The sequence below is a fragment of the uncultured Psychrobacter sp. genome (assembly GCF_947495825.1).
GTDB lineage: Bacteria > Pseudomonadota > Gammaproteobacteria > Pseudomonadales > Moraxellaceae > Psychrobacter.
In genome coordinates this window covers 1-57671 of sequence record NZ_CANMAH010000010.1, presented here as the reverse complement: position 1 = coordinate 57671, position 57671 = coordinate 1, and the positions used below count along the sequence as shown (strand labels likewise).

The window sequence follows — 57671 nt, the reverse complement described above, 5'->3', positions numbered from 1 at the left end:
CATCGATGAAGCCTTAAAACGAGCTGATGAAGTGATTATGTTGATCGGTTCGGCCAACTTGCCACGTAGCTTGCGCAATCCGTTTAGCGTCGCTGAGCGTGCGGCTATGATTCAAGGCGCTTATTCTGCGGATGAAGCAGCCCGTATACATTGTGTGGGCTTAGATGATGCACTCTATAACGACACGCGCTGGCTACAATATGTGCAAGCAGGCGTCAAATCTGTCACGGGTGATCTAAACGCTGATATTGGTCTTATCGGTCACTCCAAAGACAGCTCTTCTTATTACTTATCGTTGTTTCCGAACTGGGCGTCGGTTTCTGTCCCAAATTATCATAACTTGTCTGCCACCCCAATCCGCGATAGCTACCTGATGGGTGCAACACCTACCCCTGAGCGCACGCCTGAGTCTACTCGCAAAGTCTTAAACGAATTTAAAAAGACGAGCCACTATCAGCAGCTACATGAGGAGGCGGGCTTTATTGATAAGTATAAAAAACAGTGGGAGTCTGCACCTTACCCACCGACATTTATGACCGCTGACGCCTTGGTCGTACAGTCAGGACACATACTGTTGGTAGAGCGGCGTAGCATGCCGGGACGAGGACTTTGGGCGCTGCCAGGCGGATTTCTTAATCCAAAAGAGACCTTGTTTGACGCCTGCATTCGTGAGCTACGTGAAGAAACTCGCTTAAAAGTCCCTGAGCCTGTATTGCGCGGCTCCTGCCACAGTCAGCATACTTTTGATGACCCCTACCGCTCCGCACGCGGACGCACGCTTACCCAAGCCTTTTACTTTCAACTAAAAAACGATCCAAAAGGCCTGCCAAAAGTCAAAGGTGGCGACGATGCTGCGCACGCTTTTTGGCTACCACTCGCTGAGCTTGATGCCACCATGATGTTTGAAGACCATTATGCAATCATCACCAAGATGGTAGGGTTATAACGTTAGTTGACTGCTTAGTTCATTACATATAAATTCTTAAGCACCAAACGTTTATATAGTTCTATTTAGCACATTATTTTATCGTTTTAATATAACCGTATCGTTTTAACATACCTTTTAGCGCCTGTACCGATAGACGGCAAGGGTCTAACCGTCGCAACTGTCCTTTAAAAAACAGCTGCGACATCTAAAAGCAGAGGAGTTCTGTGATGTATACCAGCAATTTGAACAATCTCATTCTTAATAGCGATAGCTATAAAACCTCACATTGGGTGCAATACCCAGCTGGCAGTGAGTATCTATCCAGCTATATCGAAGCCCGCGGTGGTGACTATGAGGTGGTGTTTTTTGGCTTACAAGCTTTTATTAAAGAGTACCTAAGCACTCCCATTACTCATCAAGATATCGATGAAGCCGAAACCGTGATTCATGCTCACGGTCTGACGTTTAATCGGGCTGGCTGGGAGCGTCTGGTCGATAAGCATGATGGCTATCTGCCTCTACGTATTGAAGCTGTACCTGAAGGCAGCATCGTGCCTGTATCCAACGTGGTCTGCCAAATCATCAATACTGACCCTGAGTTTTATTGGTTACCAAGCTATATCGAAACTGCCCTGCTGCGCGCCATCTGGTATCCCTCAACCGTCGCTAGCGTGTCACATTACTGCAAAGGGGTTATACGCCGTGCGTTAGAGGAGTCTGCTGATAATTTAGAATCCCTCATTTTCCGTTTGCATGATTTTGGCTCACGTGGTGCTTCTAGTCATGAGTCGGTGGCGCTTGGTAGCTTAGCGCATCTGGTTAATTTTGCTGGTACTGACTCTATGGCCGCTTTGGTTGCTGCTAGTCGCTGGTATCAAATGGGCAATGATATGCCAGCGTTTTCCATTCCTGCCGCTGAACACAGTACTATGACCGCTTGGGGCCGCGATGGAGAGACCGCTGCTTTTGCCAATATGATTGAACAGTTTGGCGGCAAAGACAACGCTTTTTCAGTCGTCTCCGATAGCTATGATTTGTGGAATGCCATTGATAACATCTGGGGCGATGCATTAAAAGACGATGTCAAAGATATGGGTGGTACCTTGGTTATTCGACCAGACAGTGGCGAGCCAACCAAAGTGGTACGTGAGGCATTAGAGCGTTTGGCAGTAAGATTCGGTACGACCCTTAACAGCAAAGGCTATAAAGTATTGCCTGATTACGTACGTATTATCCAAGGTGACGGTATTAGCCCGCAAAGTTTAGGTAAAATCATTGACGTCGTGATTAAGGCTGGCTTTAGCGCAGAGAATATTACCTTTGGTATGGGCGGTGGCCTTTTGCAACAGGTCAATCGCGATACGATGAAATGGGCGATGAAAGCCAGCGCCATCTGTATCGATGGCGTATGGAAAGACATCTATAAAGATCCAGTGACCAGTCACTCTAAACGCTCTAAAAAAGGCCGCTTAGCGCTAATAAAAGATGATAACGGACAGATAAAAACCATAAAAGCTGATGATTTAAATGCTGGAGCAGACAGCCTGCTACGCGATGTCTATGTCGATGGTAAACTCCTCATAGAAGACGATCTTACTCTTATACGGGAGCGCGCAGGATGGTAAATTCTCTCAAAATATCTGCCATCGCAAAAGATGTCTTGCTCGCTCCTATTTACTTGTATCAAGGTCGCAAAGTCAAACGCGATACCGTGCGTCTGCCTGAACCAGAGGGCGAAAGACATGGTCACATTCAATTAGGCGACTCTCAATTACGCGACTCTGCCGAGATGTCAGCCACTGAGATTACGAGAACGCTGAGCTTAATGATCGTTGGTGACTCGGCAGCAGCTGGGGTCGGTAGTCTGACTCAGCAAGAGGCGCTTGCTGGCAAGTTGATCCCTGCTTTGCAGCAGCAAGCAGTCATTAACGATAAGTTCGATGTACTAAACTGGGAGTTGCAGGCGACAACTGGGCATACCAGTTTCGACATTCTGCGTCGATTGTATGTCCTTCCTACTCCTGACCAGCCAGTTGATATTATGGTTTTGAGTGTCGGCGTTAATGACACTACATCCAATGTTTCTATCTCAAAGTGGCAACAGCAGGTTGAACAAATCATCGCTATTGCTCAGCGTAAATTTGGTGTATGCGAGCTTATCTTTTCAAGCCTACCACCGATGGCGCAGATGCCCGCCCTACCTTCACCGCTTAATAGTTTTATTGGAGCAAAGGCCACAAAGCTTGATCAAGTACTGCAGAGTATTTGTACTCAGCACAGCGGCGTGCATCATATGGCAGCAGATTTTGAATTGCTGGCAGAAAAACACACCAACGAGCCTATTGATAGCATAGCCATGTTTGCAAGCGACGGCTTTCATCCCAGTAGCTTAGCGTATGGTTATTGGGCGCAGCAGTTGGCAGAGCTCATCGCTCAACTGCTCGACTCATCCTTTGATAAGGCCAGTTGTGCAAAATAAAGACGACCACAGTCATCAAAGGCAATCATTAAAAATAAGGATGACTATTAAAGGTTTGAACTGATAAAGCACTTTAAAAAACCATAAAAAAACCGCTGATAAATCAGCGGTTTCTTATGGCTTAGCAAAATAAATTGACGCAATAAGCGCAAATTATTCAGCAGAGCTAGCGGCTTTCTTACTACGGCCACCAAACGCGCCAAAGCGCTTGTTGAAGCTTGCAACACGGCCTTCAGTAGAAGTTTTACGCTGCTCACCAGTATAAAAAGGATGCGATGCACTTGAAATATCAAGTGGATAGTATGGGTATTCTTTGCCTTCATACTCACGAGTGGCTTTAGTCTTAGCCGTTGAACGCGTTAAAAAGAACACGTCAGCGTTAGTGTCATGGAACAAAACTTCTTGGTAATCAGGATGGATATCTTTACGCATAATAAGCTCTCTATGTCCGATGTATGCTCAATATCATCGACCAATTGTCAGATGATGGCATACGTAACTGAGGCACTAAGGACATATGCAAATCTGGCAACTGCGTCACTGGCTTATTCCAGCACTCAACACCACATTTCTGCTCTCTTAGCCTTCCCCAGCGGGAAAATTAAACCGCGATTTTAACGGTTTTTGGCGTTTGACGCAAGCTGCGTGTAAGCTAAATCATCGGCCTTTAGGTTACTAGCAACGCTGATAGAAAAAGCAAAATGCATTTAACTGTTTATAATCTACTTTGACGTCTCACCGTACTTAGCAAGCATGCTATAAAAAAGGCAGCCATGACGATAGCTGCCTTTTTTATTCAATATTATGGCTTTATACTTTATTTAGTTGGCACAATATGCCAAACACCAAGCTTGTTGTCGCCATCTTTGTCACCAACTTTGGTATCATTGGCATAAAAATATAATGGTTTACCATTCATGGCCCATTGGTATTTGCCATCTTCGCGTTGAAAAGCAGCAAATTGGCCAGAGGCCTTGGCATTACTAGGTGCCATAAATGCAGGCCAAGCTACCAAGCACGCGCTACCACATTCTGATTTATTCATTGAATCTTTATCAAAAGTGTATAAGGTCATATGGTTGGTCGCATCAACTAGCATACCGTTTTTACTAGCGACTGGTGCGGTATTATTACTCGTCGCTTGCACATCGTGCATACCTGATGTGTCATTGCCAAATACGTTGTTTAACGTAGAGCAACCTGTGAGCGTCAAAACACCTGTCAACGCTGATAGCATAAGAATATTTTTCATAACGACTTCCTTGTAATTAAAAGATAATGTTCGGTTTAGATTTATATATTTGTTTTTACTTGTGGTCTTTTTATCTTAGTACTTGTTTAGCTATGCCTTCAACCAAACAATATACGTCTAAATCTGACTGCAAGCGTTTTAATATAGCATACGCTGTAAACCTGTCGTTTCCATTAAAATATAATTTTACAAAAGCCTATCAAGTTTACAAACTCATTAAACTTCGTCATTTTTTACTGGCTTGAGAAATGACGCATGCTCCCTAATGAAGTTCTAATATTAACTGCTTAACTAACATGCCTTGTCTAAACCATACTTTCCATCATTGTTTGTTGACAAAACTAATGCATCAAATTACGTATTCACCGTCATATTAATTGCAGATTTTCGTAAAATGACAGCACAAAATATAAGTATTACTAAACAGTTAAAGGTATGACTATCACGACTTTTTATATACATTGAACTTAGCGGCTGGCGCACGCATATCGATATATACAATACGTTTAAACAGATATTTACAATAAGATTTTAATGAATACGCGGAGTACAGTCTTAGGCTGATGCTATTAAGGATACGACAACGACAATGACTCAAACTTTTATTAAAGATCAATCACAATTAGTCCTACATGATACTTTATCTCAGACAGCGAAGCCCGATATCCCTGCTAAACGTGTAGGTATCTTAGGCGGCGGTACAGCAGGAGCGACGATAGCTATTCGTCTCGCTGCTTTAGGACTTGAAACTTACTTATTTGAAAAGAAAAAATCTCTGATTGATGGCCCGCCAATGTGCCATTTGCATGCTGGTGGCAACTTATACCGCGAAATACCTGATGAAGACTGCGTTGCACTCCTTAAACAATGTATCGATATTTTACGCCTTTATCCTTATACCATTGATGTACGTCCGACTGTATTTGCAGTGCCTACACGTGACGAAGGACTACCTGAGGACTTGCTACCGCGTCTTGATATTTTAACGGACGCTTATCGTGAGCTTATCGCGCAAGATACTAATAATAAAGTATTGGGCGAGCCTGAAAACTACTATCAACTCTATAGCCATGAAAAAATGCTTGAGCTTTCTGAACGAGAACAAGTTGCAGTGCCAGATACAGTTGATGAATGGATGATACCCGTTGCTAAATATTTGGACTTAAATAAAGTTAAGTTTCCATTGATTGTCGTGCAAGAGTACGGCTGGAACATTTTTCGTTTAGCAGCTTCTGCGCAGCTGGCATTAGAAGAATACAATCATGCTCATGTGTTTACTGATACACAAGTCGAGCAAGTCATGCCAGTTGATTGTGAGAATTGTTCGAACGCCGATCATCATGTTACCAAGTGGCGTATTGATTACCAGCAAGCCCACGCATCACAAACGGAGTCTGTCGAAGTCGATTATTTGGTCAATGCTTGCGGTTTTCGTACTGGGGTTATCGATGATATGGTCGGTGTAAAAGTCACACGTATGGTTGAATTTAAATCCTCGTATATCACACATTGGGATGATGCAGGCGGTCAGATACCAGAGATTATTGTCTATGGTAATCGAGGCACGCCAGAAGGTATGGCACAGCTTACGCCTTATCCAGACGGTTACTTTCAAATTCATGGTATGAGTAAGGCGATTACTTTATTCAATGATGGCTTAGTCGCCTCCGATAAAGGTAGCGCCCAACCTAGGCTGCCGCAGCAATATGTACATTATATCGAAGATGGCTGGGACAAAGCGCCACTACAAGCACGTAGCCAGCAAGCGATTGAATATGTGGCTGAGTTTGTACCGACGTTTCATAGTGCACGTACCATTGGTAACGCGTTATATGGAGGGCAGCAGATTCCAGGTAAAGATGATACGTTACGTGTCGCTGATGTGAGCTTATATTCTAATATACGCTACGCGCGCGCAGAAAACGTTAAAGCATCCTCAACCTTGATTGCAGCTGATCAGATCGTCCATGAATTAACGCAGATCGGCTTAGTGGCAAACGATACTGCTGAGAACCGCAGTCGTTATGCGCACGAATGGACTTATCTTGTGCACAACGACAGTACGGCTGTTGATAATGTGGCACGAGAATTGGCTGAAGAGCGTGGGTTCCCTCAAGCTATGGCTGGTGTCAATCGCAGTATTCGCGAAGCAACTTTGGCAAATTTGGCAGCTAACAACATTTAACATGTGGCGCTAAATAATACAGCTAAAAAAGTATAAAAATAGGAGCAGATGACCAAAGATTGGTTAACTGCTCCTTTTTTGTCTTACTCAATAGCTACTCACGATGACTGATGGTAAATGTAGCTATTGACAACCCTACTTGTTAATTGATTTTATAATACTTGACTCTCATTCCCAGCCATTTTTTCTGTATCAACGGCATCTTCTATCGTTACTAGTGTCTGTAGCAAGTCGATTGCTTCGTTGATAGTGTTGCAAACCACCAAACGATCGAGATCTTGCTGCTTCATAAAGCCTTGCTCAGCGGTATATTTTAAATGCTCAATCATACGATCATAAAAACCATTAATATTGAGAATAATCATCGGCTTTTCATGCTGATACAGCTGACGCCATGTGGCAATCTCCATTATCTCCTCTAGCGTTCCAAGCCCGCCTGGTAAGGTGATAAAAGCATCCGCGTACTCTGCCATGACTGTTTTACGTGTATGCATCGTATCGGTCAGGTGCAGCCGGGTGAGCTGGTCATGGGCAATTTCGTGTTTGAGCATAAACGTTGGAATCACACCGACAGCTTGTGCCTCGCCTTTGATAACTTCGTCAGCCACTGCGCCCATAAGACCAATACTTGCGCCGCCATAAACCAAGCCCATACCATTTTTTGCTAACGCTTGACCCAGCTCACGGGCTGCTTGCTCATAGACATCACTATTACCCAAACGCGAACCGCAGTAGACTGCGACTAATGGCATAGCTAACGTCGATTTATCTACCGCCTTTTCGATATGAGCAATATCTTGGCTGGTTAGTACTTCATAAGTGTCATTATTAATTTTCATTTGCATAAAATGCCCCTAATTTTGTATGGATTGTTATTTATATGTATAACTACATTAAACTGTTTTAATAATTGTGTGGTTTGAACAAACAGCCTGCTTGCAGCTGATACTAAGTGTGTTGTTTTTGCATTATAGATAGAGTGTTGTCAGCATGATCTTAATTACGCATAATAAACATAAATTGGTTTTACGTCTATTTTCGGGTTTTAGAATACACAAGCGGTAAAGGATCATGTTAAATAAAGATGTTCAAGCAAGCATTTATCTCACCAGCTTTCATCTTAACATAAGCCATGCTAACGCATAATAACAACCTCTTATCCTTAAGATAATTTACCAATCTTGGTAGGAGTAAGCTTTGTTTACAAGTACGCCAACATTTACAGTGTACAATCTATCGATAACGATTGCTTATTGATACACATCATAAGGTATGACAATGCATCACAACCAATCACCATTTTCTACAAATCAGCAAGACAATATATCTGCCATTCATCTTGATAATGCAACTAATACTCAACTAAATACTGAGATTGTGAGTATCGATACTTATGCGTTGACCATCATATCTGATCGCAATCGAGCATTAGCAGCGACCATTTATCGTCCCAAAACTTCTGTAAAAACAGCTGTGATGATCGCGCCAGCGACCGGTATCAAACGCCAGTTTTATCACAAGTTTGCGTCCTTTTTAGCAGAGCAAGGTTTTGGGGTGTTGACCTTTGATAATGAAGGTATTGGTGAGTCACTGACGACCGATTTGACCAAATGCGACGCCTCCCTCATCAGTTGGGGACGACACGATATGCCAGCCGTCCTTGACGCCTTGCAAGATGAGTTTGGCAATGCCACTTATCATCTGATTGGCCATAGCGCGGGCGGTCAGCTAATTGGCCTTATGCCCAACCATACTTCTATCGCTTCAGTTTTTAATGTCGCCTGTTCATCAGGATGCATTAAAAATATGGACATGCCTTATAAGCTCAAGGCCATGGGTTTTATGGATGCCTTTATCCCTCTCACCAACCTGACTTTAGGCTACACCCCAGCTGATAAAATTGGTATGGGCCAACCACTACCGCGCGGCGTGGCGCGTCAATGGCGCGAGTGGTGCAATGGCGCAGGCTATATCAAGACCGCCTTTGGTAAAAGCGTACACACGCATTTCTATGATGAGCTGAGCATGCCAGCATTGTGGCTCGGCTTTAGCGATGATGATATTGCCAATAGCAAAAACATGGACGATATGATTCGCGTATTTACTAAGATGCCAGTAGAAAAACGCGTCCTCGACCCTAAAGGCTTTGACTTAAACAGCATTGGACACATGCGCTATTTTAGTAGTAGAACCAATGCTAAAGCTCCTAAGCTGTGGCAAATGGCAGTTGATTGGTTAAACGAGCGATCACAATAAGTATAATGCATCTTATATTCAAACCGCTCATTCACTCCTTGATGCTGTCAGCCTCTTCTGTCTTGAGCCGCTTAGTCAAAGCAGAATGTAATGAAGGTGTCATGTTATGAATATTACCCAGCATCCACTTAACATAGCCAATGGGTACTTCTTTGATAAGTCGACCTTTATACTTACCAAATGGCATCTTCGCGACTGGATTGGCAGTATTCGAAATCTTATGTGCCGCTTCAAAATCTGTGGGCTTGATTTGCAAACGCTCACAGCAAGCTTGGTAGAGTAAATAGCACATGCGTGCATCACCTAGTGCATCATGCGCGGCGATGGTCATTTTGCTAGCTTTCTCTTGTCCCAATAACTGCTCAATACATTTGGACTGCCCATAATAGCGCCATTCTGGAAACGCGATGCGCGCCAGTCGCACGGTACAAATTAGCTTAGCAGACGGCCTACCAATCACTCGCCAATCAAAGCGTACATTATGGCCAATCAGATACTGCGGTAAGTCAAATTCATTTAGCTCAAAACGCTCAAGTCCAGCCACATCAACATCGGTAATGCCATGAACTTTGATCACAATTGGTGATATAGGACGGCCACTGTTAAAGTATTTCATCCACTCAAACCCATTTGCCACGTTAATAGTGGCAACTTGGATAGGTCGTGGATCTCGACCTTGATCAGTTTCAGTATCAATAATAAGCGCAGTATCAGTCATAAAGAGCCAGTCATAAGTGTCAATCACGAAAATCACAAAAGAAACAATCACAAATATAGTCGAGTCACTCTAACATCTATACCTATAGCACATGGCTATAAAGGTAACGATTTTATTCTATACTGACTATAGTACTGTATGTTCAGCCTTAGTCTTTATGGGGATAAAAACGTCATATAACAATGCTATACAGAGGTGCGTAAACAAGTCTCTTATAATAGTAGTGTGAACAACGAAACAAACATAAGAGGCGAGGATGCCAGTAGATAAAAAAAACCAGCAACCAAAGCCTACACTTTTGCGCCGTGTGCTAAGTGTGGTGATCAAAGCTGCTGTGCTATTGGCCCTATTATTTATATTTGACAAACTCCTTCCCAGCATCAGTCAGCAAACCCAGTCATTTGTCGTCGCAAAATGGCAACAGCTAAGCTTACTACAGCAGGAGTTGCCCACAGAAAATAGCCTACCGAGTCCGCTACCAGAGCAGCACCTGACGGATACTTGGGGCGCTGCTCGTAGCCAAGGGCGCACACATGAAGGCATCGATATATTTGCACCGCGCGGCACACCAGTACAGTCAACGACGCAAGGCATTGTCAGTAAGGTTGGCGAAAATACGTTGGGCGGGCGTGTCGTAGTGATGGTCGGACCTGGCGGCGCAGGGCACTACTATGCACACCTAGAAGACTATGCTGATATATCTCCTAATGACTGGGTAAATGTTGGTGACATCATTGGCTATGTCGGTGACAGTGGTAATGCTAAAGGGACACCGCCGCATGTACATTATGGTATTTATATCAATGGCAGCGCCGTCAACCCTTACCCACTTTTGCAAAAAGACTAGAGCGTAGGATCAGATCGCACATGATTGGCGGGGAACAACGCACTAAACGTCGATCCTACGCCCTCTGTTGACTCTATTTGTAAGTTTACATCGTATTGATACAAGACATGTTTGACAATTGCTAGCCCTAATCCAGTGCCGCCTGTGGCACGGCTACGACCACTATCGATACGATAAAAACGCTCAGTCAACCGCGTAATATGCTGCGGCGCAATACCGATACCATCATCCTCAACAGCAAAACGGCAGCCTTCAGAGGTCTTGGCCCAGCTGATTGTGATATTGCCGCCTTTGGGTGTGTATTTGATGGCATTGATGACCAAATTAGACAAGGCGCTATTTAAATACATCTCTGACCCGTATAAACCGTCATAGGTATCTATTTGCAAATGTATGCTATGCCCATATTCACTATTATAAGCTTGTGCATCATCGTAGATATGGGTTAGCAGTTTGGTCATATTAATATAATGAAACTCGTGCGTCTCTTCAATCTCAATTCGAGACAGCAGTAATAAATCATTGACGATTCTATTCATACGCGCTGTCTGCTGGGTCATCAGCTCAAACCCACGCTGCCAATGCGGCGGCATGTCTGGCTGATCTGAGAAGTTTTCGAGATAACCCATTAGGACTGTCAATGGCGTTCTAAGCTCATGTGAGACATTTGCCACAAAGTCGCGGCGCATTTGTTCCAAATGATGCAGACGAGTCACATCATAGATGATTAATAGTTTTTCGTCCCCAAAAGGGGTGAGCTCACATTTCAAGTAACGCTTAGGGTCTCGCCAAGAAGCCATATGCACACCATCGTTAGGTGTCGTCATGGTTTGATAGTACTGGCGAAACTCAGGCACATTGATAAAATCAAAAATACTCTTACCTTTATCCGCTGCTTGTAGCAATAGCAAATCCTCAGCAGCTTGGTTCCACCACTCTAGACTATCATCATCATTGAGCAATATTACGGCGTCTTGTAGAGCGCGTAATGAGCTTCTGATTTTTTTGAGCTGACCCATCACTTCTTGCTGCGCTACTTGATCTTGCGGGTGCTGTTCTGGCTCGTCTTGGTGCTCGTTTTCTATAGGCGTTATCATATCTTTCATTACCCTTACGACTATCTACTGCGTTACTTTGTCATTCATATGTCGTTCTGTCTAGAACTGGCTCATACTGGTTCAATGAGACTCGAAAACCGGTAGCCAGTACCACGAACTGTTTGGATTAAAGTATCGCAGTCGTGGGGTTTTAATAATTTACGCAGACGTCTGATATGCACATCGATCGTCCGATCTTCGATATAAACATTACCGCCCCATACCTGATCGAGCAGTTGTGCGCGCGTATAAGCACGCTCCGGATGACTCATAAAAAACGCCAATAACCTATATTCTGTCGGTCCGATGTCTACAACCTTATCATTAGCCGTGACGCGTTGGCCTTTGGGGTCTAGGCTCAGCTTACCTATCTCAATGGGCTTATCAGCACTCAGCGCACTACTACGACGCAGTACTGCTTTAATCCTTGAGATTAGCTCTCGTGTCGAAAAAGGCTTGGTCATATAATCATCAGCACCCGCATCAAGCCCATGAACTTTACTGTCCTCTTCACTTTTGGCCGTCAGCATAATGACTGGTATCTCAGCCAGCAGCTCGTCGCTTTTGAGCATACGACAAAAATCAATACCGCTTTTATCTCCAGGTAACATCCAATCTAATAAGATAAGCGCAGGACGATGATCAACCACTTGTTGATGCGCCTTTGACACATCAGCCGCTTGCAAACTCTCAAATCCGGCCATCTCCAATGTCATCACTACCATTTCACGAATCGCAGGCTCATCTTCGACAATCAAAATTTGCTCATTATGCATAGGACAACCTTATTATTAAGCGCTGAATAATTATATAAGAAGGAACTTTTAGCTAAAAAAGCCGGTAAATACTCATTAATAACCGTCTATTAAACGCGTTAATTATGACAGTTTGATGACATTCGCACTTCAAACTTCTAACAAAAAGTTTAGTGGCCCATCATTGACGCTGTCGATTTGCATGTCAGCTCCGAATTGTCCCGTTGCAACGTTGGGATGCTGAGTCTTTGCATAAGCGACTAACTGTCCAAACAATACTTTTGCAGCCTCAGGCGACATCGCACCACCAAAATCAGGGCGTCGTCCTTTGTCTGTTTTGGCCATTAAGGTAAATTGTGATACCAGTAATAATCCGCCACCTACCTGTTGTACATTTTTATCTAGTTTGCCAAGCTTGGCTGGATCATCTGTATTTTCAAAAATGCGATAAGTGACAATTTTATCGATCATTCGTTTTGCATGCTGTAAGTCATCATTGGGTCCTAAGCCAATATATGCCAAGAGCCCATGTTCAATCGAGCCTATACAACATTCATCGACTATAACACTAGCACGGTTTACCCGCTGGATTAGAGCTTTCATAAACTGCATCCTTAAACAATTATGGTCATACGATTAAGTGCTGACCATGATAAAATATAAATATTTATTATTTCCAACTTTTATTTTCTTATTTTAACAACTACTTTGGTAACTCTTTATGACCTTATTTACTACCATTCAGCAGTTTGTACCGCAGCAAAAACTTAGTAAAGTTGCTGGACGTTTGGCGGCCAGTCGCCACCCTATGGTTAAACGTGCTTTTATTCGCAGCTTTGCAAAAGCGTATGACGTAAAGTTAGATGAATACGAACGTCAAAGCTTAAATGCTTACGAGAGCTTTAACGACTTTTTTACCCGTGAGCTCAAAGGTGATGCGCGTGCTATCGATACCACCGTCCATGGCATTGTAAGCCCTGCTGACGGCATTGTCTCGCAGCTTGGTCAAATTAACGATCATAAGCTACTTCAAGCTAAAGGGCGCTACTACGACATCGGACAGCTACTTGCTGATAGTGACGATGGTAGCTACTTCGCTGATGGTAGTTTTGCTACTGTTTATTTAGCGCCCAGCAACTATCACCGTGTGCATATGCCTTTTACAGGTACCTTGACCAAAACTCGCTATGTGCCAGGTACGTTATTTTCAGTCAATAATATCACTGCTGCCAACGTGCCTGACTTGTTTGCTCGTAATGAGCGTTTGGTTTGTATGTTTGATACCGAATACGGCAAAGCAGCAGTCGTCATGGTGGGCGCAATGATTGTCGCTGGTATCGAGACGGTAGCAACGGGGAAGATTACCCGTACCGACGATATTCAAGAAGCTGAGCATAGTATGGTTTTGGCTCAAGGTGATGAGCTTGGGCGCTTTTATCTGGGGTCAACCGCTATTGTCATATTACCTAAAGCTGCAAAAGCTGACTGGCAAGAAAATATAACGGCGAACAGCGTGGTACAAATGGGTCAATTACTAGGTGTAGCCCATACTGACAAATAAATAAAAACCCACCAAAAAACCCAGTCAATGATATGGCATCACTGACTGGGTTTTGTTTTGCGCCACATTATTCATCATTTACGCTATGAACAACCTTATATCATCTGTACCAAGCGTTTTAGTAACGAAAATGTTTGGCTATAGGATAGGTAAAAAGGATATTTTCTTCTTGAGTACCATCTCCAATATTATGAATAATAAGCGGCGTCCCATCGGCAGCCTTTTTGTTTGAGACGATACCAATATGCGGCACGTTGTCTTTTGGCAGTCGCCACGTCACAATGTCCCCTGTCTGAAAACTGTCTTTGTCAGTGACAGATAGGGATTTTCCGTGTCGCTCAAAAAACACTTCAAGATTGGCCACTCGGCGATGGTCGATATTGTTGTCCGGTGACTTTAATCCCCAATTCTTTGGATATTGTGACCAATTCGACTTCATGTCGTGATTGACTAGCTGTTGTAAATCTATATTTTGCAAACGATAAGCACGTACGATGACATCGGTACTTCTCCCCGTTTTCATCGGTACATCACCACGTGGAAAGTCCATTTTTTGATAAGTGGCATCATAATTGACTGTTACGCCGATTTGTTTTTTGGCATCTGCTGCCAGCTTGTTACCACTACTGATAGGACTGGCAGCCATCACTGGTTGTATCACCATCATTGAAAATACAACTGCTAAGAGCGGTTTAAAACCGTACTGCTTTACCCTATTCATCGTTTATGCCTTATATTGTCTGTTTTTAACAAAATCTGACTAGGCAATTTATTATCTAGATCGTTTAATAATTACCCTCAATGATAATTAAATTTAACGATAATTGACTACTTAATCAGATTACTAATGGTCTTAAATGCAGGGTCGCGACTTGTGCGACACAGCTCAAACAAGATAGTCTCAACTGTAGTAATTACCCCACCTGCGCGTCGAATACGCCGTATGGCTTGTTTTTTATCGTATGGAAAGCGTGATCCTACCGCATCACCAACGATGACTGGTTGCATACCATTATCTAGTAAATCTAGCGCCGTTTGCATGACACACACATGCGTCTCAACACCGAATAATAAAACGATGCTACGGTTTTGCTGTGCCAAATAATGCCACGAATCATCGTTGTCACAGGCGCTAAATGTGACCTTCTCAAAGCTTTTGGCATTATCACCTTCTAAGAGCTCAAAAACTTCAGGCAACGTATCACCAAGACCTTTTTTATATTGCTCATTAAGCATGATAGGAACATCAAGCGCTTGTAGACCTTTTATTAATGTGGTTATTTTTTTGACGATATTTTCGTGATCATAAATATGCGGCGTTAAGCGCTCTTGTACATCGATAAGCATTGCTTGCGTGTTTTCGCGAGCGATACGATAAGTACGATCAGTAATCATAGTGGTCATAGTAGGTACACTCCTTGTACATTTGCAGCAAATCGCTGCAGACTAAATGATTGGTTTATAGTTATTGGATATACGCTTATTTAGTCATATTTCGTCCAGTGCGTCAATGAACATCCTCTTTATTAACAACTTACGAACGTTATGTCATAGATGGTTCTTGAATGCTTACAAACAAAAAAGCCTCCAGTTATTTAACTGAAGGCTTGTGTTAGCACGTTTAAATTTTGCAAAACTACGGCAAGTCTAAACGATTAAACACGTTCGATAATAGTAGCAATACCTTGACCAAGACCAATACACATAGTCGATAGACCGATCTCAGTGTCGTTTTGCTCCATTGCATTTAAGAGAGCGACTGTGATACGTGAACCTGAACAACCTAACGGATGTCCAAGCGCAATGGCACCGCCGTTGACATTAACGATTTCTTGCTTATCAAGCAAATCGAGGTTTTTGAGTACTGACAAACTTTGAGCAGCAAAGGCTTCATTAAGCTCAATGGTCTGCATATCCTCAATACTCATACCAGCACGTTTTAACGCTTTTTTGGTGGCTGGTACTGGGCCATAACCCATGATAGCGGCATCGCACCCTGCAATTGCCATGCTACGGATACGGGCGCGAGGCTTAAGACCCAGCTCTTTGGCTTTTTGGGCGCTCATCATCAACATTGCCGACGCACCATCTGACAAGGCTGATGAGGTCGCAGCCGTTACTGTACCACCTTTTGGATCAAAAGCTGGACGTAGCTTTTGCATTTGCTCCATCGTTGCATCTGGACGAATCACTTCATCAACGGTACATAGCTGCAGACGTCCATCTGCATCATGGCCTTCGATACCGATGATTTCATTTTCAAAACGGCCTTCCGTAGTCGCAGCCCACGCGCGGCGATGTGACTCAAGACCAAAAGCATCTTGCTCTTCGCGGGTGATGTTGTTCATACGACCAAGCATCTCAGCCGTCAGACCCATCATATAGGATGCTTTGGCATAGTGCTTTGATGCAGCTGGGTTGATATCCAAACCATGCATCATACCGACATGACCCATGTGCTCGACACCGCCCACGATAAATATATCGCCTTGATTGGTCATGATTTGTGCTGCTGCTGTATGAATCGCTTGCATCGACGAGCCGCATAGACGGTTGACCGTTTGCCCACCGACTGTGGTCGGAATACCGGCCAACAGAGCGGCATTACGACCGATATTGTAAGCTTGCTCCAAGGTTTGCTGAACACAACCCCAAATGACGTCTTCTACCTCTTTTGGATCAAAGTCATTGCGTTCAACCAACGCTCGCATCAACTCAGCTGATATATCATCAGCACGTACATGACGGAACATACCGTTTTTAGATTTTCCCATCGCTGAGCGTACACCGTCTACGATGACCACATCTTTTGGACTTAAAGTTGTCATACTATTTTCCTTTTCAATTTTTATTGTCAGTGTTATCAGTTCGCTTTGTTACTAGATACGATATGTACATGTATACCTAATTTTTAGGGCTAGAAACAAATTGAACCGACTAAAACGGTGCGCTTGCTGTCTACTTTATCATCGATAGCGATGCCTGCAAACGCACCCCACTTATCCTAATACGGTATGCTCGTTACGCTGTGGCGTAAAAAGTCTCGCCTGATGCTGCCATGTCGCGAATCTTTTGCGGGGCTTCATAAGCTTTGCCAAGGTGCGCGTATTTTTCGCATAGTGCCAAGTAGTTATCGAGACCCATTTGGTCGATATAACGGCAAGGGCCACCGCGGAATGGCGGGAAACCAACGCCCATAATCATGGCCATATCAGCTTCAGATGGCGTGCTAACAATATTGTCTTCTAAGCAGCGTACGGTCTCATTACAGAAAGCTAGCATGGTACGGTCAATGATGGTTTGATCATCAAACTCTTGCGTGTCGCTGTCTGTAGTGGCTTTTAACAGCTCGTAAGTGGCGTCATCAGCGACTTTCTTTGGCTTGCCGCGCTTATCTGTTTCGTACTTATAAAACCCAACACCGTTCTTTTGACCTAGACGCTCGTTTTCATACAAATGCTGGATCGCGCCTTTATAATCAGGCTTCATGCGGTCAGGGAAACCTTCTGCCATCACTTCTGCACCGTGTACGCCTGTATCTAAACCGACGACGTCGATTAGATAAGCAGGACCCATCGGCCAGCCAAATTTCTCCATGACTTTATCAACATGGACAAAATCAGCGCCTTGTTTGAGTAGTAAATCAAACGCACCAAAGTATGGGAACAATACGCGGTTCACTAAGAAACCTGGGCAGTCATTGACTACGACCGGTACTTTACCCATTTTAGAGGCCAACGCAACGGTGGTTGCAATCGCTTCTTCAGAGGATTTTTCACCGCGAATGACTTCAACCAGAGGCATGCGGTGTACTGGATTGAAAAAATGCATACCGACAAAGTTTTCTGGACGGTCCAGCACTTCTGCCAAATGCGTGATAGAGATAGTTGAAGTGTTCGAGGCAAGAATACAGTCATCTTTGACTAAGCCTTCTACTTCTTTTAGTACGGCATGCTTAACTTTAGGATTTTCCACTACCGCTTCGATGACAATGTCAGTCTCAGCAAAGTCGCCATAGTTAAGCGTTGGACGGATACGGCTCAAAGTTTCGCCCATTTTGGCTGGAGTCATCTTCTCACGATCGACCATTTTACTTAATATTTTACTGGCCTCTTTCATACCCAAATCTAATTGCTCAGACTTGATGTCTTTCATGATAATTGGCAAGCCTTTGCTGGCTGCCTGATAAGCGATACCGCCGCCCATGATACCAGCGCCCAGTACGGCCGCTTCATTAATGTCATGTGCTTGTTTACTATGCTTTTTGGCCAGTTTTTTGACAAGTTGGTCGTTTAAAAACAGACCGACCAAGCTTTCTGCTTGCGGCGTTTTAGCAGCTTTGGCAAAACCAGCAGCTTCAACTTCAATTGCTTTGTCACGTGGCAAGTTAACATGCTTTTCAATCGCTTCAATCGCGAGGGCTGGTGCTGGGTACTGCTTAGGATTGGCTTTAGAGAAGATCATGCCTTTGGCACTGTTAAACGCCATCGCTTGCTCAAGCTGGTTTAGCTTAACAGGGTTTAGTTTTTCTTCACGCTTGGCTTGCCAGTCAAGCTCGCCTGAGATGCATTTTTTGACCAGATCAACCGCAGCATCTTGTAAGTCATCAGCAGGAACGGTTGCATCAACCAAACCTAGCTTGAGAGCCTCTAGTGGTTTTTTTGGTTTGCCAGTGGCGATTAATTCAAGCGCATTATCGATACCGATGAGGCGAGTACTACGAACCGTACCGCCAAAACCTGGGAAAATACCTAGCTGAGTTTCTGGTAGTCCGATAATCGCTTTGTCACTCATGACACGATATTCGCAAACCAAGGTCATCTCACAACCACCGCCCAGTGCTGCACCATTGATAGCCGCTACTTTTGGAAACGGTAAGTCTTCAAAACGGTTAAAAGTCTCGTTGATACCGACAACCCAATCTTTAATCTCGCTCTCTGGCTTCTTAAATGAGCCGACAAATTCAGTAATATCAGCCCCAGCGATAAATACGCCTTTGCTTGAGGTGACGATAAGGCCTTTGACATCATCAGACTGTTCAAGCGCGCTTACCGCTTCATCAAATTGCTTATTGGTTTCGGCATCGAACTTGTTTACGCTCTCATTTTCGGCGTTGTATTGCATGTTGGCGATGCCATCCTCTAGCATTGTCACCGTGATGCGATTTCCTTGGTATACCATTTGAAACTCCTTGCTATGTAATAAAAGCTATGTAATAAAGATCAAATTATAAAAGCTACGTTTTAGAATTAAGATAACTAGCTAATGGTTGTAAATAAAACGAATAAAATTACTGCCAATTTATCAGTCTATAACTCAACGACTGATAAAAGACAGTAATGATGTGTTTATTATTCTGCACTCATCGATATGGCGCCTGGTTATACTGTTTTGACGTCATTTAGTGTAGGGGATTATGCCCCCAACTGTCACAAGCTAATACCAGACTCACAAGTCACTATTAACATTAATTGATAAAATCCAAACTCGTCAACCAGTCACTGACAGCTACCTTGTAGCTTATACTTTATCACTAGCTTGTACCTTATACTTTGTCACTAGTTTTTTTTATATGTGTATTAGCTTATGAATTATAAATACAATCTATTTGATTGGGCAACAGTACCAAGACGTATGATTACTTCATCAAAACACATTCAACCTATAAGTTAAATCATCAATACGTAACCAAAATAAAACAGCGCTTAGCATATACGCATAAGCCATATCAGCTATCATGCTACACTAGCTTGTTATCTATTTTTATTCCCGTATTCTCTACTTTTATTTATATGGTGGTTGGTTGAGTTATGTCTGTTTCTACTGCGCCTCGTTTTGTTCCTTTTACCAATTTTGAGCAGTTTTATAGCACCTTGCGCGCACAGTTAGCGCAAGATATTGACGTATTATTTGCTTATGCAAACTTACCAAGTCCACTCGATGACGCTTGTCGCTACGTGATGACAGGACAAGGCAAGTTGGTACGACCTTTATTAGTGGCCAGTAGTTTTGTCAGTATTGATGCCAGTATAAATGTGAATAGTGAAGCAGATATAGTGACAGACGTTTCATCTGACATCTCAAATTTAACAGATCACGCCAAAATCGCTGACTTACAATCACTGCTAGAAAACGACTCAGATTATGACATGTGTCGCCGCGCTGCATTGGCTGTAGAGCTATTGCATACCTACTCACTGGTACATGATGACTTGCCATGTATGGATGATGACGAGCTGCGCCGTGGTCAGCCAACTTGTCATATTGTGTTTGACGAAGCAACGGCTCTGCTGGCGGGTGATGTATTGCAAACTTTGGCCTTTGAGGTTTTAACCGCAGAGCTGCCAACCTTCGCGCCTTTTGATTCAGACATTGCAAGCCAGCTATCGGCCGTATTTGCGCCGCGTGCTCGCCGCATGGTGTCGGGTCAAATGCTGGATCTCAATGCTGAAGCGCGTACTAATATTTCTCAAGAAGAACTAGAGGCCATTCATCGCGATAAAACTGGCGCACTGATCGAAGCTGCTATGCTAATGGGCGGTATCTGTGCGGGGGCAACAGCGCTACAGCGTATAGCATTGCAGGACTGTGCGCAGCATATTGGACTGGCCTTTCAAGTTCAAGATGATATCTTGGACGTCACCACCTCTACTGACGCCTTGGGCAAACCCGCTGGTAGTGATGAAAAACTAGACAAATCTACCTATGTAAAACTGATGGGCGTGAGCGCTGCCAAAGACTACGCTCAATTATTATTTAATAACGGACAAGCCGCTATCACTCGCGAGCTTGGCGGTAATGTAGATGATAATGCATTATTGGCATTGATAGAATGGTTATGGTCGCGTAAAAAATAATAATAATACAGTCAACTCAATGTAGAAACGATATAGCGTGGTCAACATGGACAGTACCCCTACTCCTACTATTTACCTTGGCACTGGCGGCTATAGTGATACTGACTTATTAGGTACGCTGTATCCAACTGACACTAAGAAGGCTGACTTCTTACGGGAGTATGCCAAGCAATATGGCGCGGTCGAGATTAACAGTACCTTTTACGCGCCTATCGGCCAAAAAGCCTTTGCTGGTATGGTCGATAAAGCCTACGTGCAAGCAGACAGTCAGCTAAAATTCGCTGTCAAGCTGCATCAAGACTTTACTCATGCCCGTAAAGGCACAAGCGATCATGCGCAAGCTTTTCTTAATGCCTTGACGCCGCTAATCGAAGCTGATGCTCTTGCGCCTTTATTACTGCAATTCCCGCATGGCTTTGATCGTACTCGCGAGCATCGTCTCTATCTAGCAAACCTCGTTAGTTGGTTTCAAGATTATCCACTGGCTGTTGAGTTTCGTCATAATGGCTGGCACACCCCGCAAGTGGTCGATAGCTTTACGAAGCAGGGTCTGATTTGGTGCAGCGTCGATTATCCCAAAGTCAGCGGACTACCGCCGTCACGACTGATATTTACCGAGCGCACAGGTTATTTGCGTATGCATGGTAATAATACAGGCTGGTGGGATGCGATGAGTGCGAGTGATCGTCATGATTATCGCTACTCTGAGGCGGAGATGAACAACTGGGTGCAGGCGATTGCTAATCAGCGTCAGCATTTTGATACGTTATATATCTTCTTTCAAAATACCGTCAATGCCCATGCTTATTATAATATTGCAATGCTTAGGGATGCTTTGGGTAAGTTTGGATTTGAGGTACTTTGATATTTAAACCATATGAAAAGCAATTAGTGCCACATAGTTTTATGCTTTAAACCAAAAAAAGGACGCCTCTCAGCGTCCTTTTTTTATTTACTCGTCAAGTCTAAAAAGGCTTACTTACCTTCATTACCTGCATCTTGACCTTTATACTTTGCGTTTGCGTAGTCCCAGTTCACAAGTTTGTCTAGGAACGTATCAACATAGTCAGGGCGACGGTTACGATAATCGATGTAGTAAGCGTGCTCCCATACATCACAAGTCAATACCGCAATTTTATCATGAGCCAATGGGTTATCTGCATCACTGGTTTTCATGATTGATAATTTGCCACCGACTTTATCAGTTACAAGCCATGCCCAGCCCGAACCAAACTGTGAAGTCGCTGCGTTTTTGAACTCTTCACGGAACTTATCATAGCTACCGAAATCTTCTTCGATTTTGCCTTTTAAGTCGCCTGTTGGCTCGCCGCCGCCATTATCTGGCGTCATGCAGTTCCAATAGAACGTGTGGTTCCATACTTGCGCTGCTTGGTTAAACATCGTTTGCTTGCTGTCATCCTTCGCTGTACCTTGGATGATTTCTGGTAAAGTTTTGTCCTCGTAGCCAGAACCTGGTAGCAAATCGTTTAGTTTATTGACATAGGCAGCGTGATGCTTATCATGGTGATATTCTAGCGTCTCGGCGCTGATATGCGGCTCAAGTGCATCTTTTGCATAAGGTAGGTCTGGTAAAGTAATCTTTGACATAGTTATTTTATCCTTGCTGATTTGGCCACTCATATTTTATGTATCTCAAACAAAATACCACAAAATACCGAGCTAAATTGGCTGAGTTTATTGTTAATGAATGAACGTTATTGCTTGATGCGCTATTGCCCATCATGATGAATCTAAAGGCTAATCTAAACAAATTAGCATAAACATTGTTATTCACTCAAAAGCCAAGTGATTGACTTAAAAGTTATTATTAACTTTAAATTCACAAGCTATAAGCTATAATTCACTGTAGCTTGCCAGCTATTATAGCAAGACATTAAGACAATATCAGTTACCGAATGTTATAGACCTTATTTATAAGGCTTCAAACACTAGATAATAAGCGCAACGTTGACTGTAAATTACACATTATAAAACCGTCAAAATATAAAACCACTAAATTACTTGAAAATTAATAAGTTTTATCAAACCATCACGGACGTATCTTATGAGCTCTGCTTTTTCATCACCTTCATCTATTCAAAATCATATGCCAAAAAAATGGGTACTCGCCAGTAATAATAAGGGTAAGCTTGCAGAATTTAAAAGACTCTTTGCTGAAGCTGACTTAGATATTACTATCGTACCACAAGGGCAATTAAACATTGAGGACGCTATCGAGGATGGTTTAAGTTTCGTTGAAAACGCCATCATTAAAGCGCGTCATGCCAGCCGAGTTAGCGGACTGCCTGCTATTGCTGATGACTCAGGCTTATGCGTACCAGTATTGGAAAACGCGCCTGGCATCTACTCGGCACGCTACGCAGGCGAGCATGGCAATGATGCTAAGAACAACGCCAAGCTTATCGCTGACTTGCAGCCTATCCGTGATGAACAGCCGGATGCGCCTATTAAAGGAATGTTCGTTTGCGTGCTGGCAATGGTACGTCATGCTGATGACCCGTTGCCGATTATCGCTCAAGGTTTATGGCATGGAGAAATCTTGGAGGCACCGCATGGTGACGGTGGCTTTGGTTATGATCCGCTGTTTTGGTTGCCCAAGCTAAACGCAACCGCCGCAAGCCTAAGTGCTTCTGACAAAAACAGCATCAGCCACCGCGGGCAAGCTATCCAGCAGCTATTAGAGCAGTTATAGCTATTTATATCGCGGCTACTGACATAAATAGCGCCCGTTCTTTTTATAATAATAAGTTTTTAGTCTTAACTTTTTATACTTATCGATTAGTGCTTTTATTTATTATTGTTTTTGCTTACCGTCCATCCTGACAGATAGCTTTTACTTTAATTAACAGATAGATTATACTGTTCTACTTTTAAAATTTTATTGCAAGATTCTAGTCGACTGTACCATTTATAAAAGCATCACGTATGAAAGTGCAATAGTCATTGCAATGCTTTTGGTAGAGAAAACTGGTCTTGGATTATCGATATTGGATAGGATCCTAGATAGTATTATTTGCACTATTTAATGACCAACCTATCAGTATCGAAACATAAGTACTTTAGTGCCCCTATTCATTCCAATGGCAATCGGCATAACCCTTGTATATTTAAAAGGACGATTGTCTGTTATTTTAATCATAAAGGTGTAATTAACATGGCTACAGATTTACAAGTCACAACCAACAAGCTGTCGGAAAAAGAAACCCAGCTGACGGTTAAAGTTCCTGTTGAAAAAATTCAAAATAAAGTTGAAGGCCGTATCAGCCAAGTTGCAAAAACTGCCAAAATCGACGGTTTCCGCAAAGGCAAAGTACCTATGTCGCACATCCGCTCACAGTACGGTGCTGGCATCCAGCAAGAAGTGATCAACGATGTGATCCGTGATACGGTCTTTGAAGCGATCAAATCTGAAGACATCCGCGCCGTTGGCATGCCAAACATCGACGACGTCAAACTAGAAGACGACTTTTTAGTGTATCAAGCCACTGTTGAGATCTTCCCAGAAATTGACGTACAGGGCATCGATGAGATTGAAGTTGAGCGTCATACAGCGACTGTTAAAGATGAAGACGTCGATACTATGATCGAAAACTTACAAAAGCAGCGTCAAGAGTTCGTCGAGAAAAAAGGCATGGCAGCCAAAGACAACCAAGTGACTTTTGACTTTGAAGGTTCAATTGATGGTGAGAAGTTCGAAGGTGGCTCAGCTGAAGACTTTAAATTGATTATCGGTAGCAACCAGATGATCCCAGGTTTTGAAGCGGGCATCAAAGGCATGAAAGCTGGCGAAGAAAAAGTCATCGATGTGACCTTCCCAGAAGATTACCAAGCAGAAAACCTAGCCGGTAAAGAAGCACAGTTCAAAATCAATGTAAAATTGGTCGAAAGAGCCAAGCTACCTGAAATCGACGACGAGTTCCTAGAGTTATTCGGCGTGACCGAAGGCGGCGTTGACAAGCTAAAAGAAGACGTACGTAAAAACATGGAGCGCGAAATCAAAAACGCGGCTCGTAGCCAAGTCAAGCAAGCGACTTTTGATGCCTTGCTAGAAAAGAACGAGTTTGACGTACCAAACGCCATGCTAGAGCAAGAAATCGAGCGTCAACGCAACATGATGATGCAGCGTTTTTCTCAGCAGTTTGGCGCTAGTGCTGATAGCTTTGATAAAGACATGCTGCCAAATGAACTATTTGAAGAGCAAGCACTACGTGCAGCCCGTCTTGGTATCATCGTTGCCCGTGTTATCGACACACAAAACCTTGAGGTAGATCAAGAGCGTGTTGAGAACTTCATTAAAGAAGCTGCAGAAAACTATGAAGACCCAAGCGAAGTCATCGAGTACTACACCAATGACAAGCAGCAACGCGCCAACATCGAGTCTGTTGTATTAGAAGACCAAGTGGTTGATTATCTCATTGATCAAGGTAACGTAACTGACAAAGAAGTTAGCTACCAAGACTTACTGGCCGCTCAGCAACAACAGCAACAAGCTATGTAAATTAGCGTTTTTGCCCTATTGAATTAGAGTGTAACAAGAATGCCCTAACGATTTGTTGGGGCATTTTTATTCGTGGTTTATGAGGCTACCCCTTGATAATTGAGCACAAACACCCTATCAATAGGAAACCATTCTTTGTACAGCCATTTAAATTGTTATTGTGAGTCACGCTGTCCGTTTAATCGCTACTTTTTAGGGTTTGTATAAACGCAAACGTAGAAGCCCGATTATTTTAGGTGCCAAGTCATTGAGTATTACTATTGATTGTTGAAGTTAACTGAAAATTAATACAGCCTCATAATTAAACCAGTTATCATAGCGTCAGTTGTTGTTATTAATTACTATGGTTGTTGATTACGAAGTGTTTATATTAAATAAGGCTTAATACTTAATAACGCTTATATATTATTGTCTGATACACTATTTTGCATACCATTATTAGACTGTAGCATGACAAACCCTTAGCTCATTTTGAACTCTATTTTATACACTTGTTTATAGGACATTTTATGACAGATTATGATCGCATCACCGCCAACCCTCATTTTGATATGCTAATGAGTGCGCACAACGATGTGCAAAGCATGCAAAATGCACCTCAAGCTGCATTGGTGCCTATGGTTGTCGAACAGTCGTCACGCGGTGAACGCTCTTTTGATATCTTCTCGCGCTTGCTGCGTGAGCGTGTGATATTTTTGACAGGTCAAGTCGAAGACCACATGGCCAATCTAATCGTCGCACAGCTGCTATTTTTAGAAGCTGAAAACCCTGATAAAGATATCCATTTATATATCAATTCACCAGGTGGTTCAGTCAGTGCAGGTTTGGCTATTTTTGATACTATGAATTTTATCAAACCTGAAGTATCGACTATCTGTATGGGCGGTGCTTACAGCATGGGCTCTTTCCTATTGGCCGCTGGTCAAAAAGGCAAACGTTATGCACTAGCCAATTCTCGTGTCATGATTCATCAGCCTTCAGGTGGTGCTCAAGGTCAGGCAACAGATATCGAAATTAACGCTCGTGAAATTCTAAAAACACGAGCGCGCTTAAATGAGATTTTGGCTGAGCGTACTGGTCAACCAGTAGAGAAAATCGAAAAAGATGTTGAGCGTGACTTTTGGTTAGATGCCCGTGAGGCCAAAGAGTATGGTCTGGTTGATGAAGTATTAGAGCGTCGTCCGGATTCTTTGTAGATATTGACTGATACCTCCCTTCGGCCTGAGCGCTTGGCGTTTGGGCTATGATGGACACACGCCAAATATTTGTAAGCTTTAAATTTTAGGAGTGCCTTTATATGGCAGAAGATAACAACCCGCATTGCTCGTTTTGTGGCAAAGCCAAAAGTGAAGTCAAGCAGCTTATTGCCGCTGACGATGCCAATATCTGTAACGAATGCATCGAGCTATGCACAGATTTAATCGCTGATAGCGCAACTGATGATAATTCTGATGGCGAAATTGATACCTCATGGGTCAACAAAAAACTGCCAACTCCTAAAGAGTTGCGTGCCAAGCTTGATGAGTACGTCATCGGTCAAGACGCTGCCAAAAAAGCATTGTCTGTCGCTGTTTACAACCATTATAAGCGTCTAAAAGTTAGCCAAACCTTAGCTAACGACTCTAAAAAGGTCAAAATTGGCGCCGATGATGCAATGGTTGAGCTGGCCAAAAGTAACATCTTACTGATTGGGCCGACTGGCTCTGGTAAAACCTTACTGGCGCAGACCTTAGCACGTCTACTAGATGTACCTTTCGCAATGGCTGATGCCACTACTTTAACCGAAGCCGGTTATGTCGGTGAAGATGTTGAGAACATCGTACAAAAGTTATTGCAAGCCTCTGACTATGATGTAGGCAAGGCTGAGCAAGGTATCATTTATATTGATGAGATTGATAAAATCAGTAAAAAAGGCGATAACCCGTCTATTACACGCGATGTGTCAGGCGAAGGTGTACAACAAGCCCTACTCAAGCTTATCGAAGGTACAGTCGCTGCTATCCCACCGCACGGTGGCCGTAAGCATCCACAACAAGAGCTGATCCAAGTGGATACCAGCAATATCCTCATTATCGTTGGCGGTGCGTTCGCGGGCCTTGATCAAGTGATTCAGCAGCGTACGGAAAAAGGCGGTATTGGCTTTAACGCTGATGTTAGCTCAAAAGATGACAGTCGCCGTAGCTCAGATTTGCTACAACAAGTTGAGCCAGAAGATTTGATTAAGTTTGGTCTTATTCCTGAGCTAATCGGTCGTCTGCCGGTGTTGGCAGCGCTTGAGGAGCTCGACGAAGAAGCTCTGGTACAGATTCTAACTGAACCTAAGAACGCACTGGTAAAACAGTATAAGTATCTGTTCGATATGGAAGGTGCTGAGATTAGCTTTACTCAAGAAGCGCTTGATGCAATTGCTAAAAAGGCTATGGAGCGCAAGACGGGCGCGCGCGGCCTACGCTCTATCGTCGAAAATGCCCTACTTGAGACCATGTATGAGCTGCCTTCAATGAAAAATGCCAAAACAGTAATGGTTGATGAGCATGTTATCAACGAAGGTAAAACACCCAAAATAGCTTAATTTATTGTTTAGCTAAGATAGCTAGTTAACAATAATTAGCTATCGCTGTAGAGAAAGCGTCTGGCATATCATGCTAAGACGCTTTTTTTATGTCTGCTAATTTTTTTACCGGATTCTCAAAAATTTCCATTGCACCAAAATGACAGTGGCGTCTATTAATGGTAAATAGATAGAACTAAAATCATGCTAAGGTAGATATTTACCTTAATCATGATTTTAATTGCTACCGTTTAACTTGAATCTTGCGTTTAGATACTGACCATTAATGACTATAACAAAGGACTGTTTACATGCTCAATAACGTGACTACTATGGCGAGCTCATTACGCCAACACTTACCTTTCTCATCCAATAACGATCGCGACCTAACTCCTTATTACCGCGATCATGTCGCCGCGATTACTGGTGCAGGATCTGGCATGGGACGCGAGCTTGCCATTCATTTAGCGCAAATGGGCTGTCATGTTGCGCTATCCGATATTAACGCTGAGCAATTGGCCCAAACCAAGGATTTACTGGTTGGTTATGATATCAAAGTGACAACGACAGTACTTGATGTCTCAAACAATAAAGCAGTTGAAGCTTGGGCCGATGAGGTCATGAGCGATCATAGTAAAGTGAATTTTATCTTTAACAATGCAGGCGTCGCACTCTACTCTACCGTAGAAGGCAGTAGCATTAGCGAGCTTGAATGGGTGATGGATATCAACTTTTGGGGCGTAGTTTATGGCACCAAGGCGTTTTTGCCTTTGATCAAAAATAGCGTAAAACTCAGTGAAACTGAAAGCAGTGCTGCTAAGATAAACAATAAGTCACGAAAGTTTAATGAGCACGGTCATATCGTCAATATCTCAAGCCTGTTTGGACTGACCGCTCAGCCTTCACAGTCTGCTTATAACGCCAGTAAATTTGCGGTGCGCGGCTTTACCGAAAGTCTGCGCCAAGAGTTAGACATTCAGCGCTGCGGCGTGTCAGCAACCTGTATTCATCCAGGAGGTATTAAAACCAATATCGCCAATAGCGCGCGCGGTAATGACAGTATAAACGACATTGGCATGCGTACTGGTCCAAAAGCTATCAGAAGTTTTAATAAGTTTTTAAAATTTGACGCTAGTGAGGCTGCTTGGATTATATTAGAGGCGGCGGCGACCAATCAGCGGCGCTGTTTGATTGGTAATGATGCCAAAATGATTGATGCTGTACAACGCGTCTTTCCAGCACGATATAGTCAAGTGTTAAACGACGTCAATAAGCTGTCTCGCAAGCTAAAACCGCGTCGTAATAAAAGACCAAACACAGCTAGATAGTTTATTTTTAAAGCCTTTAGGTGTAAAAAGCCTAATAATATATAGCTAAAACTTCCCATATAAAAAGCCCAGTTAATTTGCATAACTGGGCTTTCTAATATTTCAGGTATTATTTTCAAACAAATATAATCTATCAATTAACGAGTGAAAGTTTCTAAGCGATAACCTTCTGATTTCATGCAATAACCTACTAATTGTTTAGCTTTTTCCTCTGAAAGATCTTTAGCACCCACCTCTACTCGACAATGTCCAATTTTATCTTTGACGCTTTGTTTAGTTGCCCCTTCTTTATACCAAGTCGTATAAGACTTAGGTGTACTAGCACAAGCAGACAAAATAAGAGTAGTAAATGTTAAGACGAGTAATTTATTAAAGCTGTTCATATCTTTCAAAATCCAAAAAATAGTGAGTTAAACAAAAGTTTGATTAATCTCCGTATTATAAGGAATTTATTACAAAACAGCAACTTTATAGCAATATAAGGTGAAATAATAATATAAAGTATGATAAGTAAATCAGTATTCAGTTTTGAGCAAAGAATTTGAAAAGATAGTTAATTTAGATAAATATTTTTCGACCAAACGCGGATTTTTCTTTAAGATATTAAGGCAGCTTCATATCACCAGCAACTAACCAGCCCATACGGCGCATTATATAGGCGACGATACCGGCAATCACTGCTGGCAGTAAAAACATTAATAAAATAATCGCTGTCCATAACTGCGTTGTGCTCATCATTCCTTCTGACGCCTCAATGACGCCAAACACTCCAACTAGGCCAGCAGTGCCCATGCCAGCGCCTGTGGCCGTACAAGCAAGTTCAAAGCCGACCGTCGCGATAGGACCAACGATAGCGCTTGCGATAACGGCTGGTAATAAAATCAACGGCTTTTTTAGTACATTAGGAATTTGTAACATACTCGTGCCTAGACCTTGAGAAACCACACCGCTCATGCCGTTGTCTTTAAAACTAGCCACGGCAAAGCCAATCATATGCGCCGCGCAGCCGACGACAGCCGCCCCGCCAGCCAAACCACCAAGTCCAATAGCGATGCATATAGCCGCGCTTGAGGTTGGTAGCGTCAGTAAAATGCCAACCACGACTGCAATCACAATTCCCATTAATAACGGCTGTAACTCGGTGGCCGCTTGGATACCTTGTCCAATAGCATCAACAGCAGCGACGATAGGTGGGTTGAGTAGCGCACAGACCAATAGCGCGATACCACACACCACAAGTGGCACTAATAGAATATCCAGCTTAGTTGTGCCTGCGACCCATGTCCCAGCGCGATAAGCAAATACTGATGCCAAATACGCCCCTATCGGATTACCAGGCAGTGCTACAAAGGTTGCAGGTCCACCCTCTTGCGGCGTAAAAAGCGTCCCCGCCATCAAGGCACCAGAATGGGCGCCAAGCATGCCAGCTACTAAGCAGCTAAGCATGACCAATGTTGGTGCTTTAAGATAATAAGCAATGCCCACCCCAATGCCAGCGCCCATCAAGATAGAAGCCAATTTACCGACAGCGACAAGGGCTGGTATGCCTACCCAACCACCGATTTGTGAGATAATAAGACCTGCAATCAAGGTGACAAATAGCCCTAGAGCCATACCTGTAAAAGCATCAATAAAATATTTTTGAAAAAATGCTTTAATCATGTTGGTAGATGGGGCGGAGTTAGATGCAGTCATAGCCATACTCTTTGTGGTTTTTTCGATTGTCAAAATATAATAAAGCAGCCAAGTAAAGTTTTATTAAAAACTAGAGATAAAAAAAGCGCTATTGCGACGCTCTTTAATCATTAACAAACTATAGAAAACTTACAATCAGTCCAATCTAACGACGCTGCTCAACGATAATAGAATCGATACCATTATTTTGTAAGCGCTGCTGTGCAGTCGTCACTGCTTGACGAGTGCTCATCGGCCGCGAAATGACTTGATAGATTGGTAAGCCATTACCTGTGGTGTTTTTTACCACTCTAGCGTCAACGCCAGCCATCAATACTTGGGCGCGTCGGCGATCAGCTTCATCAGCATCACCGAAGCTATTGATTTGCAAAATGTAAGTGGTCGCAGGTTTGGCTGGTTGTATACTGGCAGTGCCTGCACCTGCGTTATTGGCACGGTTGGCAGAGTTACTGTTGCCGTTGTTACTAGCAGGCGTTGACCCATCATAGGTCGCATTTTCTTCAACGATAACGATATCATTGTCACTGTCACTAGTTGCTGCATTGTTGTCGCGACTGGGCTCAATAGTGGTGTTTTCGGAGATACCAAAGTTACCTGGGTCATCATTACTGCTAGAGCTGTCTTCAGGTTGAGTAACCACGACATCAGGTTCAAACGCGCCTGAGTCGCCTAGCTGACCTGTCTCATTAAGGTCTTCATCAGGGATAGTAGCCATTTCTTGATTGGGCAAGATATCATAGAATTCATAATCACTATTATCGGTGTCAGTATTAACACGCGGCTGCACTTGCCGATCCGGATCTGTACCGGCAGTATTATCAGCAGGACTGAAATCAAATAATGGTGACAGGTATAAAAATACCCCTATCATAAGCGTCAATATAGCCCCGACTAACATCCATAATAAGCCTGATACGCTACTTGACTTGCGCTTTTCTGTCGCACCTTTAGGTTTTTTGGCTAGCATGGATCTTTATCTCCCTACTGAATCTAACGTAATCAAATTATTGCTCTTTGACGTCTGCGCTTATACTACATGCTAGACGGTGCAGACAATCCTAATAAACTAAGCCCATTAGCCAATACTTGACGCACAGCTTTAGATAAGCGCAAACGTGCTTGCATCATATCAATCTCGCTTTGGCTTGGTGTTTCACCTGACGTTAAGCTCACAGGCAAGATACGATTGCTGTCGTACCAGCCATGAAACAGCGCCGCCAACTCTTTTAGATAATTGGTTAACACATGAGGCTCGTAACCCGTCGCAGATCTCAACAATGTCGCAGGATATCCTGCCAGCAATTTAATAAGCTCATCTTCGCTAGGAGCCGTGAGCAGATTTTGATTTTCCAAACCAATTGTATCGTTTACCGCCAGCCCATTATTTTGTAGCTTTTCCAATACTCGGCAAACACGCGCATGTGCATACTGGATATAATAAACTTGATTGTCCTTGCTTTGTGATTTGGCAAGCTCTAAATCAAAGTCAACATGTACCTCAGGCTTACGTGCTACATAATAGAAGCGCGCCGCATCATTACCTACTTCATGACGCAGCTCACGCAAGGTGACAAACTTACCCGAGCGTGACGACATTTGTACTTTTTCACTGCCACGCCATAATGCTACAAACTGTACCAATACCACATCAAGACGTTCTGCATCGATACCAAGTGCTAACAGAGCCGCTTTTACTCGCGGTACATATCCATGGTGATCTGCGCCCCAAACGTTAATCACTTTATCAAAACCACGATCAAATTTATTCTTATGATAAGCGATATCAGAGGCGAAATAAGTCGTTTGGCCATTAGCACGGCGTACCACACGGTCTTTTTCATCACCAAAGTCCGTCGATTTAAACCAAATATTACCGTCTTTTTCGTATAGATAGCCTTTTTCATCCAACACTTGCAGGGCAGGTTCAATCTCGCTATCGATAGCTCTTTCACTAAACCAGCATTCATAGCGTACGCCAAAGTCGTTTAAATCATCTTTGATGTCGGCCAAAATGCTGCTAAGCGCTGCATTTAAAAATAGCTCATAGCTATCGCCAAGCAAGGTTTTGCTATTATGAATCAAGCCATCAATATGCGCTTCTTTGTCACCGGATAGCAGTGTCTTTTCGCCATCAGCGTTTACCTCAAACTGCGCATCTTCTGCGACTTCTTTAGCGACTTGGGCAAAGCTATGTACGTAACTATCACCATGTTGTGTCTTTAGTGTTTGGGCAATGTCACGGACATACTCACCCTGATAGCCGTTAACTGGGAACGTGACTTGCTCGCCATTGGCTTCTAAATAACGCAAGTAAGTACTGGTCGCCAAAATGTCCATTTGTCGACCGGCATCATTGACATAGTACTCACGCGTGACGTCATAACCAACTGCTTCGAGCAAGTTTGCAACACTCATACCAAATGCTGCACCGCGCCCATGACCGACATGCAGGCTTGACGTTGGGTTGGCCGATACAAACTCAACTTGTACTTTTTGTCCTTCAAACTGATCGCTTAAACCAAAGCGCTCTTGTTGTTTAAAAATATCGTCTAACACGGCAAACTTAGCTTCTGCGTTTAAGAAAACATTAATAAACCCTGGGCCAGCGATTTCTATTTGGCGAATATTTTGATTGTCAGGTAGTGCGTTGACGATCTTTTCGGCCAATTGACGTGGATTGGCTTTAGCAGCTTTGGCAGCGGTAAGCGCGATGTTACTAGCAAAATCACCATGACTAAGGTCTTTGGTACGAGTAATTTGACTGTTATTTTGCCAGTCATTTGGCAGCGTGCCATCTGCTTGTAGGGTGTGAATCGCATCATTAAATAGCGATGTTAGCGTATCAATTTGGGCTTGTGACATAAGGATGTGAACTCAGTTAAATAAACAACAAAAAACAGTAAGAAATGAGTGGATGCGCGCAGTGGATAACTGCTTATTATAATAGCGCCCGACATTTGAAGAAATAGAATAATATAAAAAGACAAATAACCTATAAATATAACAATCTTTACAGGTTATTGCACCATTTGCACCAAAATCTTATCACTAAAACAGCGAGTATCTACAAAAGACCCATTTGCCTTTTCGCTCAGTCTAATGTCATCCAAGTGCAATGTTTTGAGTGACGTTGGTCATTCGTATTGACGGAGCAGTCATGTTAATTGTAGCGTTCCTGTTGCCTCGCCAGCAGCAGCAGTTTATACCCGTCTATTTCCGCGTTATAATAACCGTTTGTATTGTACCCTTCTATTTATGTGTCGTTCATTATATTTATTACCGCTCATATCATGAGCAGTAGTAAGCTTTTATTAGGGCGACTATCATAAAAAAAGCTATAAAATAACAGATATAAATAGAGGGCACGTTACCACTTTATAGGACTATGCCATGTTTGCTATTGCCGCTAGTACCGTCACCAGTTGGGGACTGTACGTATTATTACCTATATTTATTGCCTTCTTATTCTTTATTGTTTGGGACATCACCAAAAAGTCCGAAGCGGGCCGTGCGGGTACTTTTTGGATATTTTTAGCACTAGGAGCTGGCTTTATGGGCTTTGTGCTTAAAATATTATTAGAAGTTGCCTTTGATAAATGGCTACTCTAACCTTTGATTAATGATGAGTGTAAAACACAACTTAATAGTTAGTGGGCAGTCAGACCGATAAGCGTACTTTAAAACACTGAACTAAGTCTCAAAAGCGATATGCTAAAAGCAACACCATTTATCACGCTATTTCTTGGCAATGATAGTCGCGCGCATCGGTGCAGGATAACCTTCAACGGTCTTTGTAGGATCATTGGGGTCTAAAAAGTCGGCTAACGAATGATAAGTCATCCATTCGGTTTTACGCTGCTCCTCAGTTGAAGTTACTGCTACATCAACGCAGCGCACGTCCGTAAACCCTGCCTTTTCTAGCCAGCCGATTAATGCCGCTACCGACGGTAAAAAATACACGTTGTTCATCTGCGCATAACGGTCATGCGGCACCAGTACAGTATTGGCATCGCCTTCGATTACCAACGTCTCAAGCACTAGCTCGCCGCCTTTGACCAGCTGCCCCTTTAGCTGTTGCAAATGCTCAAAGGGTGACTGACGATGATAGAGCACCCCCATACTAAACACCGTATCAAACAGCTGACTGTGCTCAGGTAAGGCTTCGAGTGGGACGGGGATATAATGCGTTTTATAACTATCAGCCGCGCCGACAAAATGCCGAATCGCCATAAACTGATGGTAAAACAAACAAGACGGATCAATAATAATCACCATCTCCGCGCCAGCCCCTGCCATACGCCAGCCATGATATCCAGAGCCACCGCCGACATCGAGCACTCGCCTGTTTTTTAGCGGGCTTAGATGCGGTGCGACTCGCTGCCATTTCCAATCACTGTGCCACTCGGTATCGATCTTGATACCTGACGCATCATCGCCGATTTGACCACCGATCTGAAAAGGCCCTTTACGCCACGGCATCAGCTGCTTGAGCAATGCCGTTGTTTGTTTGCGCTGAGACTCACTAAGATTCGCTTCAATCGTCAGCACGTCGCTGTCCAAATCGACATTATTGACGGTCAGTTCTGGCAAACGCGCCACCGACGCTTGGTAAGCAGGCGCATGCGCGTAGTTGGCTTTGTCTTTTATATCACCCAGCCAGGACGGTAATTGGGTTAGCCATTCATAGGCGCTCGGCTGCTGCTGAGCGAGTGTTAGCAAGGTTAAATACAGTTCACGTTCGGCATGAAGGATAGTATCGTTAAGCATAAAAGACCATGTTTGATAAGGATAAAAAGATAAGTCGATAAGTTAAACAGCTACTTAAACGCCACAATAGAAACAAAGTTTAAAAACTGAAACCACGTCAAATGCCGCGCAAAACCAACTGCGCTTAAACGCTGATGATGCTCATCCAAAGTATCGGTAATAAGGACATTTTCTAGTGCATTGCGCTTACCGCTAATTTCCATTTCGGTATAACCGTTGGCGCGTTTAAAGTCATAATAACGCTCAACCAACCACGCATCGTACTGCTCATCAAGTGCATGGGTCTTTTCGGTCAGCACCAGGATGCCGCCTTCCTCTAGCGCCGCATAAACCTTGTCCAAAACCGCAACTCTATCTGCAACCGGCAAAAACTGTAAGGTTAAGTTTAAGATTACCATGTCACATGGCTCAAGGTTGATATCGCGAATATCAGCGGTGATCACTTCGATGTCATGTTCAGGATAGTTATCCTTGAGTAAAGTAGTCGCTTCAGTCGTCATCGCAGGCGAGATATCAATGGCTTTAATCTGTAAATCTTGTGGCTCAAACTCACCTGCTAGCGTCATACTGGCCGCGCCAAGTGAGCAGCCCAAATCATAGATTCGACTGACACGCTGACCATTATCGTTTTGCTGACGATACTTACAATGACGACGGGCGAATATCGGGAGCATCGCCAGCACTTGACCATAACCCGGCACACTGCGGCGAATCATATCAGGGAAACAAGCCACCACTTGCTCATCAAAAGAAAAGCGCGCCGCTTTATCAAGTGGTGTGGTAAAGGGTTTATCAAATAAAGTGTCATGCTTGATAGCAGGCTTAGATTGGCTCATGGTGTGACTCGTTTGTTGATAATAGGACTTATGTTGAAAGGCTTTTAGCGGCGCTTGTTTGCTTATTTTGATTATTACTGATTTCTAGTTTTGAACGAATTATCGTAGCAAAAGCCCATTATAACATTACTGTTTGTTACTTATTACGTTAGGCTTGCTTGCTAAGCTGATTAAGTAATGCTGAGGATAATAAGTTATCGAAAGTAACAAGTTATTAAAAGTAATCTGTCATTGAAAAATGCAAGCATTATAACCAAATATAGACCTTAGCTCATCTTTATAACAACAGGTATAATAATAGGAAAAACTATGCAAACCATTATCTTAGGCGGTGGCTGCTTTTGGTGCACCGAATCCGTATTTTTGTCAGTAAAAGGCGTGCAATCTGTTGTATCAGGTTATATGGGTGGCGATGCTGTTTCTGCTAACTATGAAGATGTGTGTAGCGGCACCACGGGACACGTCGAAGTTATCAAGGTTGAGTTTGATGAGAGTGTCGTACCGTTAGAAGTAGTACTTGATGTCTTCTTTGCCACCCATGATCCCACTACGATGGATCGTCAAGGCAACGATGTCGGTAGCCAGTATCGTAGCGTGGTGTTCTACACTGACGAAGAGCAAAAACCAACCGTCGATCGTACCATTAATAAACTGCGTGATATGGGCGTCAATGTCGTCACAGAAGTACATCCGGCTATGGAATTCTATAGAGCAGAAGAGTCTCATCAAGACTTCTTTAATAGAAATCCAGGGCAAGCCTATTGCAACTTTGCGATACCACCAAAGCTTGCCAAATTACGCAAAGAATTTAGTAAATATATGGTGAGCTAAACACTGGATTGAATAAAAAATTATTCATTCGTAAGAGTTTTCTAGCGCAGTATTTAATTAAGGCCAAATGCTTATTATATAAGTGTTTGGCTTTTTACTATCTCTAGCATTATCACTCAAATACTGTCACTCAATTGTCGCTTATGTGATTGTAAAAATAGTTGATAATATCAACCTAAACGTAAAAAGGCGAATGTATGAACCCTGAATTTTGGCAAACGCGCTGGCAAGAGAAGCGTATTGGTTTTAATCAATCTGAGGTTAATCCATTATTAACAAAGTACTTTCACCATTTAGACTTGCCTGCTGGTAGCCGAATCTTTGTGCCTTTATGTGGTAAGTCAATTGATATGGTTTGGCTAGCAGCACAAGGCCATGAGGTGGTTGGCGTTGAATTGGTAGAGACCGCCGTCCAAGAATTTTTTGCTGAGCAAAAAATCTCCTCTACTGTCCATCAGCATACGGATAATCCAGCGATCAAATATTACCAAGGTCAGCTTGCAGAACAAACCATCACGCTATGGGTTGCTGATATTTTTGCGCTGACAGCTGCAGATATCGGTGACGTTGATGCCGTGTATGACAAAGCGGCATTGATTGCTCTGCCGTCCGATATGCGTCCGCAATATAGTAAGCAAATACGAGAGCTAAGTAGTAATACTGCTCAGATTTTGCTAACGTTGAATTATGACCAAAGTAAAAAGGATGGACCACCATTTTCAATTAGTAGCGCACAATTACAGCAGTATTATGCTAATTATTATCAAATTACTGAGCTTGAGAGCATCATTACAAGTATACATTCAGCGCCGGAGTTGGCAGTGACAGAGCATATTTGGCTATTGAACTATAAGTAAGATTCGTTAGTGTTATGACTAAGCAATAATCAAATAATGGTTAAGCAGTGATTCATTTATAACGGAGAAGTCTAATGAAAATTCTAGTCAGTCTCGTAAGCTTAATCGCCTTTTTGCTGGTCGCATTACCAGGTCCGCTTTATAAATTTGGTATTCTCGACTTAGGTACTGCCTTTGCAGGGTTCAAATTTGGCATGTTCGCTGGTATCGCTGCTCTTATCCTGTTAGGTATACAAGTATTCTTCAAACGTGACACGGTCAGACTTAGTAGTGCCCTCACAGCAGTCGTACTTGCTGCGGTTGCTATTATTACTCCGCTTAGCATGATGAATACTGCTAAAAGCGTACCGCCTATCCATGATGTTTCAACCGATTTGATCACCCCACCTGAGTTTGTAGCTATTGCCCCAATACGCGCTGATGCACCAAACCCAGTCGAATACGCTGGCGAAGAAACCGCAGAGCAACAACGCAAAGCCTATCCTGAACTACAAACCTTAACTTATACTCAATCAAAGTCTGAACTAATAAAAGCTACCGAACAAGCCGCTGATAATCTGGGTTGGGAGCTTATAAGTACTGATACAAGCGCAGGTATCGTTGAAGCCACAGATACGACAATGTGGTTTGGCTTTAAAGACGATGTTGTCATACGTGTAACTGATGAAGGTAGCGAACGTCTGGTCGATATTCGCAGTAAATCACGGGTTGGTGGTAGCGATTTGGGAACAAATGCTGAGCGCATTCGTAACTTTATTAAAGAGTTGGATGATGTTTTGAGTGATTGATTTTGGCTATAGTTAGAATATTATTGACCTTAAAATATATAGCGTTTGTCATTCCTATTCAAACGTGACTCCTAACTTCACACCTACATCATTTTATAGCAACCAAGTATTTCGATACCTTTAAAACCTTTTCTTTATCTTTAATATTGGTTACTCTAAAACATGACTAACATATTGAACTCTTGATTGTTTTGTCCATCCGGTCATTCTTACCATTTATAGGATATTTTCATGCGCATGACTCCCTTATCTACGCTCTCTTTATTAACGGCTGCCATCGGCTTTAGTCTTGCCAGCACCGCGCAAGCCGCTCGTCCGCCCGCGCCTGACTTATCCAATAGCGAGTTTCAACAGTGCTTGGACAGACTAAAAAACTCCAGCAAGTTTCGCGGTGTCGATAGCTATACCTTTAACAATTATCGTCCTACTCAGCCTGACCCTAGCGTCATTCAATCGCTTAACTATCAGCCAGAGTTTCAAAAAGACGTCTGGGACTATTTGTCAGCGTTAGTGGACAAAGAGCGCGTCGAAGACGGTATTCGTGCCAAGCGTCAGTGGGCGGATACGCTCCGCCAAATCGAATCGCGTTATGGCGTAAAAGCCGAGCATGTACTCGGCGTCTGGGGCGTAGAATCCAACTTTGGACAAACTTTAGGCAAAAAGCCGTTATTTGAATCGCTTGCGACGCTATCTTGTTTTGATCGTCGCCAAAGCTACTTTCAAGGTGAGTTTGCCAATGCGCTCAAAATCGTACAAAACGGTGACATTGCACCAAGTGATATGACTGGCTCGTGGGCCGGTGCTTTTGGTCAGACACAGTTTATGCCGAGTACTTTTTTAGAATTGGCCGTCGATTTTGATGGTGATGGTCGCCGCGACTTGGTCAATAACGTACCCGATGCGCTGGCCTCTACTGCCAACTTCTTGGACAATCGCGGCTACCGTACTGGTGAACCTTGGGGTTATGAAGTCAAACTTCCCGATGGCTATTGGGCAGCATCTAACCGTAAAGATAAAAAATCGATGAGCCACTGGCGTAATCAAGGCTTAACTTTAGCTAATGGCAGTCCACTGCCTTATGACTTAAGTAGCGCAGGCTTGCTATTGCCAGCTGGTATTGAAGGTCCTGCATTTTTAGTCGGTAAAAACTTCGATACTTTTTACTCATACAATGCTTCAGAAAACTACGCGCTTGCGATTGCTCATTTATCTGATTTAATAACTCGCGAGGACAGTAGCAAAACTGACTTTATCACCGCTTGGCCGACTGATGATCCAGGTATTAGCCGTCAGCAAGCCAAAGACATCCAGCAAGCACTTTTAGATGCAGGTTATGATATTGGCGGCGTCGATGGCATCATCGGTGATAACACGCGTACCGCAATTCAGCAGTATCAATCTAGTCGTGGTATTTTTCCAGCTGATGGACGTGCGGGACAAAAGTTTCACCGTTTGATTATGGGCAACTCTGCTTCTAGTAACGCTCAAGGCGGCAACCAGTATGGTCAGCCAGCAAATAGTAAGCCACTAACACCAGCGCCTGCTGATCGTATGGGCCAATTGATTCAACAGCAGACAACGTCTACTCCAAGCACACCTTCATATGCATCACCAAACCAGCCTACAAGCAACATTCGTTATCGCCGCGTAGTTGGTAGTGATGGCGTAACGCGCTTAATCAGAGTTGATGAAGGGTCATAGTTGTAAGTATTAATATATTAAACTAAAAAAAGCCACGCTACTCATAGCGTGGCTTTTTCATCTTTTGATTCATCAAAAGGCTTGTATTAAGGCTTTCGTGAATAGTATCAATAACTAGAAGGACTTAAACGATAGGAGGTGGATTTGGCTTACCGTTGTCACCACCCCATTCTTCACGAGCTTTCTCGTCCAAATCAGCTGGTGTCTTGGGTTCCCACTTACCGTTTTCTTTCCAAGTTGCATCACCCCAATCAGCATCTTCTTCTTTTCTATCCAAGTCTTTGTAGACTTTCGTAGGATCAATGCCGCGGCGCTTCATGTCTGCCACTTGCTCTTCTAGTGTACGAAATTGATCGGCATCATGCATTGCTTTTTCTAAGCCATCAAGTTCATGGTTTAGCTCGTCATGCTTAGAGTTAGTCATTATACTCTCCTTTAATAGTTCAACATAGCTGGTCTAGTATTCCAAAGTTTTGCAAAATCGCTTTTTATAAGTTTTTATATTTATAAATATTATCTGCAGCGTGCTATTTATTTAATAGAATATACTTTATCTATTAACTTATTATCGCTAGTCTGTAATAGATTAACAACTACTGCCTCGTATGCTTTGTATTACAAAACGTAGCCTGTCATCATCTACAATCATCAACTGTGATGCTTGCTACTTTTGTCTACTTATTCTAAAAGATAAGTTTTAACGATGAGATGATTAGAGTGATTCAATCTATAAGCTTTGATGTGATTATTGTGCACTGCTGTCTTTAAATATTTTCTTGGCATAAAAAGTCAGTTTCCATAACTCTTGTGATGTCCTTGCACCTGAAGCTGTTAATTGAATCCAGTTAGCAGCCACTAATAGGCTTTGTAGTTTAATTAAATCATTTTGGGCAATTTGGCAGCGTGAAACTGCATGGACATTCGGCATCATTTTTTTGATATCTTTATCTGCCTTAATAGTAATTAGACGATTTAAGCAGCCTTGCAAGCCGTGATTTGAAAAAGCCCCAGGCATACGTGCCAGCGCATGTAATATTTGCTCCCAAGTCAGGCTCGTGGACATTGTGATATCGGTTAAGTTACCACCTTCATAAGCTTGAGCGCTGTACTCCATATCGAATTTTTCTGACAAATCAATAGATTGCGTGATGTTATCCGTTGCATCAATAATCTCGACTGGTGGGCTAATGAGTTTATCATCCTCATCAGACTTGCGACTTGCATTAGTAAAAGTGCTCGACTTCGACGCAGAATTACGCTGCGTTACCTGACTTTGAGTTATGGCGTCTTTGACTCTACGATCTTTTTTTGTCCAACTTGCTATCACATTTAATTTGGCAACGGCATTGTCATAAGCGATCTTCAAAAGCTCATCAATATTGGTATTGTCATCATAATAATAAATGTCTTCTACCTGTTGCTCCACCAAGCGGGTGAAGTCGTGTAGTTGACGACCTATATCGGCAGTGCGGTTTTGAGATCTCACTAACACAAACATAGGTTTAAGCTTGGCTCTTGCACTTAAATAGCTCAAATGCATTTGGCTAACACCTAGATTCTGTGTCGTGCCATAGCTGTCACCGATGACGACGATTGCGTAATCGCACGCATCAATAGATTGTCGCCCATATAAAGAAGCTTGTGGCAATCTGGGTGAGACATCATAAGTTAAGAATGCACGAGATTGAAAAAACACTGCCAAACCGTCTAATACCAACGGCTGCTCATGAGCTACGCATATTATATGAACGTGATAGCGACGATTTTGCAATATAACCTCTACAACGACAGTGACAATAATGACATAAAAAAACGCCCAAACAGTTAGGCTTTATAAATATAAACTTAGCACAATCTTAGCAAAATATGGACGATTTGTGATTGCTTAGTGACAATTATTCTAGTAACGATAGCATATCAGGCTACTAAATATCGCGAACCGCTATAAAAGAATATATAAACTATTGATCTAACAGCTAAAACATATATTCTATTTTTACCTGTTCTCCCAACAGGCGCGTTACCAGTTTATCCAACCGCTCATCATGCTTGGACGCATAAAAAATCAGCGGCGGCTTATCATGACAAGTCACTAACGAAGCCTTTTGAGCCAATAGTTTTTTTTCGGCAAGCAAAGACTGTACACGCGTGGCAATTGCTTGTCCCGAGTCTACTACTTGTATGGCAAATTGTTTCGATTTAATCTCATTAATCAAAAACTCTTTAAAAAAGGGATAATGAGTACACCCTAATACCAAGTAGTCTACCTTAGCATGGGCAAAGTGTTGTAATTGTTGGCGCAAACGCTGTGCGACCTCAGACGTCTCTGGCATACCAGACTCTACCCATGGCACCAATTGCGGATCAAAATATTTGGTTACCTGAGTCCCGCTAGGTAACGCAACATCACTAATGACTTGATTGAGTAATGTACCGTCCAGCGTTGCTTTGGTAGCCAGTACGGCCACATGACCACTGTCGCTGGCTATGACAGCAGGTTTAAGTGCTGGGACCAAACCTACGATAGGAAGGCTTGGGTAATGTCGACGTGCAGCCTCTAACCCATGTGCAGAAGCGCTATTACAAGCGATAACGACAAGCTTACAGCCTCTTTGGTACAGCCATTCTACTGCTGTCAATGTCAATTCTTTAATATCTTGACTCTCACGATTGCCATAAGGTACATGCAGCGTATCAGCATAATAGATATAGCGTTCAGACGGTAGTTGCTGCGCTAAATGCAGATAAACCGAAAGTCCACCCACGCCAGAATCAAAGAGACCAATTGGTGCCAAGTCATTTTTATGATTAATATCGTTTTTATAATCGACTAAATCGACTGTTATATCGCTAGGATTGGTAAAGAGTCTATTCGGTATTGAAGACAAAACAGGATCAGCAGTACTCATAGCTCAGTACTGCTATTGTGATGTATGTTATGGGCTAGAGCTAACCTAGCAAGATTAAGATGTTGGTTCACAATGTATTGCCGTATTATTTGATAAAATAACTTATTTCAAAGCATGTCAACGTTTGACGCACTCGTCCTCAATGGAGATATTCATTCTTATAATGAGTAAAATTAATCAGTAGGCATGAGTAATTGATAAGACTGGCCTCCACTCTCTAAAGTCAGTATTACTTCATCGTTTTGCTCTGTCAACTGACCGATCTCTGTTAAGTGATAAAATGTATTACGGCCAATCAACGCAGTTAATCCATTACGAACGAGCATGTAAGGACGCACCTGCTCCTCTGCTGTACCATCTTTAGTCGTAGGCTTATAAGAGCGCAGCTCAATGGGATGCTCGTTATCCAAACGTACTACATCACCTGTCATCGTTGTAAACTCTAACCAGCTTACGCCATCTTCAGTCACGATGCCTACATCATTAATCAATAATGGGACATCTTCAACTTGAATACGCAGCTTTTGTGCTGGTGTCTTTAAAAAATACTCAATAATGCCATTGGTTTCTTCCTTCCATAAAATAGTGGCAAACAAACTAACCAATGACTGCCGGGTCACTATCCCTCCTTCATGCCACCACTCTCCATTTGCTTTGATGACCAAATCCATATCTATCGTCTGCTCTGGTTGCCACTTCTCAAGTGGCGGTATAGATCGTCCCTGACGAGTACTAGCGGATGACTTCAAATACTGGCTTAGTGAGTCTAAGTTGTTTAGACTTGGAGCGTGCGCGCCACTGTCCTTAACATCGTTGTGCGCTGTCATGGCCAAATCGCTAGTATCATTAATTTTGTTGCTATTCATAGCGTGGTTTCCTAATATTCATCAGAGTTTGATAACGACAGCACTACTATTAATTATAGTTTCGGGTATGATAAAACGATTAGACTTTACATACTCATCGTATTAGTCTTACCTTAACACCGATATCTATAAATGCGTATCGTGTTTATAGGACTTTTCTTTTATAATGAGTAACGAATTTTATTAAGATGACGATAAGTATGTCGTTTTGATTGTCCTTTATTATGTTGTTCATTAATATGATCTCAATGAAGATATTGTCGATTAATGCCGCAAAGACAGTTTTTATCGGGCAGCCATATGTCTGAGAGGTACTTGTGTCGCAAGCCATATTATTTAAGTGCGATCGTACCCATAGATAAGCCACTATAGAGTTTAGGAGTAGGTATGCAAGAGCAAGATAAACAAACGCCAGTCGTTGATGCTGATATCGTCAATACTGACGCACCAAGCACTGTAGATACATCCAATACAGAGTCTCCAGCGACGACCGAAGTCATTGTAGAAGAAGACTCTGCTGAAAAAGCATCAACTGAAGCTGCTGTCACTGAAGAAGTTATTGAAGAAGAAGCTACCGAAGACAACCTTGTTGACAAAGCACCTGCTGAAACAGCACCTGAACCTGAGCCAGTAGAGCCTGAAATCGAGCGCGAATCGATGGAGTTCGACGTTATTATCGTCGGTGGTGGCCCTTCAGGTCTGTCTGCTGCTATTCGCTTACGACAGCTGGCTATTGAAGCAGGCAACGACGAGTTTATGGTATGTGTCGTCGAAAAAGGCTCTGAGTTTGGCGCGCACATATTATCAGGTGCGGTGATTGAGCCTCGTGCTTTGGACGAATTAATACCTGACTGGAAAGCTAAAGGTGCGCCTTTAAACGTGCCTGCTATCGAAGATCGCGTTTATATGCTCGGCTCTGAGACCAAAAGCACGAAGCTGATGGATTCGATCGTACCAGCCAGCATGCATAATGAAGGCAATTATATTGTCTCGCTAGGCAATGTCGTGCGCTGGCTTGCTGAGCAGGCAGAAGAGCTAGAAGTCATGATGTTCCCAGGCTTCCCTGCTTCTGATATTTTATATAACGATGACGGTTCAGTAAAAGGTATCTTGACAGGAGATATGGGCGTAGCTGCTGATGGTGAAGCCAAAGCCAGTTTTGAGCCAGGTTATGAGCTTCTGGCCAAATATACTATCTTTGCTGAAGGTTGCCGTGGTCACCTTGGCAAACGCCTAATCAGCCGTTTTAGCCTAGATAAAGACTCTGATCCGCAGCATTATGGTATTGGTCTAAAAGAGCTATGGGAAGTTTCACCTGACAAACACGAGCAAGGTGTGGTCATGCACGGTTCAGGTTGGCCTTTAACTGACACAGGGTCGACTGGCGGCTGGTGGTTATACTTTGACGAAAACAACCAAGTCAGCTTCGGTATGGTCATCGATTTATCGTATTCTAACCCGTATATGTCACCGTTTGACGAAATGCAACGCCTAAAGTTACATCCGCTTATTCGCAATATCCTAGAAGGTGGTAAACGCGTCTCTTACGGTGCGCGCGCTTTGACCAAAGGCGGTCTCAACTCTTTACCGAAATTTACTTTCCCAGGCGGCGTACTTGTGGGTGATGATGCAGGGTTTTTGAATCCAGCAAAAATCAAAGGCACACACACTTCAATGAAGTCAGGCATGCTGGCAGCTGAAGCAATCTTTGAAGCACTACAGGCTGAGCGTCAGCATGATGATGTGGTTGCATACAGCACGATGTATAAAGAGTCGTGGCTTTATCAAGATAATTATGAGGCACGTAACTTTGCGCCTGCAATGCACCGTATGGGCCAATGGATGGGCGGTGCGTTTAACTTCATCGACCAAAACATTCTACGTGGCAAAATGCCATTGACTATTCATGATAATTTAAAAGACTACGATCAGCTAGAGCGTGCAGCTCATGCATATCAGCCCGTATATCCTAAGCCTGATGGTAAACTGGTATTTGATAAATTGTCTTCAGTATTTATCTCTAACACCAATCATGCAGAAAACCAACCTACACACTTAAAGCTGACAGATCCGACAGTACCTGTATCTATTAACCTGCCGTTGTATGCTGAACCTGCACGTTTATACTGCCCAGCTGGTGTTTATGAAGTGACAAAAGACGCTGAAGGTGCAAAGTTTGTCATCAACGCCCAAAACTGTGTCCACTGTAAAACTTGTGATATTAAAGATCCGTCACAGAATATCACATGGGTAACGCCAGAAGGCGGCGGCGGTCCTAACTATCCAAACATGTAAACTATGCTTGAATAAATGATGCTTGAGATAATTTTCCACAAACCATTAGTCGCTTTTTAATAAAAACCGCCCTTAATGATAAGAGCGGTTTTTTGTGTTTAACTATTCAACAACTCAGTTGAATGACTACATAGTAAAGCCTAATCGGTCCAAGCATCGCGATTTGCTTCATCTTTTAACTTAACAAAGTCATCAGGGTCAAATTTGATTTGATCCCCAGTTTTGCCTTCTTTGACTTGACGCTCATAGTCACGCAATATTCTAAGTGCCACAGGTGACAAGATTAAGATAGCTACTAAGTTGGTTAAAGCCATAAGCCCCATAGACAAATCAGCAAAGTTCCATATCGCAGGTAGGCTGGCAATAGCACCGACGAACACCATTCCTAATACCATAAAGCGGAAGATCATAATCATGACCTTGGCATTTTTGGCACCAGAGATAAACTCAAGATTAGACTCGCCATAACTGTAATTGGCAATAATAGAGGTAAATGAGAAAAAGAAAATAGCAATGGCAACGAAGACCACACCCAGATCACCAACATACTGTGATAAAGCCAACTGCGTCAGCTGAATACCTTCTTGTTCAACGTTTGGATCAACCACACCTGATAGAATAATGATGGACGCTGTTGCAGTACAAATAATTAACGTATCCATAAAGACACCCAGCATTTGCATAAAGCCTTGTACCGCTGGATGATCTGGATGGCTTTTAGCAGTTGCAGCAGCATTAGGCGCTGAACCCATACCTGCTTCGTTGGAGAAAAGGCCACGCTTAATACCGTTAATCATTGCCTGAGCAATACCATAACCAATGACACCACCTGCTGCTTGCTCAAAACCAAATGCAGACTTGACAATAAATGCGATAGCGGCTGGAAATTGACTAAAGTTAGTGACGATAATAAATAGCGCTAGTAATATGTATAAGATGGCCATTACTGGGACGATTTTACCAGCGATACGTGCAACCGAACGTAAGCCACCGAACACCACTGGTGCAACCAGTAAGACCAACACAACGCCTGTCATCCACGTAGGGATACCAAATGCTTCATTGGTCGCCTGTGCGATGGTATTTGATTGCACACCATTAAAAGCCAAACCGAACGCAACGAGCAAACATATTGAGAAAAATATCGCAAGCCAGCGTTTACCTAGGCCTTTTTCAATATAGTAAGCAGGTCCACCGCGGTATACATTATCGTTGTGCGGTACTTTATATGCTTGTGCTAAGGTCGACTCGATGAAGCTGGTTGACATACCAACAATTGCAGTCATCCACATCCAAAACACAGCCCCAGGCCCGCCAAGATAAATAGCAATCGCCACCCCTGCCAGATTACCCGTACCGACCCGCGCGGCAAGAGAGGTCATCAAAGCTTCAAACGAGCTGATTCCTCCATCTTTACGGCCTTGATTGGACACACGTAACAATTTCCACATATGTCCAAAATGACGAAACTGAATAAAACGTGTAACCACTGTAAAATAAAGACCAGCACCAATTAGTACAAACATTAATAGCCCATACCAAGGGTTATTAACAATTAACCACTCATTGTTACCCCAAATGATACTAACACCATAATTTACGATGTTATTGAACCAACCTACTATCCCTTCACCCATACTTTCACCTTCATTTTATATATTAGTGATGCTGTCACTTGCATCATAAGCTTATATTTTGCCCGATGGTCTCATAGTTGACGCTATCTTAAAATCTATAGCGGGACACTATTAGTAACCGTTACTACGAAGGTTATCTTCGATCATTCTTCAAAATGCTTTTATTCGTTACTTAAACTGTAACTGAACCCAGCTCTTCTGTATCTACATTTTAACTTACTATAAGCATTTTGGCTCTTTTACGCTGATGAGTTAGGAGGCAATAAGCTCAAATTGTAAATACATCTCTTAGCTATACAACGGGTTTGATTAAATTATCACTATTTGGATGCCTACTATCAACCTGCATTACTACTCAAGGTAATTTATTTCTAAAATAAATGGCGTAAAGCGAATATAAATATTAAGATGTCAATGAAAATTGTCCTTTTTTGGCATATAACGATAGGTAAATAATCGTTTTCACGCTAATAAGCACAGGGAGTTGTGTTAGGTTTCTGTTAAATAAACATTTAGTTACAATAAGTAATTTACATTTATTTATTGTTAATTGGATAAATATTGTATATATTCCTAATAAGTTTATGACTAACCAGTTTAATAATAGTAAGACAATTATTTGACTTTTATAGCAGATGTACTGTTTTCATTGTTTTGTACAATTCATATATACATTTTTCTTATGACAACAAATATAAAACGCATATGTATAAATAACAGTAATTAAGAGGTTAAGCTTCATAATTATAATAATATTGCCTAATTAACCATAGACTTATTTAAAACTTAAATTGTACTGTTAACTTTATATATTCTAGACTCAAGTTAAAAGACGTCAGATACATAAAACTTTAAAAAGGTTAGATAAAAACGACGGAGCGTTATTTTATATAAACCTCCCTTAAATTTATAAGTTACGTTGTATTATCAGCAGTATTACACAGGTTGTTATGTCTTTTATAAGATTTTAATGTTATGAAAAGCTGTTTCGAACGTGTTCATGTTGTTGGTAGTTTTTGATTGGTTATATTGATTGGTCATTCTGTTTTAGTCCCTTGTATTGTATAGCTCTATGCTTACGTTATAAACGCTATAAATTTGGACAATATACGCTAAACCACAATGACTTGTTAAAAATCAATCATTAATCTTGTATTTATGTCAGGCAAAAGGAGTTGTCCTATGGAAAACCACAACGACCCATCCGGTTATTGGCGTGCCAATGTCCGTCTTATTTTAGGTAGTCTAGTCGTCTGGGCCCTATGTTCCTATGGTTTTGCAATCTTATTGCGTCCATTATTAGTAGGTATCAAAATTGGCGGTACTGACTTAGGTTTTTGGTTTGCTCAACAAGGATCTATTGCAATATTTATCATTTTAATTTTCTTTTACGCATGGCGTATGAATAAATTAGATAAACAATATGGCGTAGACGAGGAATAGAGCATGAGTCAATTTACTATTAATATTATTTTTGTAGGCCTATCTTTTGCTCTATATTTTGGTATTGCAATTTGGGCACGTGCTGGAACCACCAGTGAGTTCTATGTTGCAGGTGGCGGTGTCCATCCTGTTGTAAACGGTATGGCCACAGCAGCTGACTGGATGAGTGCTGCGTCCTTTATTTCAATGGCAGGTTTGATTGCAGCGGGCGGTTACGGCGCATCAACTTACTTAATGGGCTGGACTGGCGGTTACGTTCTACTTGCCATGCTTTTAGCGCCTTATTTACGTAAGTTTGGTAAGTTTACGGTTCCTGACTTTATTGCCGATCGCTTTTATTCAAAAACTGCTGCTATGATTGCAGTTGTTTGTTTGATCGTCGCCTCAACTACGTATGTTATCGGTCAGATGACTGGTGCTGGTGTTGCCTTCTCACGCTTCTTAGAAGTAGAAAACACAACCGGCCTGCTTATTGCTGCTGTTGTCGTATTCTTCTACGCGGTATTAGGTGGTATGAAAGGTATTACTTATACGCAGGTGGCTCAGTACGTCGTTCTGATGATTGCTTATACCATTCCAGCAGTCTTTATCTCACTTGAGCTAACAGGTAATCCAATTCCAGGTCTGGGTCTGTTCTCAACTCATGCAGAGTCCGGTATTCCTATCTTAACGAAGCTTGATCAGGTCGTTACTGATCTTGGTTTTACTGCTTATACTGCCGATGTGCCTAATAAGCTTAATATGGTCTTATTTACCCTATCACTTATGATTGGTACAGCAGGCCTACCACACGTTATTATTCGTTTCTTCACAGTTCCTAAAGTAGCTGATGCTCGTTGGACTGCTGGTTGGACGTTGGTATTTATCTCTTTGCTATATTTCACTGCCCCTGCGGTAGGTGCAATGGCACGTCTAAACTTAATCGATACTGTTTATCCACAAGGTGTCGATCAGCCTGCCCTTACCTATGAGCAGCGTCCTGATTGGATGAGAACATGGGAAGATACAGGTCTTATTAAGTACAATGATTTAAACAACGATGGTCGTATTCAATTATATAACGACAGTGGTTTGGGTGCAGCTCAGTTAGCACTTAACACAGCTGAAGCTGAAGGTGGTGATGTTGCCGCAGCGACAGCCGCTGTTGATGCCGCTCGTACTGCACATGACGCAGAAGTTGATGGTCGCTTCGCTGATGCTGGTTGGTCAGGTAATGAGCTTGATGTTAATGCTGATATCTTGGTACTTGCTAACCCAGAAATCGCTCAGCTTCCACCATGGGTTATTGGTCTTATTGCAGCAGGTGGTTTGGCAGCAGCCTTATCAACAGCCGCCGGTCTACTACTTGCAATCTCTTCTGCAATTAGCCATGACTTAATCAAACGTAACCTAAATCCAAATATTACTGATAAGGGTGAATTATTAGCCGCACGTATCTCAATGGCTGTTGCAATCGTCGTTGCTACATGGCTTGGCCTAAATCCACCAGGTTTTGCAGCACAGGTGGTCGCTTTAGCCTTCGGTATCGCTGGTGCTTCGCTCTTCCCTGCACTTATGATGGGTATCTTCTCCAAACGTATTAATAATCTAGGTGCAATCTTTGGTATGTTAGCGGGCCTTATCAGTACGCTCTTATACATCTTTGTATTCAAAGGCTGGTTCTTTGTCAGTGGTACTGCCAACTTCCCTGATACTGCAGAATACTGGTTGTTTGGTATTTCGCCGTTATCATTTGGTGCTGTTGGTGCCTTAATCAATTTTGCAGTGGCATTCGCAGTATCTTATGCTACTAAAGCACCACCACTACACATTCAAGAATTGGTTGAAAGTGTACGTTCTCCACGTGGTGCTGGTGGTGCAATAGACCACTAAGCTTACGTATAATGGCATATCTTTTATTACTATATATCGCTCACAGGCAGCAGTTGCTTGTGAGTGATTTTTTTATCCTATCGTTATAAATCTATATGACTATATCTATGTATTAAGGAAATTTTATGCTTTTTGAGTTTATCGCTACCATAGCTGCTGCATTTGGTATGGCTGGGTTGGCACTTATCATAACTCACCTGAGTAAGTTGGCAGGAAAGCGTGCGCCAAAATGGCTCATTCCTTTATTCGCCGCTATTGGCATATTTGCTTTTCAGATACATCAAGAATATAACTGGTACCCTCAGCAAGTCGCTAAGCTTCCTGAAGGTGTCACCGTTGTTAAAACCGCTGAAAGTACAGAATGGTTTCGTCCATGGTCTTATGCTAAACCGCAAATATTACGCTTTATAGCAGCAGATGTTGATAATGCGAGCGTACAGGTAGATAACTCAGATATATATTTGGTCAATTTATATTTGTTTGAAAGACGTAGAAGTGTACAAAAGGTCCCACAAGTCATAGATTGTAATGCCCCTGCACGTGCAGATTACGTACTACCAGAAAAAGGTAGCACGCTTACAATTGATGAACATGTAAAGCAAACAACTGCATGGCGAGACTTGGCAAAGGATGAGTTACTCTTTACCAGTATATGCTCTGATAAAGTTTAGCCACGAACGGACATACTTGTATAGTGATGCTTTGAGTTTGCTCCTAGTAGCAAACCGGCACATAAACCGCCAAAGTGCGCTGCAAAAGAGATACCAGACTGTGGCATCAAGCCTTGCTTGATAATGAGCCAATAACCTGTTCCCATAATTATACAAGCCAGTAAGTAACCCCAGCGCTTGGCAAATAAAGCGCCTCCTATCATAAACCCAAGCATGGCAAAGCAAAGGCCTGAGGCGCCGATATGTATGGATAATGGCGAACCAATGATCCATGTGACTAGCCCTGATGCGACAACCAACTTAAGTACTGTACGATAAGCATTGTTTTCAAACAGCCCAAACAAAAACAGAATCTGCAATAAGGTTAGTGTATTACCGAGCAAGTGGGAAAAGTTACCATGCATCGTCCATGAAGCAACTATACCGATCATGCTGCCTATATCTAGTGTACGTGGCACGATACCAAAAATATTCCACAGTCCAAATAAGGCAAATTCATTTAGAAAAAACATACCCCACATCGGTACAAGTACAAAAGCATATAAGCCAATAACCTGTTTAAGTCGAACCACAACTAACGCTGACACTTGTCGCCCATTCATCTTTGTTCCTTTCCTTTAGTTTTAAGTTAATGGTCTACAGAAGAAGTAGCAGGCTGCGCAGAGGTAAAGGCTAATAGTGGAGTATTTTTAGTGGCAGTTAAATAACTATTAGCATGCAATAGAGACGTTGAGTGGTAAGGAACCAGTGCAGTAGGCACAAAGCGACGAGCAGCATCAATATGCTGAATTGAATCATCAAAAAAGATATGCGGTGCAAAAGTCTTGAGTACTGCTGTTTTTTCAAGTCCACCTAAAAAAAACGCCATATCAACATCTACGCCCCATTCACGTAGCGTCTTGATAGCACGTAAGTCAGCGGGTGCATTACGAGCAGTCACTAGTGCAATTTTTATTGGACAATGAGTTAGCCGTGCTGGTAAACGTTCTTGTAAGCTTGAGAGCTTAATCAACAGCTCAGCATAAGGGCCTTTTTCAATAGGCAGATCATGCATCCGAGCTTCACGCTCATGAAAAGCCTGTAACCCCTTTTGCTTATATAGCAACTCTCCTGAATCATCAAACAATACAGCGTCACCGTCAAAAGCAATACGCAACTGCTCAGTATCAAGCTCATAAGTATTTACAGGAGTAGCATCAAGTATCGCACAAGCACAGATATTAGCATCTGCAACCTGTTGTGCATCGTTACGATTGGTAGTCAAAAATAGATCTACTTTGAAATCAGCAATGTAAGGTGCGACCGGACTTCCAGAAATAAAAGCTGAGCGCGATATATTTAGCCCATGTTCACGGATAGAATTGAGTACTTGAATACCAGTATCAGGACTACTTTTTGAGACAATAACGACCTCTACTAAAGGTGCTTCAATACCTAAATCTGTTGGTGATTGATTGTAGTTATTTAGATTAAGTAAAGCCTTAATAAGTGGATAACCTGCACCAATATTCAACTCATCATTTTCACGTGCTGCCATATAATCGCGGAACTCTTTGACTGCGCTATTGGGTTGCTGCTGCAATAACTGTAACAAATGATTTTCAGATTCTGATAAGTCGAATAATGCGGTTGCAGATATTGCAACTATTAAAGTATTACTAAAATCAACTGCCATAACGGTCTCTACTTAAAAATTTTTATATTTAAAATTTTAGCCCATCAGTGTACTACATCTACTGCATTCTTATAATAGTAAGCATTAATATGACAATACCTTGTACTTAGTAGGTCTAAGATAGTTTATAGCGTTGAAATATTATACTAACATTAATCTTTGATTCCTTTAAATGGCAAGTTAGACACTAAGCTTACATTGTACTCGCAAAAAAGCCATACCGTTATAATAACGATATGGCCAATAAAAACAGCTTTTCTTTAGATTTTGCTACTGAGCTGATCTACTCTTTTTAACCAAGCAACACCAAAGAGACCGCTGGGAAGGCAACCAGAATAACCAAGCGAATGACATCAGAGACAATAAACGGTGCCACCCCACGAAACATATCGGACAGCTTAATATGCGGTGCCATCGCCTTAATCACAAAGATATTCATCCCCATCGGCGGCGTAATCAGACCAAGCTCCACCGTCAACACCGCAACAATCCCAAACCACACCGGATCAAACCCAAGGGCCAAGATAATCGGGAACACCACCGGAATAGTGATCACCAGCATCGCAAGGGCATCCATAAACAGCCCAAGTAAAAAGTACATGAATAGGATACAGATCAAAACAATCATCGGACTGACCGCAAGGCCCCCAATCCACGTCGCTAACGAATAAGACAGACGAGAGACGGAGACAAAGTAGCCGAGCGCCTCTGCCCCAAGCAGCATAAAGAACACCACCGCAGACAGCGCCAAGGTTTCAATCAGTGACTGCTTTAGCCCCTCCATACGCATGCCTTTGGCTGCTGCATACGCCCAAGAGACAAAGGCACCAACTGCCGCTCCCTCTGTTGGGGTAAACAGACCAAAGAAAATACCGGCGATGATCACAATAAAGATAAAGGTAAACGGTATCAATCCGGTCAATGAGAGCAGCTTGGCTTTCCATGAGGTTGATTCGCCGCGCCGAGCTAGGTGCGGTTTCCAGCGCACCATGATCATGACGGTGATCGAGTACATAAGCATGCCGAGCATGCCAGGCAAGAAGCCTGCGATAAACATGTCGCCAACCGACTGCTGGGTTAGGATGGCATAGACCAGTAAGGCGATACTGGGCGGGATCATGATGCCAAGCGTTCCCCCTGCCGCTAAGATGCCGCAAGCAAAGCCTGGCTGATAGCCGTATTTCTCCATTTGCGGTAGGGCCACTTTGGTCATGGTGGAGGCGGTGGCTAAGGAGGATCCTGAGATGGAGGCAAAGATGCCGGAGGAGCCGATACCGGCGATACCAAGACTGCCTCTGACGCCGCCAAAGATGGTGCGGGTGGCTTCAAAGAGTTTGCCGGCCATCCCGGAGTGGGTGGCAAAGACCCCCATTAAGATAAAAAGTGGGATGGCGCTAAAGTCATACTTTGCTAAGACGTCGACGGGGATGTCTTTGAGCATCTGTATGGCGCCTCCGGTGGAGGTGACGGCGCCAAAGCCGACCAGTCCGACGCCTAGCATGGCAAGGGCGACGGGGACACGTATGACGACCAGTAGGATCATGACTAGTAGGCCGATGGCTCCGATAATTTCTGGACTCATGCGCCTGTCTCCTCGGCGTCAAAGAATTCGCCTGTTTTAAAGATGTTGATGGATTCGATAAGAGAGCGTATGGCCAGCAGTAAGCTTAAGAAGGCGCTGATGGCGTAGATGGGCATCATGGAGATACGCAAATCTTGGGTGACTTTGCCAAATTCGATGGCGTCGATGGCGCTTTCATAAAGCCCCCAGGTAAAGACGAGGCCGATGATAAAAAAGCCTATCATGAATACGCCCATCATGTAGCCTTTGACGGCTTGCGACATCTTTTGGGTGAAGACGTCGACGATGATTTGTGAGCGCTCGACGAAGGCGGCAAAGGCGGCGAGCAGCGCAAACAACATAAAGTAGGAGACGATCTCGACGCTGCCTTTGACGGTGAAGCCAAGCTCGCCGCCGGTAAGCTTGAAGATGTAGCGAGCTATGACGTCTAGCATGGTGGTTAAAACGATGATGACCAGACTGATGCCACCAATAAATTGGCACAGTCTGGAGATGAGGGTGCTAAGGTTGTTTAAAGATGCCATAAGTGGATTGCCTTTAATGAGTTAGACTTTGCAGGCGTCGCTGGCGGCTTTCGCTTTTTCATACACAGCATCGGCATCCAAACCTAGAGCGTTGACATCGTTTAGATATTTTTGAGTGCCAGCTTCAAGTGGTCCTTTCCATGCTGGGTCATTGAGAGGGTCTGGAATTTCAATGATTTCATCGCCTTTGTCTTTAGCAGCTTGTATAGCCAATTGATCGTGCTTATCAAATACCTCACCAACCTTGTTAGCGAGCGCCATCCCTGAGTTATTATCAAGTACTTGCTTTAGATCATCAGGTAAGCTTTCATACTTATCTTTATTCATAGTAACCATAAGGGCCGAACTATAAAAAGGAATATTAGTATGATATTTAGTTATTTCATCAATTTTAAAAGCTGTGACCGCCTCCCATGGAAAACTAAGTCCATCTACGACACCGCGCTGTAGAGAAGTGTACATATCGTTAGCAGGTAAGCCAACAGGTGATGCCCCCGCGCTTTCAATAATGTCACCAGCAACCGCTGAAGGTCTGCGAATACGCATACCTTTCATATCTTCTGGCGTACGAATCAACTTATCAGTAGTATGTAAAGAACCTGGACCAGCACCATACATAAATAATAGATGTGAATCTTCGTATTCACTAGCAATCGTGCCATCGTCATATAGAGTTTGTAGCATACAACCCATCTGCGTGGCCGAATTAGACAAACCTGGAAGCTCAGTTATTTGCGTTAAAGGAAAGCGTCCATTGGTATAGCCATGTGCTTGTGAACCTATATCAATCGTACCCTTTGCAGCAGACTCATAAGTAACGTCAGCTTTAGCAAGACCAGCAGAAGGGTAAAGCTCGACTTTTAAACGTCCATCAGACTCTGTTTCTATCTGCTTAGCCCATGGTTCAAATACTTCTTTACTGATTGAAGAAGTTGCGGGCCAAAAATGTGAAAAACGTAAAACAGTGGTTTCTTCAGAAGAAGCTGATGAAGTATCAGTACTTTCAGATGTTTGATTGGAACAACCAATGATGCTCATGGCTGCTAAGGCACCTATTGAAAAAAGAGGAGCTAACTTCATTATCAATTCCTTTTGATAATTGTGAGAAGAGGAAAACTTTAAGACAATAAATATATACGAAACTAAAAATATAATAGGCTTAAAATTCTAGTCTAAATCTATTACATAAACAATACTTTTTATCACACTGTAAAGCAATTGTTATTGCTTATAAATAAAAATTATACTTGAAATTATCAGTTATAATGATATAAGTCAAATCATTTTAGATGAAAATATCTAACATTTATTATGGGGCTGTAGTAGATAAGGATTAAATATCACACCATTTTCTCAAGGTTTTCAGCTGATTAGATGGTGAGCCATAGT

General features: G+C 42.8%; 51 protein-coding genes (1 of these 51 running past the window's edge). 23 read left to right on the top strand and 28 right to left on the bottom strand.

The window, feature by feature from the left end:
- The 3 genes from Q0895_RS11055 to Q0895_RS11045 form a co-directional block, all read left to right on the top strand.
- On the top strand, positions 1 to 946 hold the 3' portion of the coding sequence (locus tag Q0895_RS11055) for a bifunctional nicotinamide-nucleotide adenylyltransferase/Nudix hydroxylase (protein ID WP_299188892.1). It extends 107 nt beyond the left edge of the window; only the last 946 of its 1053 coding nucleotides appear in the window; its start codon lies off the left edge, out of view; its stop codon occupies positions 944 to 946.
- A gap of 209 nt (positions 947 to 1155) precedes the next feature.
- Positions 1156 to 2553: a nicotinate phosphoribosyltransferase gene (locus Q0895_RS11050; RefSeq protein WP_299188890.1), complete on the top strand. Its 1398-nt coding sequence runs from the start codon at positions 1156 to 1158 to the stop codon at positions 2551 to 2553.
- The gene (locus Q0895_RS11045) at positions 2547 to 3407 is read left to right on the top strand and encodes an SGNH/GDSL hydrolase family protein (RefSeq protein ID WP_299188888.1); all 861 of its coding nucleotides are present in this window, start codon (positions 2547 to 2549) and stop codon (positions 3405 to 3407) included. The genes Q0895_RS11050 and Q0895_RS11045 overlap by 7 nt, the downstream gene beginning before the upstream one ends.
- Before the next feature lie 153 nt (positions 3408 to 3560).
- Here Q0895_RS11045 and Q0895_RS11040 read toward each other — a convergent pair whose 3' ends face one another.
- Together Q0895_RS11040 and Q0895_RS11035 are read right to left on the bottom strand one after the other, a co-directional pair.
- Positions 3561 to 3839, bottom strand: coding sequence for a type B 50S ribosomal protein L31 (locus tag Q0895_RS11040; protein WP_299188885.1), 279 nt, complete (start codon positions 3837 to 3839; stop codon positions 3561 to 3563).
- Positions 3840 to 4224: 385 nt separating this feature from the next.
- On the bottom strand, positions 4225 to 4659 hold the full coding sequence (locus Q0895_RS11035) for a hypothetical protein (protein WP_058369929.1): 435 nt from the start codon (positions 4657 to 4659) through the stop codon (positions 4225 to 4227).
- A 589-nt stretch (positions 4660 to 5248) separates the two neighbouring features.
- Between Q0895_RS11035 and Q0895_RS11030 the strand changes: the two genes are divergently transcribed.
- Complete coding sequence (locus tag Q0895_RS11030) at positions 5249 to 6844, top strand: FAD-dependent oxidoreductase (protein WP_299188882.1); 1596 nt, start codon at positions 5249 to 5251, stop codon at positions 6842 to 6844.
- Positions 6845 to 6996: 152 nt separating this feature from the next.
- Here Q0895_RS11030 and Q0895_RS11025 read toward each other — a convergent pair whose 3' ends face one another.
- A complete protein-coding gene (locus tag Q0895_RS11025; protein ID WP_299188881.1) occupies positions 6997 to 7689 on the bottom strand; it encodes a TIGR00730 family Rossman fold protein in 693 nt (230 codons plus the stop codon).
- A 433-nt stretch (positions 7690 to 8122) separates the two neighbouring features.
- On the opposite strand from Q0895_RS11025, the gene Q0895_RS11020 reads away from it, so the two are divergent.
- Positions 8123 to 9100 carry an alpha/beta fold hydrolase gene (locus Q0895_RS11020; protein ID WP_299188880.1) on the top strand — a complete coding sequence of 326 codons (978 nt, stop codon included), beginning with the start codon at positions 8123 to 8125 and terminating at the stop codon, positions 9098 to 9100.
- A gap of 31 nt (positions 9101 to 9131) precedes the next feature.
- Here the strand turns inward: Q0895_RS11020 and Q0895_RS11015 are convergent, their stop codons facing one another.
- Positions 9132 to 9818, bottom strand: coding sequence for a DUF3820 family protein (locus Q0895_RS11015; RefSeq protein ID WP_299188878.1), 687 nt, complete (start codon positions 9816 to 9818; stop codon positions 9132 to 9134).
- Positions 9819 to 10074: 256 nt separating this feature from the next.
- On the opposite strand from Q0895_RS11015, the gene Q0895_RS11010 reads away from it, so the two are divergent.
- A complete protein-coding gene (locus tag Q0895_RS11010) occupies positions 10075 to 10665 on the top strand; it encodes a M23 family metallopeptidase (RefSeq protein WP_299188876.1) in 591 nt (196 codons plus the stop codon).
- Here the strand turns inward: Q0895_RS11010 and phoR are convergent.
- The 3 genes from phoR to dtd form a co-directional block, all read right to left on the bottom strand.
- On the bottom strand, positions 10662 to 11762 hold the full coding sequence (phoR, locus tag Q0895_RS11005; protein WP_299188875.1) for a phosphate regulon sensor histidine kinase PhoR: 1101 nt from the start codon (positions 11760 to 11762) through the stop codon (positions 10662 to 10664). The two genes, Q0895_RS11010 and phoR, sit on opposite strands and share 4 nt — an antisense overlap.
- A gap of 71 nt (positions 11763 to 11833) precedes the next feature.
- A complete protein-coding gene (gene phoB / locus Q0895_RS11000) occupies positions 11834 to 12538 on the bottom strand; it encodes a phosphate regulon transcriptional regulator PhoB (protein ID WP_299188873.1) in 705 nt (234 codons plus the stop codon).
- Between the two features lie 129 nt (positions 12539 to 12667).
- On the bottom strand, positions 12668 to 13120 hold the full coding sequence (gene dtd / locus Q0895_RS10995; RefSeq protein ID WP_299188871.1) for a D-aminoacyl-tRNA deacylase: 453 nt from the start codon (positions 13118 to 13120) through the stop codon (positions 12668 to 12670).
- 118 nt (positions 13121 to 13238) lie between these two features.
- On the opposite strand from dtd, the gene asd reads away from it, so the two are divergent.
- Entirely contained in the window at positions 13239 to 14078 is an 840-nt protein-coding gene (gene asd, locus Q0895_RS10990) for an archaetidylserine decarboxylase (protein WP_058369936.1), read from the top strand.
- A 118-nt stretch (positions 14079 to 14196) separates the two neighbouring features.
- On the opposite strand, the gene Q0895_RS10985 is transcribed toward asd, so the two are convergent.
- The 4 genes from Q0895_RS10985 to fadB form a co-directional block, all read right to left on the bottom strand.
- Entirely contained in the window at positions 14197 to 14799 is a 603-nt protein-coding gene (locus tag Q0895_RS10985) for a DUF1287 domain-containing protein (protein ID WP_082638096.1), read from the bottom strand.
- A gap of 107 nt (positions 14800 to 14906) precedes the next feature.
- Entirely contained in the window at positions 14907 to 15482 is a 576-nt protein-coding gene (locus Q0895_RS10980) for an isochorismatase family protein (RefSeq protein WP_299188862.1), read from the bottom strand.
- 251 nt (positions 15483 to 15733) lie between these two features.
- Positions 15734 to 16906, bottom strand: a complete 1173-nt coding sequence (gene fadA, locus Q0895_RS10975; protein WP_299188860.1) for an acetyl-CoA C-acyltransferase FadA — start codon at positions 16904 to 16906, stop codon at positions 15734 to 15736.
- Positions 16907 to 17099: 193 nt separating this feature from the next.
- Positions 17100 to 19259, bottom strand: coding sequence for a fatty acid oxidation complex subunit alpha FadB (gene fadB, locus Q0895_RS10970; protein WP_299188859.1), 2160 nt, complete (start codon positions 19257 to 19259; stop codon positions 17100 to 17102).
- Positions 19260 to 19888: 629 nt separating this feature from the next.
- Here fadB and Q0895_RS10965 point away from each other — a divergent pair.
- Together Q0895_RS10965 and Q0895_RS10960 are read left to right on the top strand one after the other, a co-directional pair.
- Positions 19889 to 20935, top strand: coding sequence for a polyprenyl synthetase family protein (locus tag Q0895_RS10965; RefSeq protein WP_299188856.1), 1047 nt, complete (start codon positions 19889 to 19891; stop codon positions 20933 to 20935).
- Between the two features lie 46 nt (positions 20936 to 20981).
- On the top strand, positions 20982 to 21800 hold the full coding sequence (locus Q0895_RS10960; protein WP_299188855.1) for a DUF72 domain-containing protein: 819 nt from the start codon (positions 20982 to 20984) through the stop codon (positions 21798 to 21800).
- Between the two features lie 110 nt (positions 21801 to 21910).
- Here the strand turns inward: Q0895_RS10960 and Q0895_RS10955 are convergent, their stop codons facing one another.
- On the bottom strand, positions 21911 to 22543 hold the full coding sequence (locus tag Q0895_RS10955; RefSeq protein ID WP_299188854.1) for a superoxide dismutase: 633 nt from the start codon (positions 22541 to 22543) through the stop codon (positions 21911 to 21913).
- A 499-nt stretch (positions 22544 to 23042) separates the two neighbouring features.
- On the opposite strand from Q0895_RS10955, the gene rdgB reads away from it, so the two are divergent.
- The 5 genes from rdgB to Q0895_RS10930 all read left to right on the top strand — a co-directional run bounded on the left by rdgB (position 23043) and on the right by Q0895_RS10930 (position 29333).
- Positions 23043 to 23648 carry an RdgB/HAM1 family non-canonical purine NTP pyrophosphatase gene (gene rdgB, locus Q0895_RS10950; RefSeq protein ID WP_299189017.1) on the top strand — a complete coding sequence of 202 codons (606 nt, stop codon included), beginning with the start codon at positions 23043 to 23045 and terminating at the stop codon, positions 23646 to 23648.
- A 462-nt stretch (positions 23649 to 24110) separates the two neighbouring features.
- Entirely contained in the window at positions 24111 to 25454 is a 1344-nt protein-coding gene (tig, locus tag Q0895_RS10945; protein WP_299188853.1) for a trigger factor, read from the top strand.
- A 557-nt stretch (positions 25455 to 26011) separates the two neighbouring features.
- On the top strand, positions 26012 to 26650 hold the full coding sequence (clpP, locus tag Q0895_RS10940; RefSeq protein ID WP_075103735.1) for an ATP-dependent Clp endopeptidase proteolytic subunit ClpP: 639 nt from the start codon (positions 26012 to 26014) through the stop codon (positions 26648 to 26650).
- A 101-nt stretch (positions 26651 to 26751) separates the two neighbouring features.
- Positions 26752 to 28026 carry an ATP-dependent protease ATP-binding subunit ClpX gene (clpX, locus tag Q0895_RS10935; protein WP_299188852.1) on the top strand — a complete coding sequence of 425 codons (1275 nt, stop codon included), beginning with the start codon at positions 26752 to 26754 and terminating at the stop codon, positions 28024 to 28026.
- Positions 28027 to 28316: 290 nt separating this feature from the next.
- Complete coding sequence (locus tag Q0895_RS10930; RefSeq protein WP_299188850.1) at positions 28317 to 29333, top strand: SDR family NAD(P)-dependent oxidoreductase; 1017 nt, start codon at positions 28317 to 28319, stop codon at positions 29331 to 29333.
- Between the two features lie 137 nt (positions 29334 to 29470).
- Here the strand turns inward: Q0895_RS10930 and Q0895_RS10925 are convergent, their stop codons facing one another.
- The 4 genes from Q0895_RS10925 to argS form a co-directional block, all read right to left on the bottom strand.
- Positions 29471 to 29716 carry a hypothetical protein gene (locus tag Q0895_RS10925; RefSeq protein WP_299188849.1) on the bottom strand — a complete coding sequence of 82 codons (246 nt, stop codon included), beginning with the start codon at positions 29714 to 29716 and terminating at the stop codon, positions 29471 to 29473.
- Positions 29717 to 29936: 220 nt separating this feature from the next.
- Complete coding sequence (locus Q0895_RS10920) at positions 29937 to 31028, bottom strand: PTS transporter subunit IIC (protein ID WP_299188846.1); 1092 nt, start codon at positions 31026 to 31028, stop codon at positions 29937 to 29939.
- Positions 31029 to 31173: 145 nt separating this feature from the next.
- Positions 31174 to 31995, bottom strand: a complete 822-nt coding sequence (locus Q0895_RS10915; protein WP_299188844.1) for an SPOR domain-containing protein — start codon at positions 31993 to 31995, stop codon at positions 31174 to 31176.
- Between the two features lie 65 nt (positions 31996 to 32060).
- Positions 32061 to 33890 carry an arginine--tRNA ligase gene (gene argS / locus Q0895_RS10910; RefSeq protein WP_299188843.1) on the bottom strand — a complete coding sequence of 610 codons (1830 nt, stop codon included), beginning with the start codon at positions 33888 to 33890 and terminating at the stop codon, positions 32061 to 32063.
- Positions 33891 to 34418: 528 nt separating this feature from the next.
- Between argS and Q0895_RS10905 the strand changes: the two genes are divergently transcribed.
- Entirely contained in the window at positions 34419 to 34637 is a 219-nt protein-coding gene (locus Q0895_RS10905) for a DUF2788 domain-containing protein (RefSeq protein WP_058369544.1), read from the top strand.
- Positions 34638 to 34763: 126 nt separating this feature from the next.
- Here Q0895_RS10905 and cmoB read toward each other — a convergent pair whose 3' ends face one another.
- Positions 34764 to 35795 (bottom strand): tRNA 5-methoxyuridine(34)/uridine 5-oxyacetic acid(34) synthase CmoB, encoded by a 1032-nt coding sequence (gene cmoB / locus Q0895_RS10900; protein ID WP_299188840.1) that lies wholly within the window; start codon positions 35793 to 35795, stop codon positions 34764 to 34766.
- Between the two features lie 50 nt (positions 35796 to 35845).
- Positions 35846 to 36631 carry a carboxy-S-adenosyl-L-methionine synthase CmoA gene (cmoA, locus tag Q0895_RS10895; RefSeq protein ID WP_075103721.1) on the bottom strand — a complete coding sequence of 262 codons (786 nt, stop codon included), beginning with the start codon at positions 36629 to 36631 and terminating at the stop codon, positions 35846 to 35848.
- Positions 36632 to 36940: 309 nt separating this feature from the next.
- On the opposite strand from cmoA, the gene msrA reads away from it, so the two are divergent.
- The 4 genes from msrA (at position 36941) to Q0895_RS10875 (ending at position 40808) form a co-directional block, all read left to right on the top strand.
- On the top strand, positions 36941 to 37462 hold the full coding sequence (msrA, locus tag Q0895_RS10890) for a peptide-methionine (S)-S-oxide reductase MsrA (RefSeq protein ID WP_075103720.1): 522 nt from the start codon (positions 36941 to 36943) through the stop codon (positions 37460 to 37462).
- 197 nt (positions 37463 to 37659) lie between these two features.
- Positions 37660 to 38319 carry a thiopurine S-methyltransferase gene (gene tmpT, locus Q0895_RS10885; RefSeq protein ID WP_299188835.1) on the top strand — a complete coding sequence of 220 codons (660 nt, stop codon included), beginning with the start codon at positions 37660 to 37662 and terminating at the stop codon, positions 38317 to 38319.
- A gap of 74 nt (positions 38320 to 38393) precedes the next feature.
- Entirely contained in the window at positions 38394 to 39107 is a 714-nt protein-coding gene (locus tag Q0895_RS10880) for a DUF1499 domain-containing protein (RefSeq protein ID WP_299188834.1), read from the top strand.
- 231 nt (positions 39108 to 39338) lie between these two features.
- Entirely contained in the window at positions 39339 to 40808 is a 1470-nt protein-coding gene (locus tag Q0895_RS10875) for a lytic murein transglycosylase (protein WP_299188832.1), read from the top strand.
- A gap of 124 nt (positions 40809 to 40932) precedes the next feature.
- Here the strand turns inward: Q0895_RS10875 and Q0895_RS10870 are convergent, their stop codons facing one another.
- From Q0895_RS10870 to Q0895_RS10855, 4 genes are all read right to left on the bottom strand, one after another.
- Complete coding sequence (locus Q0895_RS10870; protein ID WP_075103716.1) at positions 40933 to 41232, bottom strand: hypothetical protein; 300 nt, start codon at positions 41230 to 41232, stop codon at positions 40933 to 40935.
- 321 nt (positions 41233 to 41553) lie between these two features.
- Positions 41554 to 42579, bottom strand: a complete 1026-nt coding sequence (locus Q0895_RS10865; RefSeq protein ID WP_299188827.1) for a DUF4062 domain-containing protein — start codon at positions 42577 to 42579, stop codon at positions 41554 to 41556.
- 205 nt (positions 42580 to 42784) lie between these two features.
- Positions 42785 to 43717 (bottom strand): glutamate racemase, encoded by a 933-nt coding sequence (gene murI, locus Q0895_RS10860; protein ID WP_299188826.1) that lies wholly within the window; start codon positions 43715 to 43717, stop codon positions 42785 to 42787.
- Positions 43718 to 43890: 173 nt separating this feature from the next.
- Positions 43891 to 44544 (bottom strand): DUF1285 domain-containing protein, encoded by a 654-nt coding sequence (locus Q0895_RS10855; protein WP_299189011.1) that lies wholly within the window; start codon positions 44542 to 44544, stop codon positions 43891 to 43893.
- A gap of 696 nt (positions 44545 to 45240) precedes the next feature.
- Here Q0895_RS10855 and Q0895_RS10850 point away from each other — a divergent pair.
- Positions 45241 to 46878 (top strand): electron transfer flavoprotein-ubiquinone oxidoreductase, encoded by a 1638-nt coding sequence (locus Q0895_RS10850; protein ID WP_299189010.1) that lies wholly within the window; start codon positions 45241 to 45243, stop codon positions 46876 to 46878.
- A gap of 140 nt (positions 46879 to 47018) precedes the next feature.
- On the opposite strand, the gene Q0895_RS10845 is transcribed toward Q0895_RS10850, so the two are convergent.
- The gene (locus Q0895_RS10845) at positions 47019 to 48515 is read right to left on the bottom strand and encodes an alanine/glycine:cation symporter family protein (protein WP_075103713.1); all 1497 of its coding nucleotides are present in this window, start codon (positions 48513 to 48515) and stop codon (positions 47019 to 47021) included.
- Positions 48516 to 49697: 1182 nt separating this feature from the next.
- Here Q0895_RS10845 and Q0895_RS10840 point away from each other — a divergent pair.
- The 3 genes from Q0895_RS10840 (at position 49698) to Q0895_RS10830 (ending at position 52501) form a co-directional block, all read left to right on the top strand.
- A complete protein-coding gene (locus tag Q0895_RS10840; RefSeq protein ID WP_058369560.1) occupies positions 49698 to 49958 on the top strand; it encodes a DUF4212 domain-containing protein in 261 nt (86 codons plus the stop codon).
- Positions 49959 to 49961: 3 nt separating this feature from the next.
- Entirely contained in the window at positions 49962 to 51830 is a 1869-nt protein-coding gene (locus Q0895_RS10835; RefSeq protein ID WP_299188822.1) for a sodium:solute symporter family protein, read from the top strand.
- 125 nt (positions 51831 to 51955) lie between these two features.
- Positions 51956 to 52501: a hypothetical protein gene (locus tag Q0895_RS10830; protein ID WP_299188819.1), complete on the top strand. Its 546-nt coding sequence runs from the start codon at positions 51956 to 51958 to the stop codon at positions 52499 to 52501.
- Here the strand turns inward: Q0895_RS10830 and Q0895_RS10825 are convergent.
- The 5 genes from Q0895_RS10825 to Q0895_RS10805 form a co-directional block, all read right to left on the bottom strand.
- Positions 52498 to 53103, bottom strand: coding sequence for a rhomboid family intramembrane serine protease (locus Q0895_RS10825; protein ID WP_299188817.1), 606 nt, complete (start codon positions 53101 to 53103; stop codon positions 52498 to 52500). The genes Q0895_RS10830 and Q0895_RS10825 overlap by 4 nt on opposite strands.
- A gap of 26 nt (positions 53104 to 53129) precedes the next feature.
- Complete coding sequence (locus Q0895_RS10820; RefSeq protein ID WP_299188815.1) at positions 53130 to 54176, bottom strand: 5'-nucleotidase; 1047 nt, start codon at positions 54174 to 54176, stop codon at positions 53130 to 53132.
- A 292-nt stretch (positions 54177 to 54468) separates the two neighbouring features.
- The gene (locus tag Q0895_RS10815; protein WP_299189009.1) at positions 54469 to 55677 is read right to left on the bottom strand and encodes a TRAP transporter large permease; all 1209 of its coding nucleotides are present in this window, start codon (positions 55675 to 55677) and stop codon (positions 54469 to 54471) included.
- Between the two features lie 77 nt (positions 55678 to 55754).
- On the bottom strand, positions 55755 to 56282 hold the full coding sequence (locus Q0895_RS10810) for a TRAP transporter small permease subunit (protein WP_075103710.1): 528 nt from the start codon (positions 56280 to 56282) through the stop codon (positions 55755 to 55757).
- 21 nt (positions 56283 to 56303) lie between these two features.
- On the bottom strand, positions 56304 to 57362 hold the full coding sequence (locus Q0895_RS10805; protein WP_299188813.1) for a TRAP transporter substrate-binding protein: 1059 nt from the start codon (positions 57360 to 57362) through the stop codon (positions 56304 to 56306).
- Between the last annotated feature and the right edge of the window lie 309 nt (positions 57363 to 57671).

Excerpts from the sequence above, each read along its gene's own strand:
- Q0895_RS11050 (WP_299188890.1), top strand. The coding sequence starts at position 1,156 with ATGTATACCAGCAATTTGAACAATCTCATTCTTAATAGCGATAGCTAT.
- Q0895_RS11045 (WP_299188888.1), top strand. The coding sequence starts at position 2,547 with ATGGTAAATTCTCTCAAAATATCTGCCATCGCAAAAGATGTCTTGCTC.
- Q0895_RS11040 (WP_299188885.1), bottom strand. The coding sequence starts at position 3,839 with ATGCGTAAAGATATCCATCCTGATTACCAAGAAGTTTTGTTCCATGAC.
- Q0895_RS11035 (WP_058369929.1), bottom strand. The coding sequence starts at position 4,659 with ATGAAAAATATTCTTATGCTATCAGCGTTGACAGGTGTTTTGACGCTC.
- Q0895_RS11030 (WP_299188882.1), top strand. The coding sequence starts at position 5,249 with ATGACTCAAACTTTTATTAAAGATCAATCACAATTAGTCCTACATGAT.
- Q0895_RS11025 (WP_299188881.1), bottom strand. The coding sequence starts at position 7,689 with ATGCAAATGAAAATTAATAATGACACTTATGAAGTACTAACCAGCCAA.
- Q0895_RS11020 (WP_299188880.1), top strand. The coding sequence starts at position 8,123 with ATGCATCACAACCAATCACCATTTTCTACAAATCAGCAAGACAATATA.
- Q0895_RS11015 (WP_299188878.1), bottom strand. The coding sequence starts at position 9,818 with ATGACTGATACTGCGCTTATTATTGATACTGAAACTGATCAAGGTCGA.
- Q0895_RS11010 (WP_299188876.1), top strand. The coding sequence starts at position 10,075 with ATGCCAGTAGATAAAAAAAACCAGCAACCAAAGCCTACACTTTTGCGC.
- phoR (WP_299188875.1), bottom strand. The coding sequence starts at position 11,762 with ATGATAACGCCTATAGAAAACGAGCACCAAGACGAGCCAGAACAGCAC.
- phoB (WP_299188873.1), bottom strand. The coding sequence starts at position 12,538 with ATGCATAATGAGCAAATTTTGATTGTCGAAGATGAGCCTGCGATTCGT.
- dtd (WP_299188871.1), bottom strand. The coding sequence starts at position 13,120 with ATGAAAGCTCTAATCCAGCGGGTAAACCGTGCTAGTGTTATAGTCGAT.
- asd (WP_058369936.1), top strand. The coding sequence starts at position 13,239 with ATGACCTTATTTACTACCATTCAGCAGTTTGTACCGCAGCAAAAACTT.
- Q0895_RS10985 (WP_082638096.1), bottom strand. The coding sequence starts at position 14,799 with ATGAATAGGGTAAAGCAGTACGGTTTTAAACCGCTCTTAGCAGTTGTA.
- Q0895_RS10980 (WP_299188862.1), bottom strand. The coding sequence starts at position 15,482 with ATGACCACTATGATTACTGATCGTACTTATCGTATCGCTCGCGAAAAC.
- fadA (WP_299188860.1), bottom strand. The coding sequence starts at position 16,906 with ATGACAACTTTAAGTCCAAAAGATGTGGTCATCGTAGACGGTGTACGC.
- fadB (WP_299188859.1), bottom strand. The coding sequence starts at position 19,259 with ATGGTATACCAAGGAAATCGCATCACGGTGACAATGCTAGAGGATGGC.
- Q0895_RS10965 (WP_299188856.1), top strand. The coding sequence starts at position 19,889 with ATGTCTGTTTCTACTGCGCCTCGTTTTGTTCCTTTTACCAATTTTGAG.
- Q0895_RS10960 (WP_299188855.1), top strand. The coding sequence starts at position 20,982 with ATGGACAGTACCCCTACTCCTACTATTTACCTTGGCACTGGCGGCTAT.
- Q0895_RS10955 (WP_299188854.1), bottom strand. The coding sequence starts at position 22,543 with ATGTCAAAGATTACTTTACCAGACCTACCTTATGCAAAAGATGCACTT.
- rdgB (WP_299189017.1), top strand. The coding sequence starts at position 23,043 with ATGCCAAAAAAATGGGTACTCGCCAGTAATAATAAGGGTAAGCTTGCA.
- tig (WP_299188853.1), top strand. The coding sequence starts at position 24,111 with ATGGCTACAGATTTACAAGTCACAACCAACAAGCTGTCGGAAAAAGAA.
- clpP (WP_075103735.1), top strand. The coding sequence starts at position 26,012 with ATGAGTGCGCACAACGATGTGCAAAGCATGCAAAATGCACCTCAAGCT.
- clpX (WP_299188852.1), top strand. The coding sequence starts at position 26,752 with ATGGCAGAAGATAACAACCCGCATTGCTCGTTTTGTGGCAAAGCCAAA.
- Q0895_RS10930 (WP_299188850.1), top strand. The coding sequence starts at position 28,317 with ATGCTCAATAACGTGACTACTATGGCGAGCTCATTACGCCAACACTTA.
- Q0895_RS10925 (WP_299188849.1), bottom strand. The coding sequence starts at position 29,716 with ATGAACAGCTTTAATAAATTACTCGTCTTAACATTTACTACTCTTATT.
- Q0895_RS10920 (WP_299188846.1), bottom strand. The coding sequence starts at position 31,028 with ATGACTGCATCTAACTCCGCCCCATCTACCAACATGATTAAAGCATTT.
- Q0895_RS10915 (WP_299188844.1), bottom strand. The coding sequence starts at position 31,995 with ATGCTAGCCAAAAAACCTAAAGGTGCGACAGAAAAGCGCAAGTCAAGT.
- argS (WP_299188843.1), bottom strand. The coding sequence starts at position 33,890 with ATGTCACAAGCCCAAATTGATACGCTAACATCGCTATTTAATGATGCG.
- Q0895_RS10905 (WP_058369544.1), top strand. The coding sequence starts at position 34,419 with ATGTTTGCTATTGCCGCTAGTACCGTCACCAGTTGGGGACTGTACGTA.
- cmoB (WP_299188840.1), bottom strand. The coding sequence starts at position 35,795 with ATGCTTAACGATACTATCCTTCATGCCGAACGTGAACTGTATTTAACC.
- cmoA (WP_075103721.1), bottom strand. The coding sequence starts at position 36,631 with ATGAGCCAATCTAAGCCTGCTATCAAGCATGACACTTTATTTGATAAA.
- msrA (WP_075103720.1), top strand. The coding sequence starts at position 36,941 with ATGCAAACCATTATCTTAGGCGGTGGCTGCTTTTGGTGCACCGAATCC.
- tmpT (WP_299188835.1), top strand. The coding sequence starts at position 37,660 with ATGAACCCTGAATTTTGGCAAACGCGCTGGCAAGAGAAGCGTATTGGT.
- Q0895_RS10880 (WP_299188834.1), top strand. The coding sequence starts at position 38,394 with ATGAAAATTCTAGTCAGTCTCGTAAGCTTAATCGCCTTTTTGCTGGTC.
- Q0895_RS10875 (WP_299188832.1), top strand. The coding sequence starts at position 39,339 with ATGCGCATGACTCCCTTATCTACGCTCTCTTTATTAACGGCTGCCATC.
- Q0895_RS10870 (WP_075103716.1), bottom strand. The coding sequence starts at position 41,232 with ATGACTAACTCTAAGCATGACGAGCTAAACCATGAACTTGATGGCTTA.
- murI (WP_299188826.1), bottom strand. The coding sequence starts at position 43,717 with ATGAGTACTGCTGATCCTGTTTTGTCTTCAATACCGAATAGACTCTTT.
- Q0895_RS10855 (WP_299189011.1), bottom strand. The coding sequence starts at position 44,544 with ATGACAGCGCACAACGATGTTAAGGACAGTGGCGCGCACGCTCCAAGT.
- Q0895_RS10850 (WP_299189010.1), top strand. The coding sequence starts at position 45,241 with ATGGAGTTCGACGTTATTATCGTCGGTGGTGGCCCTTCAGGTCTGTCT.
- Q0895_RS10845 (WP_075103713.1), bottom strand. The coding sequence starts at position 48,515 with ATGGGTGAAGGGATAGTAGGTTGGTTCAATAACATCGTAAATTATGGT.
- Q0895_RS10840 (WP_058369560.1), top strand. The coding sequence starts at position 49,698 with ATGGAAAACCACAACGACCCATCCGGTTATTGGCGTGCCAATGTCCGT.
- Q0895_RS10835 (WP_299188822.1), top strand. The coding sequence starts at position 49,962 with ATGAGTCAATTTACTATTAATATTATTTTTGTAGGCCTATCTTTTGCT.
- Q0895_RS10830 (WP_299188819.1), top strand. The coding sequence starts at position 51,956 with ATGCTTTTTGAGTTTATCGCTACCATAGCTGCTGCATTTGGTATGGCT.
- Q0895_RS10825 (WP_299188817.1), bottom strand. The coding sequence starts at position 53,103 with ATGAATGGGCGACAAGTGTCAGCGTTAGTTGTGGTTCGACTTAAACAG.
- Q0895_RS10820 (WP_299188815.1), bottom strand. The coding sequence starts at position 54,176 with ATGGCAGTTGATTTTAGTAATACTTTAATAGTTGCAATATCTGCAACC.
- Q0895_RS10815 (WP_299189009.1), bottom strand. The coding sequence starts at position 55,677 with ATGCTAGGCGTCGGACTGGTCGGCTTTGGCGCCGTCACCTCCACCGGA.
- Q0895_RS10810 (WP_075103710.1), bottom strand. The coding sequence starts at position 56,282 with ATGGCATCTTTAAACAACCTTAGCACCCTCATCTCCAGACTGTGCCAA.
- Q0895_RS10805 (WP_299188813.1), bottom strand. The coding sequence starts at position 57,362 with ATGAAGTTAGCTCCTCTTTTTTCAATAGGTGCCTTAGCAGCCATGAGC.